This is a genomic window from Sessilibacter sp. MAH3 (assembly GCF_054658275.1).
This window is the reverse complement of sequence record NZ_BAAGIE010000006.1, coordinates 1-57,671: the sequence shown is the minus strand read 5'-3', so window position 1 is coordinate 57,671 and position 57,671 is coordinate 1. Positions and strand designations below refer to the sequence as shown.

47 protein-coding genes and 1 pseudogene (1 of these 48 running past the window's edge) are annotated in these 57,671 nt (G+C 43.5%); 30 read left to right on the top strand and 18 right to left on the bottom strand.

The window, feature by feature from the left end; genetic code table 11:
- The 5 genes from metX to ACYQ2C_RS05305 all read right to left on the bottom strand — a co-directional run.
- Positions 1-887, bottom strand: the 5' portion of a protein-coding gene (metX, locus tag ACYQ2C_RS05325; protein ID WP_460100561.1) for a homoserine O-succinyltransferase MetX. The gene continues 256 nt to the left of window position 1, outside the view; 887 of the gene's 1,143 nt are visible here — the first part of the coding sequence; it begins with the start codon at positions 885-887; its stop codon lies beyond the left edge, outside the window.
- A gap of 135 nt (positions 888-1,022) precedes the next feature.
- The gene (locus ACYQ2C_RS05320) at positions 1,023-2,990 is read right to left on the bottom strand and encodes a dynamin family protein (protein WP_460100563.1); all 1,968 of its coding nucleotides are present in this window, start codon (positions 2,988-2,990) and stop codon (positions 1,023-1,025) included.
- A gap of 543 nt (positions 2,991-3,533) precedes the next feature.
- Positions 3,534-4,124, bottom strand: coding sequence for a YggT family protein (locus ACYQ2C_RS05315; protein WP_460047302.1), 591 nt, complete (start codon positions 4,122-4,124; stop codon positions 3,534-3,536).
- A 56-nt stretch (positions 4,125-4,180) separates the two neighbouring features.
- Positions 4,181-5,047: a pyrroline-5-carboxylate reductase gene (gene proC, locus ACYQ2C_RS05310; RefSeq protein WP_460047304.1), complete on the bottom strand. Its 867-nt coding sequence runs from the start codon at positions 5,045-5,047 to the stop codon at positions 4,181-4,183.
- Positions 5,048-5,123: 76 nt separating this feature from the next.
- Entirely contained in the window at positions 5,124-5,801 is a 678-nt protein-coding gene (locus tag ACYQ2C_RS05305) for a YggS family pyridoxal phosphate-dependent enzyme (RefSeq protein WP_460100567.1), read from the bottom strand.
- 148 nt (positions 5,802-5,949) lie between these two features.
- Here ACYQ2C_RS05305 and ACYQ2C_RS05300 point away from each other — a divergent pair, with 148 nt between their 5' ends.
- Positions 5,950-6,984, top strand: coding sequence for a type IV pilus twitching motility protein PilT (locus ACYQ2C_RS05300; RefSeq protein ID WP_460100570.1), 1,035 nt, complete (start codon positions 5,950-5,952; stop codon positions 6,982-6,984).
- 27 nt (positions 6,985-7,011) lie between these two features.
- Positions 7,012-8,154, top strand: coding sequence for a PilT/PilU family type 4a pilus ATPase (locus tag ACYQ2C_RS05295; RefSeq protein WP_460100573.1), 1,143 nt, complete (start codon positions 7,012-7,014; stop codon positions 8,152-8,154).
- A 210-nt stretch (positions 8,155-8,364) separates the two neighbouring features.
- Here ACYQ2C_RS05295 and ruvX read toward each other — a convergent pair whose 3' ends face one another.
- The 4 genes from ruvX to gshB all read right to left on the bottom strand — a co-directional run bounded on the left by ruvX (position 8,365) and on the right by gshB (position 11,751).
- Entirely contained in the window at positions 8,365-8,811 is a 447-nt protein-coding gene (gene ruvX / locus ACYQ2C_RS05290) for a Holliday junction resolvase RuvX (RefSeq protein WP_460100576.1), read from the bottom strand.
- Between the two features lie 18 nt (positions 8,812-8,829).
- Positions 8,830-9,414, bottom strand: coding sequence for a YqgE/AlgH family protein (locus ACYQ2C_RS05285; protein WP_460047311.1), 585 nt, complete (start codon positions 9,412-9,414; stop codon positions 8,830-8,832).
- A gap of 56 nt (positions 9,415-9,470) precedes the next feature.
- Positions 9,471-10,343, bottom strand: a complete 873-nt coding sequence (locus ACYQ2C_RS05280) for an energy transducer TonB (RefSeq protein WP_460100579.1) — start codon at positions 10,341-10,343, stop codon at positions 9,471-9,473.
- Between the two features lie 454 nt (positions 10,344-10,797).
- Entirely contained in the window at positions 10,798-11,751 is a 954-nt protein-coding gene (gene gshB / locus ACYQ2C_RS05275; RefSeq protein WP_460100582.1) for a glutathione synthase, read from the bottom strand.
- Positions 11,752-12,074: 323 nt separating this feature from the next.
- Here gshB and pilG point away from each other — a divergent pair, with 323 nt between their 5' ends.
- The 9 genes from pilG to ACYQ2C_RS05230 all read left to right on the top strand — a co-directional run bounded on the left by pilG (position 12,075) and on the right by ACYQ2C_RS05230 (position 27,061).
- Positions 12,075-12,467, top strand: a complete 393-nt coding sequence (gene pilG / locus ACYQ2C_RS05270; protein WP_460047315.1) for a twitching motility response regulator PilG — start codon at positions 12,075-12,077, stop codon at positions 12,465-12,467.
- A 755-nt stretch (positions 12,468-13,222) separates the two neighbouring features.
- A complete protein-coding gene (locus ACYQ2C_RS05265; protein ID WP_460047317.1) occupies positions 13,223-13,585 on the top strand; it encodes a response regulator in 363 nt (120 codons plus the stop codon).
- Positions 13,586-13,608: 23 nt separating this feature from the next.
- Complete coding sequence (locus ACYQ2C_RS05260) at positions 13,609-14,154, top strand: chemotaxis protein CheW (RefSeq protein WP_460047318.1); 546 nt, start codon at positions 13,609-13,611, stop codon at positions 14,152-14,154.
- A gap of 423 nt (positions 14,155-14,577) precedes the next feature.
- Positions 14,578-16,821, top strand: coding sequence for a methyl-accepting chemotaxis protein (locus tag ACYQ2C_RS05255; protein ID WP_460047320.1), 2,244 nt, complete (start codon positions 14,578-14,580; stop codon positions 16,819-16,821).
- A 35-nt stretch (positions 16,822-16,856) separates the two neighbouring features.
- A complete protein-coding gene (locus ACYQ2C_RS05250) occupies positions 16,857-17,684 on the top strand; it encodes a CheR family methyltransferase (protein WP_460100587.1) in 828 nt (275 codons plus the stop codon).
- Between the two features lie 116 nt (positions 17,685-17,800).
- Positions 17,801-24,949, top strand: a complete 7,149-nt coding sequence (locus ACYQ2C_RS05245) for an Hpt domain-containing protein (RefSeq protein ID WP_460100590.1) — start codon at positions 17,801-17,803, stop codon at positions 24,947-24,949.
- A 5-nt stretch (positions 24,950-24,954) separates the two neighbouring features.
- A complete protein-coding gene (locus ACYQ2C_RS05240) occupies positions 24,955-25,965 on the top strand; it encodes a chemotaxis protein CheB (RefSeq protein ID WP_460100593.1) in 1,011 nt (336 codons plus the stop codon).
- Between the two features lie 143 nt (positions 25,966-26,108).
- Positions 26,109-26,588: a chemotaxis protein CheW gene (locus tag ACYQ2C_RS05235; protein WP_460047327.1), complete on the top strand. Its 480-nt coding sequence runs from the start codon at positions 26,109-26,111 to the stop codon at positions 26,586-26,588.
- 68 nt (positions 26,589-26,656) lie between these two features.
- Entirely contained in the window at positions 26,657-27,061 is a 405-nt protein-coding gene (locus ACYQ2C_RS05230) for a GFA family protein (RefSeq protein ID WP_460047328.1), read from the top strand.
- 1 nt (position 27,062) lies between these two features.
- On the opposite strand, the gene ACYQ2C_RS05225 is transcribed toward ACYQ2C_RS05230, so the two are convergent.
- The 5 genes from ACYQ2C_RS05225 to ACYQ2C_RS05205 all read right to left on the bottom strand — a co-directional run bounded on the left by ACYQ2C_RS05225 (position 27,063) and on the right by ACYQ2C_RS05205 (position 32,452).
- A complete protein-coding gene (locus tag ACYQ2C_RS05225; protein ID WP_460100597.1) occupies positions 27,063-27,806 on the bottom strand; it encodes a 16S rRNA (uracil(1498)-N(3))-methyltransferase in 744 nt (247 codons plus the stop codon).
- A 13-nt stretch (positions 27,807-27,819) separates the two neighbouring features.
- Entirely contained in the window at positions 27,820-28,662 is an 843-nt protein-coding gene (gene metF, locus ACYQ2C_RS05220; protein WP_460100599.1) for a methylenetetrahydrofolate reductase [NAD(P)H], read from the bottom strand.
- Positions 28,663-28,878: 216 nt separating this feature from the next.
- A complete protein-coding gene (gene ahcY, locus ACYQ2C_RS05215; RefSeq protein ID WP_460100601.1) occupies positions 28,879-30,270 on the bottom strand; it encodes an adenosylhomocysteinase in 1,392 nt (463 codons plus the stop codon).
- Positions 30,271-30,286: 16 nt separating this feature from the next.
- Positions 30,287-31,441 (bottom strand): methionine adenosyltransferase, encoded by a 1,155-nt coding sequence (metK, locus tag ACYQ2C_RS05210; RefSeq protein ID WP_460047333.1) that lies wholly within the window; start codon positions 31,439-31,441, stop codon positions 30,287-30,289.
- 3 nt (positions 31,442-31,444) lie between these two features.
- Positions 31,445-32,452: an ArsR/SmtB family transcription factor gene (locus ACYQ2C_RS05205; RefSeq protein ID WP_460100604.1), complete on the bottom strand. Its 1,008-nt coding sequence runs from the start codon at positions 32,450-32,452 to the stop codon at positions 31,445-31,447.
- A 194-nt stretch (positions 32,453-32,646) separates the two neighbouring features.
- Between ACYQ2C_RS05205 and ACYQ2C_RS05200 the strand changes: the two genes are divergently transcribed.
- The 5 genes from ACYQ2C_RS05200 (at position 32,647) to ACYQ2C_RS05180 (ending at position 38,451) form a co-directional block, all read left to right on the top strand.
- Positions 32,647-33,036, top strand: coding sequence for a BlaI/MecI/CopY family transcriptional regulator (locus tag ACYQ2C_RS05200; RefSeq protein WP_460100606.1), 390 nt, complete (start codon positions 32,647-32,649; stop codon positions 33,034-33,036).
- Between the two features lie 238 nt (positions 33,037-33,274).
- On the top strand, positions 33,275-34,747 hold the full coding sequence (locus tag ACYQ2C_RS05195; protein WP_460100608.1) for a TonB family protein: 1,473 nt from the start codon (positions 33,275-33,277) through the stop codon (positions 34,745-34,747).
- Between the two features lie 289 nt (positions 34,748-35,036).
- A complete protein-coding gene (locus ACYQ2C_RS05190) occupies positions 35,037-35,666 on the top strand; it encodes an energy transducer TonB (RefSeq protein ID WP_460100610.1) in 630 nt (209 codons plus the stop codon).
- 524 nt (positions 35,667-36,190) lie between these two features.
- Complete coding sequence (locus ACYQ2C_RS05185; protein WP_460100612.1) at positions 36,191-37,510, top strand: AAA family ATPase; 1,320 nt, start codon at positions 36,191-36,193, stop codon at positions 37,508-37,510.
- On the top strand, positions 37,510-38,451 hold the full coding sequence (locus ACYQ2C_RS05180) for a DUF4435 domain-containing protein (RefSeq protein WP_460100614.1): 942 nt from the start codon (positions 37,510-37,512) through the stop codon (positions 38,449-38,451). Before ACYQ2C_RS05185 ends, ACYQ2C_RS05180 begins: the two co-directional genes overlap by 1 nt.
- 39 nt (positions 38,452-38,490) lie before the next feature.
- On the opposite strand, the pseudogene ACYQ2C_RS05175 reads toward ACYQ2C_RS05180, so the two are convergent.
- A pseudogene (locus tag ACYQ2C_RS05175) lies at positions 38,491-38,850 on the bottom strand (IS30 family transposase); the annotation flags it as partial.
- Between the two features lie 816 nt (positions 38,851-39,666).
- On the opposite strand from ACYQ2C_RS05175, the gene ACYQ2C_RS05170 reads away from it, so the two are divergent.
- The 6 genes from ACYQ2C_RS05170 to ACYQ2C_RS05145 all read left to right on the top strand — a co-directional run bounded on the left by ACYQ2C_RS05170 (position 39,667) and on the right by ACYQ2C_RS05145 (position 43,266).
- Positions 39,667-39,948, top strand: a complete 282-nt coding sequence (locus tag ACYQ2C_RS05170; protein WP_460100617.1) for a hypothetical protein — start codon at positions 39,667-39,669, stop codon at positions 39,946-39,948.
- A 175-nt stretch (positions 39,949-40,123) separates the two neighbouring features.
- Positions 40,124-40,801 carry a hypothetical protein gene (locus tag ACYQ2C_RS05165; protein ID WP_460100620.1) on the top strand — a complete coding sequence of 226 codons (678 nt, stop codon included), beginning with the start codon at positions 40,124-40,126 and terminating at the stop codon, positions 40,799-40,801.
- A gap of 234 nt (positions 40,802-41,035) precedes the next feature.
- A complete protein-coding gene (locus tag ACYQ2C_RS05160; RefSeq protein WP_460100623.1) occupies positions 41,036-41,341 on the top strand; it encodes a Tse2 family ADP-ribosyltransferase toxin in 306 nt (101 codons plus the stop codon).
- Positions 41,334-41,549 carry a hypothetical protein gene (locus tag ACYQ2C_RS05155; protein ID WP_460100625.1) on the top strand — a complete coding sequence of 72 codons (216 nt, stop codon included), beginning with the start codon at positions 41,334-41,336 and terminating at the stop codon, positions 41,547-41,549. The genes ACYQ2C_RS05160 and ACYQ2C_RS05155 overlap by 8 nt, the downstream gene beginning before the upstream one ends.
- Positions 41,550-42,098: 549 nt before the next feature.
- On the top strand, positions 42,099-42,539 hold the full coding sequence (locus tag ACYQ2C_RS05150; RefSeq protein WP_460100627.1) for a hypothetical protein: 441 nt from the start codon (positions 42,099-42,101) through the stop codon (positions 42,537-42,539).
- 238 nt (positions 42,540-42,777) lie between these two features.
- Positions 42,778-43,266: a hypothetical protein gene (locus ACYQ2C_RS05145; RefSeq protein ID WP_460100630.1), complete on the top strand. Its 489-nt coding sequence runs from the start codon at positions 42,778-42,780 to the stop codon at positions 43,264-43,266.
- Positions 43,267-43,490: 224 nt separating this feature from the next.
- On the opposite strand, the gene ACYQ2C_RS05140 is transcribed toward ACYQ2C_RS05145, so the two are convergent.
- The gene (locus tag ACYQ2C_RS05140) at positions 43,491-43,655 is read right to left on the bottom strand and encodes a hypothetical protein (RefSeq protein ID WP_460047355.1); all 165 of its coding nucleotides are present in this window, start codon (positions 43,653-43,655) and stop codon (positions 43,491-43,493) included.
- A 657-nt stretch (positions 43,656-44,312) separates the two neighbouring features.
- Here ACYQ2C_RS05140 and tkt point away from each other — a divergent pair.
- From tkt to ACYQ2C_RS05110, 6 genes are all read left to right on the top strand, one after another.
- The gene (tkt, locus tag ACYQ2C_RS05135; protein WP_460100662.1) at positions 44,313-46,313 is read left to right on the top strand and encodes a transketolase; all 2,001 of its coding nucleotides are present in this window, start codon (positions 44,313-44,315) and stop codon (positions 46,311-46,313) included.
- The gene (locus ACYQ2C_RS05130) at positions 46,314-47,363 is read left to right on the top strand and encodes a type I glyceraldehyde-3-phosphate dehydrogenase (protein WP_460100632.1); all 1,050 of its coding nucleotides are present in this window, start codon (positions 46,314-46,316) and stop codon (positions 47,361-47,363) included. It begins immediately after the preceding gene.
- A 101-nt stretch (positions 47,364-47,464) separates the two neighbouring features.
- Positions 47,465-48,085, top strand: a complete 621-nt coding sequence (locus ACYQ2C_RS05125) for a LysE family translocator (RefSeq protein ID WP_460100634.1) — start codon at positions 47,465-47,467, stop codon at positions 48,083-48,085.
- A gap of 162 nt (positions 48,086-48,247) precedes the next feature.
- The gene (locus tag ACYQ2C_RS05120; protein ID WP_460100637.1) at positions 48,248-49,408 is read left to right on the top strand and encodes a phosphoglycerate kinase; all 1,161 of its coding nucleotides are present in this window, start codon (positions 48,248-48,250) and stop codon (positions 49,406-49,408) included.
- A 90-nt stretch (positions 49,409-49,498) separates the two neighbouring features.
- Complete coding sequence (locus tag ACYQ2C_RS05115; protein ID WP_460100639.1) at positions 49,499-50,146, top strand: hypothetical protein; 648 nt, start codon at positions 49,499-49,501, stop codon at positions 50,144-50,146.
- Between the two features lie 1,380 nt (positions 50,147-51,526).
- Positions 51,527-52,672 (top strand): acyltransferase family protein, encoded by a 1,146-nt coding sequence (locus ACYQ2C_RS05110; RefSeq protein ID WP_460100642.1) that lies wholly within the window; start codon positions 51,527-51,529, stop codon positions 52,670-52,672.
- Between the two features lie 278 nt (positions 52,673-52,950).
- Here the strand turns inward: ACYQ2C_RS05110 and ACYQ2C_RS05105 are convergent, their stop codons facing one another.
- Positions 52,951-53,421, bottom strand: a complete 471-nt coding sequence (locus ACYQ2C_RS05105; RefSeq protein ID WP_460047630.1) for an Lrp/AsnC family transcriptional regulator — start codon at positions 53,419-53,421, stop codon at positions 52,951-52,953.
- Between the two features lie 393 nt (positions 53,422-53,814).
- Between ACYQ2C_RS05105 and leuA the strand changes: the two genes are divergently transcribed.
- Positions 53,815-55,494, top strand: a complete 1,680-nt coding sequence (gene leuA / locus ACYQ2C_RS05100) for a 2-isopropylmalate synthase (RefSeq protein ID WP_460100646.1) — start codon at positions 53,815-53,817, stop codon at positions 55,492-55,494.
- Positions 55,495-55,867: 373 nt separating this feature from the next.
- On the opposite strand, the gene ACYQ2C_RS05095 is transcribed toward leuA, so the two are convergent.
- A complete protein-coding gene (locus tag ACYQ2C_RS05095) occupies positions 55,868-56,431 on the bottom strand; it encodes an NADPH-dependent FMN reductase (protein ID WP_460100649.1) in 564 nt (187 codons plus the stop codon).
- 178 nt (positions 56,432-56,609) lie between these two features.
- On the opposite strand from ACYQ2C_RS05095, the gene ACYQ2C_RS05090 reads away from it, so the two are divergent.
- Positions 56,610-57,398 carry an SDR family NAD(P)-dependent oxidoreductase gene (locus ACYQ2C_RS05090; protein ID WP_460100652.1) on the top strand — a complete coding sequence of 263 codons (789 nt, stop codon included), beginning with the start codon at positions 56,610-56,612 and terminating at the stop codon, positions 57,396-57,398.
- Positions 57,399-57,671: the final 273 nt, after the last annotated feature.

The window sequence follows — 57,671 nt, the reverse complement described above, 5'->3', positions numbered from 1 at the left end:
TCGAAGTAATCCAAGGCCCGGGTCATAAGAATGTAAGTGTTAGCGTCGAAGGTTCCGGAGAATTGTTCGCCTTGATACTTCAGGTAGCTTTCAATTTGAAACTCAACCAACTCTTCATTGCCCAGCTCGAAGTTGCCGCTTTTTAACTCACGCCCAAATTTCTCGCCCATACCATCGCCAGATAAGTAAGTGATATGGCCGATCATACGAGCTACCGCCAAACCTTGCTTGGGATAGGTGTTGTGCTTTAAGTAGTGGCCGTCTTTGAAGTCTGGATCGGACGTAATTGCCTGTCGTGCGGTCTCGTTAAATGCGATATTTTGCGCGGAAAGCTTCATCGCCGAGGCAATAACAACGCAGTGGCGCAACCGGTTTGGATATTCCAGTGACCAGCGCATGGCCTGCATGCCACCAAGACTGCCGCCAATCACTGCGGCCCAGCATTCAATGCCTAAAACGTCTGCTAATTTTGCCTGACTGTGAACCCAATCGCGTACCCTAAGTCGTGGAAAGTCTGCCCCCCACACTTCGCCCGTTTTGGGATTGATACTGGTTGGCCCGGTTGAACCATGGCAGCCGCCAAGATTATTGAGACTCACCACAAAAAAGCGGCTGGTATCTATGGGTTTTCCGGGGCCAATATAGTTGTCCCACCAACCTGGCTTTTTCTCGTCATTGCTGTGAAAACCAGCAGCGTGATGGTGGCCGGATAGGGCATGACAAATAAGAATCGCATTGCTGGCGGCTGCGTTTAATTCACCGTAGGTTTCATAAACCAGTTCATATTCTTCAAGGGTTTGGCCGCTGGCAAGGGTGAGAGGTTCGGTAAACCTATGGCGTTTAGGTTGCACAATTCCCACAGAGTCTGTGGGTAAAGGTTTGGTCATGAGGTGGGGAGTCTCCTGAAAAGCTCACGAGTGCGTTCGAGTCAAGAATGCACCTAAACCTAGTATTATATGAGCTTTTCGGAAACATGCACCACATCGGTTAGGGCTGTGTGCGGCGCAGGTATAAAAACAGTGCTATTGCCCTGCGCTTTTGCGGGAAAATTGAAACGGAACCACTTTCGCAGAGCTTTGTGCGGCGGGTTCTAGGGCTTCGGTTGCTTCAATCAGCTGATTTAATGTGTAGAGACGATCTTCGCTGAGGGTGAGTTCTGCCCTAAGAGCAATTAATTGTTGATCGCTGGGTTTTTGTTGGTTGCCAAGTCGCGACAAGGCCAGCAATTCAACTTGTAAAAGCTGTTTTTGGCATTCATTAGGATACGATAACGGCGTCAGTGCCTGAGCCTGCCATATCGAAATTTGGTGAATGGTTTCGGTGATAAACGCGCGCAATTCGTGACAGAGATTTAGCAGAAAATAACGCACCACCGCCTTGTCTTGTGGGCCTTGCTCCACACTTTGCAAGTGCTTTTCATAACGTTGTTTCAAGCGCGCCAGAGCGACTCTACGATTACTCAAATCCAGCTTACGAGATGTTAACGGCATAGATTCCGTTTCTGCGGGCGTGCTGTATATCTCACTGATGAGTGTGTTGGCGTGATCGGCTTCGGCGATAAGTTTTTGCAAGCCAAACTGAACTTGTTTAAAGGCAGCCTTCATGGCTGGGCTTAATAACGCATCGGGATCGGCTGCGGCATCGTGCAGGTAATTAAAGATTTTTTCGATCTGCTTCTGATCAAATACCGCTAACAACGATTCGTATTGATGTTTGACCAAACGCTCGTGGGAGCGATGAATCAAAGACGCTTGGTGCACGCTGCGGTGCATATCTTTAATGGATTCTTTTACCTGCGTTAGCGTTTCGGTGCTGTTGTCGTTGGCGCTTCGTTGTACCGATTGCAGCATCTCAGCTTGATCTAAGAGGCGAGTATGTAGCTGATCGCGCGTTTGACGCATTAACACCAATGCATCTTCAATAGCGGGCAATTTAAGTAAGAGTTTTTGTTTATCAATTAACTCAGTCGTCAGTTGTGCTTCTAGCTGATCAAAGCGGCTTTTTTCAAGAAGACCCTTGTCGTCGCGAGCCTTGGCAAGCAATGCCTTTTTGGCAGAGATTGGGATCACTTGTTGAAGTGCTAAACCCAAAGCCAATGCTGTATCGGTACGCACACCGTTAATACACGCTTCTTCCGACGGCGCAGAGATAAGGTCGTCCCACAAACTATCGATCTTATTCAGCAGAACCATGGTTTTGCTGTTGTCTTCTTGGCTAACGTAATCGCGCCAAATAGCTCGATCGGTTGCACTCACTGGCGCGTCTGCTGATAACGTAAATAAGAGCAGGTCAGCTTCACTGAGCAATGAAATCGTCAGTTCTGGCTCAACGCCCTGAGCATTAAGTCCCGGTGTATCGATAATTTTTAAGCCCATCGCCAACAGTGGGTGATCAAGATTGACCAATGCATAGCGCCAAGCCGGAATCTCTACCTGCTGAATATTTTGGGGGTGGCGATTTAGGGTAGAGCAGTTAAAACCAAGCTCGCGAGCTCGATCTTCGGTGACGTATTGTTTTTCGGCGATGCGACCCAGAGCATCTTGCAAAGACGCAGGATTGCTCACGTCAAAGGCGATGTTGATCCAATTGTTGGGGATTTTTTTATAAGCACCTACGCTCGACCCGGTTTTGCGCGTCGACATGGGCAACAATTGAATGCTGTTATTCGGCAGGTCTGCGCTGTAGCCAATCTCTGTAGGGCATAGCGTCGTTCGTCCCGGACGAGTAGGCATGACTCGACATTGGTAACGTGAATAAAGCAAAGCGTTAATGAGCTCGGTTTTACCGCGGGAAAACTCGCCAACCAAAACACAGCTGCAGCTGTGATGCTGGCGCAACTGCTCCAGTGCTGATTCGATAATCTGATCGGCTTGAGCACTGTGAAGTCCGCTCTTGTCGTACCAGTGTTTGAACGCAAGCAGCTTATTAATCAAAGCAACTCGATGTTGTTCAAGATCATTTAGTCGGCGTTGTAAGGTAAAAAGACTCATATTTTGAACAAAGGATCGTTTCTAAAGTGTCAATGAAATCAAGAGTTTTATCCGAGATAAGCGGTACAAGTTTTACTCAATAAATGTTTCAAGCGACATGCATGCCGAATAATAGCGACAAAAATTGGATAAAAGTTGAGTGAATCTCACCAAAACTGTGATATCTAACAGGCTATCTTGGGAATAACCGCACACTATTTGATGTGAATCGTTTAGTTTTACTGTTTACAGCAAAGTTCCTAATTAGTCAGAAACTTAACAAACATTTAAATTTGATTGACGTCTCAAAACATTCTATTACTGATTATTGGCGGATATTTTTGTTAACCGCGTCTCGCGAAATCAGATTTTAGGTTATGGACAAGATAGACAAAGTATATTAAAGCCTAAATCTAGCCAGTGTGCTAGGGCTTAATATTTTTGAGGTTATTTTTAAGGCCTGAATAAACTTTAAGCAGATAGAATGATGAATGATGCGTCAGTCATTATCGCACTGAGACCAAAAAAACATCGGTCTCAGCGTAAATTGGTAAGGTTGATTGGTTACCAATAACCGGGCACCAATTGTGGTAGTAAACCTACCTGACCCGCCAAACTCTGCAACAAAATATCGATGATTTTAACAAACAATAGAATGAAGATTGGACTGAGATCGAAGCCACCCATGGGCGGAATGAGTTTATATATTGGGGCGCGAATAGGTTCTAGTAACTGATTAATGAGCTGCAATGCTGGGTGATAGCTACCGGGTGCGATGAAGCTTGCGATCACCATAACAATCACGCTCCAAAAAATAATGGTTACGGTAAACGACAGTAAGCCAATTGCTGCCCAAGCCAGTGCTATAAGAGGGTTAAATAGATGCTGATATACCGCCAGCACATTTAATTCAATGGCAATAAAACCCACCAAAATACCGAGCACGATGCAGGCGATGTCGAGCCCAAAGAATCCGGGAATAATTTTTCTTAAAGGCATTAAAACCGGGTTAGTGATCTTAACAACCGACTGTGAGATGGGGTTGTAAAAATCGGCTCGGGCGAGCTGTAGTAGAAACCGCAAAACTACGAAAGAAAGATAAACCGTGGCCAAGGTTTGAATGACCAGAGTCGCGATGCTTGTTAGGGCCTGCATTGAATTATCCTGTCAGAACGAAACGTGTTTTATGAATTAATTGGTGCGTCTAATTTTTACTGTTCTTTTAGCTCTTCACCCATGGCTTTGGAGCGGTTCGAGCAAGCAGTCATCGCTCGGGAAAAGATAGCACGGAGATTTTCGCTTTCAAACTGCTTAATAGCTTGTTCGGTTGTGCCGTTGGGTGATGTGACTTTGCGGCGCAGTTCGGCGGGTTGATCTGGGCTTTGTGCGGCCAGAGTAGCTGCACCAAGGGCGGTCTGAATGGCCAGTTGTTTGGCGACCTCAACGTTTAAACCTTGGCGAACACCTTCTTCAATCATAGCTTCTAATATTAAGAAGAAGTATGCAGGGCCACTGCCCGATACCGCCGTAACGGCGTGAATCTGCTCTTCGGTGTCTACCCAAACGCACAAGCCAATGGCAGACAATACACTTTGTGCCGAAGATTTTTGCGTTTCGCTACAGAGTTCGTTGGCGTATAAACCAATGGCACCTAACTGCACTAATGATGGTGTATTGGGCATGCAGCGGATGATGGCGTGTTCACCCAGCCAACCAATGTAGGTGCTGATCGGAATTCCCACCGCAACAGTGATGATTACTGCATCAGCCTTTAAATGTGGTGCAATTTCGAGACAAACCTCTTTCATAGCGTTGGGTTTGACCGCAAGAAGTACGATGTCTGATTGTTCAACGGCAGCTTTATTGTCAGACGTCGCCTCGATACCAAATTCTTTCGATAAGGCTTCGCAACGCTCAGGCGTTCTTGCCGTGGCGATTAATTGCTCTTTGGGTAATCCTCTGGCCAGTAATCCACCGATCATTGCTCCGGCCATATTGCCTGCACCTATGAACGCAACTGTAGAGGGGAAATGGCTAAGTTGATTGGATTGCGATGTCGAGTTGGTTTGGGTATTCACGTGCAACTACTTCTCTTTCTCTAACAATTGAGTTCTGCCCGAAAGCATACTGGGATTATTTAGGTGTCTAGCCTATCTATCTTGGGCCAAAGATGTCAGTTCCAACCCGCACAATAGTCGAACCAGCCGCGATTGCGGCTTCCAAATCAGATGACATGCCCATCGATAAGGTGTCTAGATTGGCTTGTGGAAATTTCAGTTGCAGTTGGCGAAGAGCTTCAGCCATTTTTAAAAAAGATGCCTTTTGCGCGTTAAAGTTGTCGGCAGGTGCTGGAATGGCCATAAGCCCGCGTAGTCTCAGATTTTTCAAACCTAAGACCTGCTCTGTAAATTCTGGCAGTTCCTCGAAACTCAAACCGGATTTGGTCGCTTCTTGATCGACATTGATTTGCGCGCAAATCTGAATCACCTTACCCTCTGGACATTGCTCTGCGAGGCGTTGCGCGATTTTAAGTCGGTCAACACTGTGCACCCAATCAAAGTGTTCGGCGATGGCGCGTGTTTTGTTCGACTGAATAGGGCCGATGAAATGCCACTCGATATTGAGATCGGTAAGCTCGGATTGTTTTTCAAGAGCTTCTTGAAGGTAGTTTTCACCGAAAGATCTTAGACCGAGCGAAAAAGCTTCTCTTAGCTCGCTGGCCGATCGTTTTTTGCTCACCGCAAGCAGTTGTGGGGCTGGCTTTTGAAACTGATCGCAAGCGCTGTGAATTCGGTCTAGTACTTTATCTAGGTTGTGTTGAAGGTTGTGCATATACTTATTGAATCGCTTTTTTTAGGTCACACACTCAATACATTATGTCAGTTTTAAAGGGTGACTGCCGCTTTTGCGTGTATAACTTACTTATCTTCTCGTTTACAGCGGACGCTCGTTAAATTATTTAAACGTCACAAGGTTTCTTATGGATATCACAGAGTTGCTTGCTTTCAGTGCTAAACAAGGCGCTTCCGACTTACACCTTTCTGCGGGTCTACCGCCAATGATTCGTGTTGATGGCGATGTGCGACGCATTAACTTGCCGCCGCTTGAGCACAAGCAGGTTCACTCCTTGATATACGACATTATGAACGACAAGCAGCGCAAGGATTACGAGGAGTTTCTCGAAAATGACTTCTCCTTTGAGGTGCCAGGTGTTGCTCGTTTTCGTGTGAACGCTTTCAACCAAAATCGCGGCGCCGGAGCGGTATTTCGAACCATTCCCTCGAAGGTGTTAACGATGGAAGAGTTGGGCATGGGTCAGGTGTTTCGCGATATTTGTGCGGTGCCTCGCGGTTTGGTTCTGGTTACTGGGCCGACCGGCTCAGGCAAGTCAACAACGCTTGCCGCAATGATTGATTACATCAATAACAACAAGTATGAACACATTCTGACCATCGAAGACCCCATCGAATTCGTGCACGAATCTAAGAAATGTTTGGTGAATCAACGCGAAGTACACCGAGATACGCATGGCTTCTCTGAAGCGCTGCGCTCGGCACTTCGGGAAGATCCGGACATTATTCTTGTCGGTGAGATGCGTGACTTAGAGACCATTCGCTTGGCGCTTACCGCCGCGGAAACCGGGCACTTGGTGTTCGGAACACTGCATACGACTTCCGCCGCGAAGACCATTGACCGAGTGGTTGATGTATTCCCCGCCAACGAAAAAGCCATGGTGCGCTCGATGTTGTCGGAATCCTTACAGGCGGTTATCTCGCAAACCTTGCTTAAGAAGGCTGGCGGTGGTCGTGTCGCAGCTCATGAAATTATGCGTGGTACTCCGGCAATCCGTAACCTAATCCGTGAAGACAAGGTTGCTCAGATGTACTCAGCTATTCAAACCGGTGGTTCCATTGGCATGCAGACCATGGATCAGTGTTTACAAGATTTGGTGGCGCGACGTGTAATTTCGCGTGAAGTGGCTCGCGAAAAAGCAAAATCCCCCGAAGCCTTCTAATAACGAATTAATTTTTGGAGTATCACTATGGAATTTGACCGGCTCTTATCGCTTATGGTTGAAAAAGGAGCTTCTGACCTTTTTATCACGGCTGGTGTTCCACCTTCTGTTAAGCTCCATGGCAAGGTTACTCCGGTAACAACACAGCCACTTTCGCCGGAAAAAACCCGCGAGCTCGTGTTGAGCGTGATGAACGAAAAACAACGCACCGAATTTTTGGAGAAAAAAGAGCTTAACTTTGCGGTGAGTGCCCGAGGTATAGGGCGATTTCGTTGCTCGGCGTTTTACCAGCGAAACCTCGCCGGTATGGTGTTGCGGCGTATCGAAACCAATATTCCGCGCATTGATGATCTTGGCCTGCCAGACATTGTTAAAGAGTTGGCTATGACCAAGCGTGGCTTGATCATTTTTGTGGGCGCGACCGGAACCGGTAAATCCACATCTTTAGCGTCGATGATTGGTCACCGAAATCGCAACTCAAAAGGTCATATCATTTCTATTGAAGACCCGATTGAGTTCATTCATCAGCATCAAGGTTGCATTGTGACCCAGCGTGAGGTGGGTTTAGATACAGAATCCTTTGAGATTGCGCTGAAAAATACCTTGCGACAGGCGCCCGATGTTATTTTGATTGGTGAGGTGCGTACCCGTGAAACCATGGAGCACGCTATTGCTTTCGCAGAAACCGGTCACCTTTGTTTGTGTACTCTACACGCCAACAACGCGAACCAGGCGCTGGATCGAATCATTCACTTTTTCCCGGCCGATCGTCATTCGCAATTGTGGATGGATTTGTCGCTAAACCTTCGCGCGATTATTGCTCAGCAGTTGATCCCAACGCCGGACGGAAAGGGTCGACGAGCGTGTTTGGAGGTTCTGCTGAACTCGCCTTTGGCGTCGGATCTGATTCGCAAGGGTGAAGTGGCCGAATTGAAAGAGTTGATGAAAAAATCCAACGAGTTGGGTATGCAAACCTTCGATCAGGCATTGTTCGAACTTTATGATCGCGGTGAAATTACCTATGAAGACGCTCTTTCGCACGCCGATTCGCCAAACGATCTGCGCTTGATGATCAAGTTGGCGTCTGAAACCGATGCCGACTACCTAGGTAACGCTGCGAAAGAATTGAGCTTGCAATCGGACGATAGTGATCGCTCGAAATTGTTCTGAGTTTAGTATTTGGTCTTAGATAGCAAAAAGAGCGCTTAATAGCGCTCTTCAGATTTTTTGATAAATCCCATAGTTAAAGAATCTATCGAAATTTTCGCGGCGGAAACTTCGGTCATTGGGATGAAATTCCATCCCAGCGCCTGACTGCATTTCAATGGGATGAGATTTTGTCAGCAGCCTGAGTAGCGTTCTTTTAATGTGTTTGTTTGACTAGTGCGTCTGCTTAGCTTGGGCTTGGTTCAACCAAGTCTCAAGAATTATTCGCGCGGCAATAGAGTCGATGGGGTTATCTCCATAACTGCCTTTATGGCCTCGCTCTTGAGCTTCTTGTTTTGCTTCTCTCGATGATAGCCGTTCATCAACTAATTCTGTCGGCAGACCAAATCGCCCGTTGATTCGATTGGCAAACTTTTTGGCTCGTTGCGATAGCTCACTAGCGGTACCGTCCATGTTTACTGGATGGCCAACCACCACCAAATCGGGCCGCCATTCTTTGAGCAGTTGCTCGACCAGATGCCAGTTAGGTACGCCATCTTGCGCTTTTAGCGCAGACAGTTCTCGGCCGGTAAACGACACGGTTTGGCCAACGGCCACGCCAATGTTTTTAAGTCCGTAATCAAAGGCGAGCACGGTTTTGGGTAACGGTTTAGTTGTCACGACGATTGGTTAATGAATCTAGGCGTGACCGGCTGTTTGCGAAATGAGATTGATATCAATGCCCATGCATTCCGCTGCCGCTTTCCAGCGCATAGAGGTTTCTGTTTCAAAAATCACTCGGCTGTCGGCGGGTATGGTTAACCAAGCGTTGTCGGCAATTTCTTGTTCGAGTTGGCCTGCTTCCCATCCGGCATAACCTAAAAATACCAAATATTTTTCTGGGCCCTCACCGTCGGCGATGGCTTCAATAATATCTTTAGAGCCGGTGAGTAATATTTCTTCCGAAATTTGCGCAGTGTTGTCCCACTCTTTATCAGTTGAATGCAGTACAAAACCTCGTTCGAGCTGAACAGGGCCACCGGCTAATAATTCGCAATCGCCAGAAATACCCTTGTCTTCACAGCCCATTTGCTCAAACACTTCAGACAACTTCATGGGTAAAGGATGGTTTAAAACCAGACCCATGGCACCGTCTTTGTTGTGTTCGCAAATATAGGTGATGGAATGACTGAAATTCGGATCATTAAGCCCTGGCATGGCAATCAAAAAATGATTCGCCAGACTCAATGTACTTAAATCGGAGGTGTCGGAAAATTTATTCATGATTTGATTATTGGGCGTGACGAACTTATTTACAAGTTCACAAGAGAATATCTTTGTTAAGAACCGGTAGACAATCCATCAATTTCAAAATACCAGGTGCGGATAATTTCCAGTTGGTCTACATCTTCTCTAATAGCGCTCGGAAATTTAGGAAACGGCGCAGACAGGTGAACAATTTGAATAGCTGCGTCATCTAAAACCTTATAACCCGAGCTTTGCAATACTTCGGCTGAAATTAGGTTGCCGGTATGGTCAATAACTGCCAGTAAGCGAAGCTTACCGTGAATACCGGCATTGAGTGCTTCTTTCGGGAAGTTTCGATTGCCAACAAACTCAACCTTTTGACTCCACTGCTGTAAATATTCCGCATCTGCTGACGCTATGGCCGCCACAGAGGTTAGGCGACGAATGCGAGGTTTGCGAGCGTAGGCTTCGCGTTGTCGGTCAAGCTCAGCCTTTAGGCTAGCGATTTCTTCGCTGGCTTGGCGAATTTCAGAGTCATCACCTGAGGTTTGTTCTAATGCAGTTTCTTGATCTTCACTTTTGGTGGTTGCTCGATCTTTGGCTTCAGATTGAGAAACGATCACAGTTTTTTGGTTGATCGCAATCTCTGAGTTTTTCGTCCGCGCTTGTTCAACGCTTCTAATTTGTGTGTCGTTGAACTCCGACAGTTGTTCAGTGGTAATGGGTTTGGCAACGTCTTCTGTGCCGCTACCCTCTTGGTTACTTTGAGCGATAAAGTCGGCTTTTTCTGGCGCCTTGTCTGATTTCGATGTCACCAATGTAATGTCGAGGGTGTTACTCGTTTTGGGGTTAATTTCAATATCGAAGGTAAGCCCAAAAATAATCAACGCATGAATCGCCGCGGCAACAAATAAGGTGAAGGTGAGTCTTTCGACCGGTTGTACTTGTGTTTGAGCTGCAATCATGGATGGATAAAATTCGATTCAGTTGTAATGAAGATAAGGATAAGAGTCTGGCTAACCAATTGAGTATAAAAGGATTCGCTCAACTGAGGAAGTTGCCGGATTCGTATCTGAGTACTGCGCCAATAAACCCATAAAAACAGAATGAGCCGATTGGTTGAAACTCTTTATGTTCTGGGGGAGCTTGTGCTTTAGAGAAATTGTTGTCTTGGTTAATGAGAGTACATTGGTTGTTGAGCGATAAACAAAAGCACCGTCATAATGTTGAGCGGCACTTTTGTTTATAGGAACCTCTGATTAACTCATCCATGATTTAATCAGAGGACAGAAATTGAAAATGCGATTTCCAATTTCTTCACAATTTCAACCACTTATCGTTCTTGAAATTGGCGACACATCCTTGTGTCGCGAGAAACTCTGGTTAATCAGAGTTTCCTATACTGTTTTCAGGCAGAAATTATTTGGATGACAGTTTTTCTTTGATTGCAGTTATAAGCTTACCGCCAATGTCTGTTTCATAGGCCGCATCAATTTCGCGAACACAAGTCGGACTGGTGACGTTTATTTCTGTTAAATAGTCGCCAATAACGTCTAAGCCGACAAATAACAAACCTTTTTCCACCAGTGTTGGTGCAACTTGGCTAACAATCCATTCATCGCGTTCGGTTAATGGTTGTGGTCGGCCGGTCCCACCTGCTGCAAGGTTGCCTCGGGTTTCTCCTTGCGCTGGAATTCGCGCCAAACAGTAAGGAATCGCTTGCCCGTTTACCACTAAGATGCGCTTATCACCGTTGGAGATTTCTGGAATAAATTTTTGCGCCATTATTAGATTCTGACCGTGTTGGGTCAGAGTTTCTAAGATCACTCCTACGTTTGGATCATCGGGCTTTAATCGGAAAATACCGCTGCCGCCCATGCCATCTAAAGGCTTAAAGATTACATCGCCGTGCTCGCTATGAAATTTACGCAATAAACCGTAATCCTTGCTGACGAGAACCGGTGGACAACATTGCGGGAATTGAGTCGCAAATATTTTCTCATTACAGTCGCGAAGCGATTGAGGTTTGTTCACAACTAAGGTGCCTAATTTCTCGGCGGCTTCTAAAATATAAGTGCTGTATATGTATTCGTTATCAAAGGGTGGGTCTTTACGCATTAAGATTGCGTCTAGGCTCTCAAGTTGAATGGTTTCTGGTTCTGATTTCTCGAACCATTTTTGCATGTCCATGAACACTTGTATTTTGTGGGCGATTGCTTTGGGGAGACCTTGATCCAAAAACAAACTTTTCTGTTCCATATAATAAAGTTGCCAGCCTTCTTTTTGGGCAGCTAACATTAAAGCAAGAGTAGTGTCTTTCTTTACAGCTATGGACTCAATAGGGTCCATTATGATGCCAATTTTTTTTGTCATAAATTAAGATTCTCGTTTTTCAATAATACGTATTGATATCAGTTTTATGTGATCTGGGCCAAGGTTTTACAGAGGTATTACTTTACTCATCCCGGTATTATTTAAATATGCCGTATAATGGCGGTTTATAGATAATCCAATAGAACTGTGGTAAAAACTGGCGGTCGATTTAAGGCGAGCCCTTCTTAGATTGAGATCGCCATATTATTTGAAGAGCTTTTTAGTTTACCGTGTGCTTAATTACTATTGGTTTTGCAAACTCTTCAAATTGAATGATTTTATAAGAACTAACTTGTAATTGAACTCACTGTCAAGGTTACGCTATGGATGTGAATTTAGAACGATTAAAAGTCATGGTAATTGATGACAGTAAAACCATTCGGCGCACTGCTGAGACCCTCTTGCAAAAAGTTGGTTGCAATGTAGTCACCGCAACTGATGGTTTTGATGCCCTGGCGAAAATTGCTGATACCCGCCCTGATATAATTTTTGTTGATATTATGATGCCTAGGCTAGATGGTTATCAAACCTGTGCATTAATTAAAAATAACAGCGAGTTTAAATCTACGCCCGTTATTATGCTTTCCAGTAAGGACGGATTATTCGACAAAGCGAAAGGTCGAATTGTTGGTTCTGATCAATATCTGACAAAACCTTTTAGTAAAGCAGAATTATTGGGCGCCATCGAAGCCCATGTTCCTGCAAAAGCCTCTTAATTTCTCCTCTAATAAGCGTGCATATACAACCAAACTCTAGGTTTGGTTGTGAATGCTTCGCTTTCTCGCGTATAACAGATGTTTCTGTCTGTACATCTAAACGGTTGCATAAACAAACATTGAGTGAATTTGTACTATCGGTCTATAGCTTGCTTTTGGTCGTTACTTGTTTTTTATAGGTGCTAAAATAAGCAGACAAGATTGAGAAATCAATGAGCCTTGCGACGGGTTCATTAATAACAATATTCATAACCAAATGTTTTGATTTAAATTCTTTTAAAGTTTTTGTGAATAACGAACCGGTTCTACGAGGTAATTCCTAATTAGCGCGTTAATATAGCGCACGTTAAATAGGAAAAGATTCGAAAAGAAGCTTATTTTCGAAGGCTAAGCGGTGCTTGATGCTGTGAAGAATTGGTCTCGCTGTGATATCTTAAGAGCTATTATTAGCTTTTATTTGTAAGTAACAGTATTTTAAGAACATTGTCGTAATATTGGTCGGCAATGTTTGCCTATCAAAACGCTGTTACTCAGTGTTTTGATACTTTGCGTAGAGTTTGATAAAAAGCGCTTGTGTGAATCGGTGGCAAAAAGCACCTCTACTTTGGTCGACGATCAGCTCTGACCAGTTGGAAGTGTGCTACAAAGCTAACCGTTGAATTTGATTTTAGTTCTAGCTGAAGTGTCAATTTTTAAAGTAAGCATTTATATTGACTGCTTTTCTAGACCCTTCTGATATTTTTAGGATGCGAAACATGACTACTGTTTTAATCGTTGATGATTCACCAACAGAAACACATAAACTTACAACAATGTTGGAAAAAAACGGTTATTCGGTTTTAACAGCGCCCAATGGCGAAGCTGGTGTAATTGAAGCTAAATCACATATGCCGGACGTTATCTTAATGGACATCGTGATGCCTGGATTAAACGGTTTTCAGGCAACGCGACAATTGTCTAAAAACGACCAAACATCTTCTATTCCAGTGGTTATTGTTACCACAAAAGATCAAGAGACTGATCGAGTATGGGGGTTACGTCAGGGCGCAAAAGCTTACCTAACCAAACCTATCGATGAAAAACAACTTATCGAAACTATTTCGAGCATCACTGGCTAATTACGGTTAAAGAGGTTGAGTCGGTGACAGATCAAAATACGGCGTTTCGAGCTTTAGCCAGTTTAGCCTCGCGCTGCCGGTCATTTGCTCGCGACTTGCCTGCCCAAGAAGAAACCCAGCAGCAATGGAGCGGTTTGGGTTTCGGTTTGTTAGGCAAAAATTTTATTGTGCCTATGGGGCAGGTTTCAGAAGTTTTGGAAGTGCCTTCATACACTAAATTGCCGGGCGTAAAGCCGTGGGTAAAAGGTGTTTCTAACGTACGTGGTCGCCTGCTTCCTCTTATGGATTTAGCATCCTACCTCGGTTATCGACTAACCAGTCCAGTAAAGCGTCAGCGAATTCTTATTCTGGAAAACCAAGAACTTTATTGTGGTTTAATCGTAGATCACTCCTACGGTATCCAACATTTCTTGGCTGAAAACTACCAACCAGAAGCCGTTATTGACGAAGAAACCTTAAATCCGTTGTTATTAGGTAACTACCTAGATACTAACAAGGGCAAGTGGTTTGTTTTTAGTATGGTTAATTTGATACAAACCCCAGATTTCTTATCGGCGGCAAAGCTGTAGTGGCCTATTTTTATTTGGGGTCACATTAAAACTGCTGGTAAGTCGATAGAATTCGCATTGCAGTGATGTAGTAAACACAATAACCACTGATTAGCTTATTCTTGATCTAATCGGCTGGCAGAAATTAAAAATGCGACTCATCAATTTCAATGACGTATTGTTGTTGAAATTGATGCATGTTCTTATGTCGCTGGAAACACGAAATTAAGCAGAGTTTCCTATACTTAAAAATTAGCGTACGGATATTTGAACCACTCAAATACCCCTTGTATTGATGTAATTATTTTGTAATCTGCTTGCTGTACCTAAGCAGACACTCGTTAAAGTTGAACGATTGGCGTTGTGTGAGTACTTGCAAAGCAATCAGGATTATTTAAACGGAAGCAATAACCCAGAAAACGAATCGTTCGGGAGAGCGTTAGCATGAAAAGTGATTCCAGCAACCTACTGGTTTCTGTCCGCAAGAGCCCCGTTATGGCTGGGCTGATTTTGGCCTTGGTTCTTTTGTTAGGATTTATCATCTACGGCTTGGTGGAAATTTATCGGGCTTCCGAAAAAGATCAGGGGTATTTGCAGAACGTTTCTGACTTGCGAGCGCTGTCTTACCGTCTTACTGGTTTATCTCGGGCCTCTACAGAAGGTGACGAAGAGTCGTTTGCTGAACTGCAACAAGTAATCACCTCAATGAATAACGACTGGACCGAACTAAAGACCAGTGGCATTCAGTTGCGTTCTTCTGTACAAGAAGACTTCCGAAACTTCGAAAGTATCTTCCAACGTATTCAAGACAACATCAGCGTTATTCTTCAAAACGAAGACACCATTCTCTTCCTTCACGACGTTGCTACCACTCTTAACGAATCTCTTCCTGAGTTGCAGGCTGAACATAACAGCATCGTTGAAATCTTGCTTGAAAATAACTCTCCCGGTGAGCAGGTTTCAGTGGCACAAACTCAGTCTTGGCGTGCGGAACGTATTGGTCGTAACGTGGATAAAATGCTTCGTGGTGGCGGAGATGCTTCCGAAGCCGCTGACCAGTTCAACCTAGATGCGAACTTGTTCGGTAAGGTTCTTAACGGTATGCGTGAAGGTGACGCGCCGATGGGAATTTCCAGAATTACCGACAGCGACGCCGTAACAAGCTTGAGTGAAATTTCGGAGTTATTCGAATTCGTAAACTCTTCCGTTCGTGAGATTTTCGAAGCCTCTCCTTCTCTATTTGCTGCGCGCCAATCATCAGAAGCCATCTTAAACGACTCTCCTGAACTTCTAGAATCGTTAAACGGTTTGAGTGCTGACTTACAAAACCTATCCAGCACACGTACCTTCAACACTATTACCATTGCAATCTTAGCTGGCTTGGCTGGTATCTGTTTGATCGCCATTGCATTGCAGTTATTGGGCGCAACACGTAAACGTCTACGCGCAACTGCTGAAACCAACGAACGTAACCAAAACGCGATTTTGCGTCTTCTTGACGAACTGGCCGACCTTGCAGACGGTGACTTAACCACAACCGCAACCGTAACCGAAGACTTTACCGGTGCGATTGCCGACTCTATTAACTACACCATCGACCAGTTGCGTGTACTGGTATCACGAATTAACGAAACATCGGCAGGTGTTGCATCGGCATCTCAGGATACTCAGCAAACAGCACTACACCTCGCCGAGGCAGCAGAGCATCAGGCGCAAGAAATTGCCGGAGCATCTGCCGCGGTAAATGAGATGGCTGTGACCATTGACCAGGTATCTGCAAACGCCGCCGAATCAGCATCGGTTGCGGAGCGAGCGGTATCGATTGCAAACAACGGTGCTAAGGTCGTACAAAACACCATCCACGGGATGGATACCATTCGTGAGCAGATCCAAGATACTTCTAAACGTATTAAGCGTCTGGGTGAATCGTCACAAGAGATTGGTGATATCGTATCGTTGATTAACGACATTGCCGACCAAACCAACATTCTTGCACTTAACGCTGCTATTCAGGCATCGATGGCGGGTGACGCCGGTCGAGGCTTCGCCGTGGTAGCGGATGAGGTACAGCGTCTTGCGGAACGTTCTGCGGCGGCAACCAAGCAGATTGAGGCGCTGGTTAAAACCATTCAGAACGATACCAACGAAGCCGTAATCTCGATGGAACAAACTACCGCCGAGGTGGTACGAGGTGCCAGACTTGCACAAGATGCGGGTGTTGCACTGGAAGAGATTGAAAACGTATCGACTACCCTTGCTGATCTGATCCAGAACATTTCTAACGCCGCTCGTCAGCAAGCCTCTTCTGCTGGCCATATCTCTAATACGATGAACGTTATTCAGGAAATTACCTCGCAAACTGCATCAGGTACTAGCGCTACTGCGGGCAGTATCGGAACACTGGCGTCGATGGCGATGGAACTTCGTGAATCGGTTGCTGGTTTCACCTTACCCGAAGGCGGTCTAAATGAAACCGGTGCTCATCATGTTATTGACGAAGATGATCTTCCCGTTATGACCGAGACCGTATCTGGTTTTGGTAATTCAGGACAACACGGCTATGTAGCCACATTGGATGACGCTGTCGATTTGGACAACGAATTTGATGGCGACATTCATCTCAGTGTTGAAGATGATACCGACAGTCTTCGCTCGAATGGAAAGAAAAAACCGGGCGTTATTGTTTAATTGCTTGAGAAATAGCCTTGTCGACATGGAAATCCATGCCTCCGGTTCTGTTTACGGAAGAGCATGTTCGCCTTTGGTCTGAGCTCTTAGAGCAAAAAACAGGCGTCCAACTCGGCGAAATTCAAGATGGGCACTTAAAGACGCAAATTACAATGCGTATGCGAGAGCTGAATACCGTCGATGTCGGCGAGTATTACCAGCGCGTGTCAAAAGATTTAATGGAATGGGCAGCCATAATGGAAAGGCTGCTCGTAAAAGAAACCCACTTTTTTCGCAGTCGCGAATCCATAAGCTTGGTTAAAAATAAAGCCTTTAAGCATCTTAATTCGGCTCCTGCACAGGAAAGTTTTGATGTTTGGAGTTTAGGTTGCTCCACCGGTGAAGAGGCCTATGGCCTTGCTGCCGTTATTTTTGATTGTTTCCGATTGGCGGTTGAAAAGCGTTATTTTTCGGTACTGGGTACCGATATCAGCGCCTCTGCGTTGGCCCATGCTCGCAATGCTGTGTACGGAAAAAGCCGATTGTTAAACCTCAGTGATGAGGAAAAAAAACGCTACTTTGATGTGATCGCTGGTGAAGAAAAATACAAAGTTCGACCGGAAATTGCCGCTCGGGTGAATTTTGTACGCGGCAACATCTGTGAACTCGATAAAATGCCGAGATTACCGATGGACGTGATTTATTGCCAAAACCTGTTGGTGTATTTTCGTCGCTGGCGTCGCAAAGAGATTTTAACCAAGCTCATAGAGCGCTTAAAACCAAAAGGTTTGTTGATTGTCGGCGCCGGGGAAATCGTGGGATGGCGAGATGAAAATCTCACCCCGATTCCAGCACAAGGTGTTCAAGCGTATCAGCGAATTTAGAAATAGATTGTAAATCACAGGCTCGGTTTATCCGAAATGCCTTAAACAAGAACAGAATTTACAGGTGCTGATCAAGAGAACTGTCGGCACTCCAAGTAAAGAGGAAGACTTCCGAAATGGGAGAGAATCGAAATTTTGCTGCTCTTGACTGGGTTACCCAGGAGATTGACGAGACCCTCTCTCATGCGCGTGATGCCCTCGAAGATTGGGCTAACGATCCCAACGATAAATCTAAGATTCGTTTCTGTCTCGGCCACATTCACCAAGTGCATGGCTCCTTGCAAATGGTGGAGTTTTACGGTGCGGCATTACTTGCCGAAGAGTTAGAGCATCTCGCACAAGCCCTGTGTGATGAAAAAGCTCAGTATGTGGTAGACGCTCAAGAAGCATTGATGCGCGGCATCGTTCAGCTGCCCAAATACCTCGACTACATCAAAACTCACCGCGACGATCAGCCGGCAATGATTTTGCCATTGCTGAACGATTTGCGCGCTGTCCGTGGCGAAAGCTTGTTATCTGAATCGAGATTGTTTAATCCCGATTTAAAACCGGCAACGCAATTTAACAATAAGCGTATCGAAGCCAGTATTCATCCGTCGCAATTTTTGTCGGTCTTAAAAAAGCTGCAACAAATGTATCAATTTGCTGCGGCGGCAATTATTCGCGGCGTAAAAGTTAATGAAAATATTGTTTACCTGAATAAAGTTTTAGCTCGGCAATATAAATTAACATCCGGTACGGCCAATCAACCCCTCTGGGAAATCAGCTTAGCGCTGGTTGAAGCTCTCGAAGAAGGTGGACTGGAGCTTACCGCCTCGGTAAAACTTCTTTTACGTCAATTAAATCGCCAATTTAAAATTCTTCTTCATTACGGCGTTGCTGGATTGGATCGCAAATGCGATGAAGAGCTGCTTAAAAACTTATTGTTTTATGTGGCTATTTCCACTCAGCACGGCCGTTTTGTCAGCAAAATCCGCGAAAAGTATAAGCTCGGTGGTTTCTTAAATTCCGACAGCGACACGCCGGTTAACCTACAGTCAGCACCCGATACCGCAGCAATTCGCTCGGTGGTTGCAGCGTTAAAAGAAGAACTGCGTACCATCAAGTTTAATCTCGACGACTGTTTAACATCAGACACGGTGTTGGACGTTGTTAAAGAATCTTTCCCAATCGCGCAGCGAGTTGCCGACACCTTGGCCATATTGGGTGTTGGCGATATTCGTAAACAAATGCTTGCCCAAGTTTCGGTCATGGAATCCATTCTGGGGACCGGAGAATATAGCGAGCAGCAGTTGTTTAATCTCGCATCTGAAATGATCGATATCGAAAGTCGATTGGATGCGTTAACTCGCGGTGTAAAACTTGCCCGTAACGACATTGATCAACAAAAAGCCCAGCAATTAACTCTTGCGCAAGATGTTGTCTTGGCCGAGTCGCGCAATGGTCTGGAGCAAACAAAAGACTGCATTATTGAGTACATTGCCAGTCAGTGGGATCAAAAACACCTTGAAGGCGTACCGAAACTACTGCGCGAAATTCGTGGCGGTTTGGAAATGGTACCTCTGTCGCGTGCAGCGCAGGTTTTGGGTGGATGTGCAGAATTCATTGAGAAAGAACTGCTTGTTGGTAACCAATCGCCCGAATGGCGAGTTTTAGACACCTTGGCAGATGCTATCGCCAGTATTGAATATTACCTTGAGCACCTAAGCTCCAAAGATGGCCAAAACGACGATGAAATGCTGTTGGCCGTTGCTGAAGACAGCGTTCGTAATTTAGGTATCGATCTGTCTTTAACGACAAACTCCGGTAGCCAGAAAAATAAAATGGCTGATAAGGCGGCGGATACTCACGCGGAGCCTTCAGCAATCGACATTGATGAGGCCGCAAAAGAAGAGGCGCCTGCGGTTGCTGCGTTTGAAGATCCTTGGCGAAAAATGCTTTCCGGTGAATACACATCGCCTCAAGAAAGCGAAGAAACTATCGAGACCAAAGCTGATTCAGAACATGAAGCAGAACAAGACCTCGTAGACGAAGACCAGCTTGTCTCAAATGAGCCTGCAACTCCCGCAACGGTTGAGGCCGACTCAGAACCTGTCGCCCGCGACGAAGAAGATTTAATCGATGATGAAATTATCGAAATCTTTATCGAAGAAGCCGAAGAAGTTAAAGAAACCATCGCAGAATACTTCCCTCGTTGGTCTCAGGATTTTAACGACAGCGAAGCCTTAATCGAATTCCGCCGTGGTTTCCACACCTTAAAAGGCAGTGGTCGTATGGTTGGCGCCAGCGATATTGGCGAATTAGCTTGGGCCATTGAAAACATGCTTAACCGCGTGTTGGATAAAACCATCAAGCCCGACGTTATGCAGGTTGAACTGATCAACCGTGTTTTAGCACTATTGCCGAGCTTAATCGAAAGCTTCAGTAAAAATCGCCCCAACCCTCAACCTGAGTTATGCCGTCAGTACATGAGTTGGGCGGATGAAATTGCTTCAGGCTCTGAGCCTGAAGCTCTGTTGAATCCTGCAGAAGAAAAATCACAAAAAAAAACCGTCAGTCCGGGTTTGGCGTTAGATCCTTCGTCACACCAAGAGAACGTTGATTTAGGTGCTGAATTTGATCAGTCTCATCCAGAATCTGAATCCGTTTTAGCCATCAATGATGAGAACCTGATAGAAACATCAGAACCTGAAGTTGATGACGACGATGAGACTCTTCTCTGGGAAATCTTCAGTGCCGAAGCTCAAGGCCACTTAGAAGTTATTCAAGAATACATTGATGAGATGGATGACGCGGCGCCTGTCTTTGAGGCGCCCAGCGATCCTATGCAAAGAGCTCTGCATACCTTAAAAGGCAGTGCTCACATGGCTGAGGTTGGGCCGATTGCTCAACTTGTTGGTCCTTTTGAAAGTTTCGTCAAAGAACTGCGCAGTTATCAACTCGCCATTGATGAAGATATCCTAACGCTAGTTAAAGATGGCGTTGCTTATATCCATTTAGTACTCGATCAAATCAGTCACAATGAAGCGCTGGATATCCCCAAGCTTGACCAATTTTTAGCGCGTGTTAGCGAGCTGCGCGACAAAACCATTGGTCCAATCGTACGCCAACAAGACGCATCTCAGCAGGCAAAACCCGTCGATCCGGAGTTGTTGTCAATCTTTATGGCCGAGGAGATGAATCTGCTACTCGATGCAGATGTATACCTCGAAAAATGGCGTCAAGATCAAATCTCTCAAGCCGAAGTTCATGCCATCTTAAATGAGCTGCATCTGTTGGTTCAGGGCGCAAAACGCGCCAACTACCCAGACATGGCTCAGCTCAGCAGCTTGCTTGAGCGTCTTTACCATGTTGCCTTAGACGGCTCCTTAAATCGCACTTCACGCTTCTACGAAGTTCTTAATCGCGGCCACGATTTCTTGCTAGACATGATCGATTCGGTTGCCGCTGGTCAAAATCTTCCGCCGTTATCGATGCAGCTTCGCGCCGAAATGGAGCTTCTGTTAGACGAAGCCAAGGCTAACGCTCTGCGTGCAGATCAAAGCTTGATTCAATCTAGCGATGCTGATGACGAAGTACTTGAAGATGAAATCCTTGAAGAAGACGAGGTTCTTGCAGAATTAGAAACCTTCGATAGTTCCGATTTAACCTTGGTTGATGAGTCGGAATTAGATGACTCAGAAGAGCAACCCGCATCGGCGGTTGGTTATGAATCTAGCGAAGAACCCATAGCCAGTTTTGACGTGGAATTGGTTGATGAGACCGACGAAGACGTTGAAGCAGATCTTAACCAAGTCAATTCCGAATCTCCATCGGCACCAGAGTCTAGAGTGGGGTCGCTGGACGACGCAAGCTGGTTTACCGTTGGTTTTACACCGAAAACTACCAGTGAGCCTGATCAGGCTGAGAATGCCAGTGCCCAAGATTCTGAATTGGTCGAGTCCGCAGATGATTTAGAGAGCGAAGACGATCTCTATCTTACCGCAGACGTATCCGGCGAACAGGTTCAGGATATACATGACTTTACCGAGGCTGAGTCGGAGTCCGAATTTGTTGTAATTCTTGAAGAAAACCAAGACATCGTCGATCAAGCGCACAACGAAGAAATTCCAACATTATTGAGTCCAGATGACGATGTTGAACTGATTGACGCAGAGCAGAACTTCGTTGACGACACCACCGAAGTTCACGAAGAGTTTGCGCTTGAAGACGACGAAACACTGATCGATGATATTCCGATTCTAGAAATTGAAGACGAATCTACCGGCGAAATTTTAGACTCGCCGCTTAAAGACGAATCTCTGGTTTCCGAGCAGTACGCCGAGAGTAATGATCTTGAATTTATCGACGAAGATCTTGAAGACGAAATTCTCTCTGAAGTAGAAGCAGAGGCGTTCACTGACGCCGAAGCTGCGGAGCCTGAATACGAAAACATCGATCTCGATGCAGGGGAGACTCTTGAAGTCATTGATGACAATGCTCTTATCGACGATGACATGGATTCCATTGGGCTCGATGAAGATTCGTCTATAGAGGTTGACGAAACCTCAGAATTGGCCGATTTGACCGTTGATGATTTGAATAACACGGAGCAAGTAAATCAGGTAATTAATGACGAGCCTGAAGTTGCCTCCATTCGGTCTTCTGAGCCATTATCCAGCGGTGCCTCCGCACAGCCTCTCGAAACCGCCGAGCACCTATCTGATTTAGAACTGGATAACGACATTGTTGAAATCTTTGCGGAAGAGTCCTCTGAGTTACTTGAAGAGATTGACGTTAGCGTTCACGACTGGATGGAAGACTGGACGCGTGAAGACTGTTCCGAAAAGCTCAAACGTTTACTGCATACCTTTAAGGGAAGTGCTCGTTTGGCGGGTCTCATGGGTCTTGGTGAAGCGGCTCACGAATTTGAGTCCTACCTGATCAAAGAAGGTCGCGGTGAATTAGACGATGGTTTCTTCAACAAGGTAAACGCTTATTACGAGTTGCTGTACACGTCATCTGACAAGGTGCAAAACTATTTACAGCAACAACCTGTCGCTGGATTAAGAAAACTCTTTATCGCTGGCGAACTGGATTTATCCGACCTCAATACCAACGCTGGGTTGGCGTCGTCACCCGCGGCAGCCGTTGAGTCTGCCGATGTAGAGCCCGAGCTTCCCAAGGCAGATGAAAGCTATGACACATCGGTTGATGACGAACCGCTTGAGGGCGAGCTTACTCTATCGGCCGAGCCGATTCACGTATCACAAGCTCAAACAATTACTTCAGATTCCATCTCTAATGTCGTTCCTTTTGCCCCGCGAAAAACGCTACAAGAGACACCGCAACAGCCATTAACACCTATTCGCAGCAACGAGCGCCTTACGGCTCCGCCAGTACAAACTCTAATGGGCGCGCAAATCGCACAACGCGGTGCTGCACAAGAATCTGTAAAAGTGGCCGCCGAGCTTTTAGAGGAGCTAGTAAACCTCGCCGGTGAGACTTCAATTTCTCGTGCGCGTATGGAAGAACAGGTCAACGAGATCGGCTACACGCTCGACGAAATGGATTTCACCATCGATCGTTTACAAGAGCAGTTACGCAGACTTGATATCGAAACCGAAGCGCAGATTCTGTTCCGCCAAGAGCAAATGGAAGCGCACGAGGATTTCGACCCGTTGGAAATGGATCGCTATTCTCAGTTGCAACAGTTGTCGCGCTCCTTGATGGAATCAGCGTCGGATTTAATCGACTTAAAAGACACGCTTTCTAACAAAACACGCGATACCGAAACCCTGCTGTTGCAGCAGTCGCGTATTAACACCGAGTTGCAAGAAGGTTTGATGCGTTCGCGAATGGTACCTTTCTCGCGCTTGGTACCAAGACTTCGTCGAATTGTTCGCCAAATCTCAACAGAACTTGGTAAGCGCGTTAACTTCGAACTCGATAATATCGAAGGTGAATTGGACAGAACCATGCTTGAACGCATGGTGGCACCCCTTGAGCACATGCTTCGAAACGCCGTTGACCATGGTATCGAAATGCCAGAGGTGCGCGTCAGTAACGGCAAAAATGAAGTCGGTACGATTCGTCTCGGTCTTGGCCGAGAGGGCGGCGATGTTATCTTACGTTTGTCGGACGATGGTCGAGGCATCAACATCGCACGCGTGCGTGATAAAGCCATTGAACGCGGCTTAATGACCAAAGATGCCGAGCTTTCCGACAAAGACATCATGCAGTTCATCTTGCATGCAGGCTTTTCCACCGCAGAAAAAGTCACGCAAATTTCCGGTCGTGGCGTCGGTATGGACGTTGTGAACGCTGAAATCAAACAGTTGGGTGGTTCGGTCAGCATTAACTCGCAAGAAGGTCGCGGCAGTGAATTCATTATGCGTTTACCGTTCACCTTGTCGGTAAACCGCGCCTTAATGGTTGTGATTGGCGAAGATTATTACGCGGTACCTTTGAATACCATCGAGGGTATCGTACGCGTCAGTCCCTACGAGTTAGAGCATTATTACAACACCCCTGATGCCCGTTTCGAATACGCCGGACAGCAGTATCAAGTTAAGCACCTTGGTAATCTTTTGGATGAAAATCATCGCTACCAAGTCGAAGGTCATGCCTTGCCGCTGCCGGTATTGTTGGTTCGTTCTCAAGAATACTCGGTAGCTCTGCAAGTAGATGGCTTAATGGGTAGCCGCGAGATTGTGGTGAAAAGCCTTGGACCGCAATTTAACGGTGTGGACGGCCTTTCTGGCGCCACCGTAATGGGTGACGGTTCGGTGGTTGTGATTTTAGATTTGTTGGCGTTCGTTCGACGTCTCGTTGCTCAGTCTTACATGATTGAAGCCAACGCAGAGCACAAATCTGGAACAAATCTACCTGAAAAAGAAGACATTGTTCGCACCGTCATAATCGTGGATGATTCTGTGACCGTGCGCAAAGTAACAAGCCGCTTCTTAGAGCGTGAAGGCTTTGACGTGATGACCGCAAAAGATGGCGTCGATGCAATACGTCAGCTTCAAGATCGCGTTCCCGATGTCATGCTGCTTGATATTGAAATGCCACGGATGGATGGCTTTGAGGTTGCTAAAAATGTGCGATCCACGAGCCATTTGAAAGACCTGCCCATCATCATGATTACCTCTCGTACAGGCTCTAAGCACCGAGAGCGCGCATATGAACTGGGCGTAAATCATTACCTTGGCAAGCCATATCAAGAAGATGATTTGCTGTATCACATCAACTTGTTAACAGGGCAGGCCCAAATACAGGATTAACTGTTTTGGTTGATTCGAAGGCCAAAGTCGCCGTCTTAAGTGATTTGAACAACCACCGTAATCTACTGACCAGTATTTTACAAAGACGCGGCTTTAAGGCGTTCCCGCTCGGGCAGGAACGCGTAGTGACACCCATCTTCCCTAAGCGGGCTGCAAATGTTGCCCTAGCTTCACAGGGCGACGCGCTGACTAACGGGGACGTCACGGTTATCCAAGGGCTCGATCAATGCGACTTGTGTTTGATCGATATCTCCGGCGGAATTAGCGAGCGTTTAGAGGTCGCTATCGCGCAGAGTCACGAGCTTGATATTCCCACGCTGTTTCTTGATGAGCACCTGCCGAGTGGAGCGCAGTTTTTACTGGCAGAAATCGAATTAAAAATTGTCGAAAAACTGCTAGAAATTCGCGCCCACGCACAACACTTCCGCATGAATCCTGAGAAAACTTGGTTTCTGGCGGCATCTACCGGCGGCCCAGAAGCCGTGAAGGCGTTTGTACAAAATCTATTGCCCAACAGTGATTTTGCCTTTTTGTATGCCCAGCACATAGACGTTGGATTTGAATCTAACCTAGTCACCATGCTCGATGGTGTGCACGGGTACAGTGCCAAAATAGCCGCTAGTGGTGAAGTTCTGCGACCTAAATCAATCACCATTATTCCAACCCATTGCCAGGTCAGAATTCTGCCAGGTGGCGTCGTATTTTTAGACGATGATCCGTGGCAAGGTGAATTCCAGCCGTCGATAAATGCATCGCTACTATCGTTTGGCAAAGGCTGTGGTTATCAAGGCGGGTGTATCGTCTTTTCTGGTATGGGCGACGACGGAGCCAGTGGTGCACGTCTCTACAAAAGCTTAGGTGGAAAAGTTTGGGCACAATCGCCGGAGTCTTGTATTGTTTCTTCGATGCCCAGTAGTGTTATTGATGCACAAATCACCGGTACGGTGGACACACCTGAAAATCTAGCCAAACACTTGAGTGCATCGAGTTTTCACAATTGTGCGGTCGCTGAGTAATCCTTAACACTCTCGCTCTACAAATTATTGATGCGATCCTTTATTCTTGAGCTACGGTTAATTTGCGTTTGCTAATTACAGCGTAAATAGCGCCAACTCATCCAGTGTGATGCTGGTACATTTGAAAACCTTGAGAAGCCCAAATGAACGACGTTGAGTTAATCAGCTACGACAATGTCGATGTTCTGCCATGCTTATTAGTACCGTTGGCGGAATATAACCTGCTGTTACCGACAGTATCTGTCGCAGAAATGGTTCCCTATGAAATGCCCTTCCATGGTGACGTTGGTCCCAACTGGTATTTGGGAGAGTTTTACTGGCGCAACATCCCGGTGCCGTTAGTTTCTTATGAAGTGATGAACGGGCAACCTAATCCCGGTGTAACTACTCGTGCGCGTGTTGCCATTCTCAACACCACAGGTCAAAGCGAGCACCTAAATTTTATCGCGTTGGTTTCACAGGGTATTCCGCGTTTGGCACAGGTTGAAAATGAGCTGATTGTGGACGATGGCAAAGATCCGGCGCATCCCTATGAACTTATGAGAGTTAAAATCGCTGCCGAAGAAGCCGTTATTCCCGATCTAGAGCGTATTGAAAAAGCGTATTTAAGCTTAGATATTTAACAATCCGTAGGCGCGATTTCGGCCATTCTAAGAATCGCAAAAAGTTAACGAGCGCAGGAGTTTTAGCTTTGAAAACGCTAAAAGGTAGTTGTCTTTGTTCAGCCGTTACCTTCGAACTTGAAGACGATTTTTACGATTTTCATCTTTGTCACTGTACTCAGTGCCAAAAAATCAGTGGCTCATCGAATGCCGCCAACGCATTTACGCGCCCCGATAACCTTCGTTGGTTGAGCGGTGAAGATAAAATAAAACGATTCGATTATCCCGGCAGGCAATTCACAACGGTGTTTTGCACCGAGTGCGGTAGCGGTTTACCGTTTACAACCGTTGACGGAAAACACCTGATCGTTCCAGTAGGTTGTCTCGATGAGCAGCCAACTCTGAAGCCGCAAGATAATATTTTTTGGCAAGAAAGAATGGCGTGGCACGACGAATCTTTTCAAGCCAAAAAATTCGATGGTTTTCCTTCTTAATTTAACCAAAATCGCCCCAGCAATATTGCAGCACGCTCAATGCTGCAATAGGCGCGGTTTCGGTTCTCAATACTCGCGGGCCTAATTGCATTGATTGGAAATTATGCTCAATAGCCAGTGCAATTTCCGATTCACTCAATCCGCCTTCTGGGCCAACCAATAACGAAAGACTTTCCGGTTTTTGTGCACTTAAATCCGCAGCGGCGCCGCGATGATCGAGGACAAATTTTCGAGCGCTGTTATTGGATTCAAGCCATTTTTCGATAGGCAGGGGATCGTGAAGAATGGGCAGTGTATTTCGTTGGCACTGTTCACAGGCGCTAATAATAATTTGCTGCCAGTGCGAGTATTTTTTATCGGCTCTGTCGGGCTTTATTTTTACTTCAACACGTTCGGTTAATAGCGGTGTTATTTCATTAATACCAAGCTCGGTAGCTTTTTGTAAAACCCAGTCAAACCGTTCACCGCGAGACACGCCTATACCCAAATGAGTGTATAGCGATGATTCTTTAGAAATACGTTCTACTTGTTCAACAGTAACTGTGAGCGTGTTTTTTTGTGCAGAACTGATTATCGCTTGCGCTTCAGTCCCTTGGCCATCGAATAAGACAATTTCACGGCCCACCGAAAGCCGTAAAACTTTCAATAAATAATGGGCTGTCTGCCCTTCTAAATTCAAGGAAGAATTTGAAGCCGCAGACAGGTTGGCTTGATTGGGCTCGATGTAAACTCTAGGTACACGCATTTGGCAGAATCAATCAGTCGCAGTCGAGACCTAGGTTGTTAAGAATAGCCGTGGTTGGTTCGGTTGAGTTCATGGTGTAAAAATGCAGGCCCGGAGCTTCGTTATCGAGCAGGGTTTCACACAAATCAGAAATTAAATCGATACCAAACGATTTAATACTAAAAATATCGTCACCGTAGGACTGCAATTTTTTACGAATCCAACGTGGAATTTCAGCACCACAACTATCGCTAAAACGAGCCAGCTTAACAAAGTTGGTGATTGGCATAATGCCCGGATAAATCGGCTTATCAATTCCGGCGCGCTGACATTGGTCGATAAAATAAAAATACGCGTCTGGATTAAAGAAATACTGGGTAATGGCGCTGTTTGCGCCGGCGTCGAATTTACCCTTTAGATAACGAATGTCGGCATCGTAGCTGGTGGCTTCGGGATGAATCTCTGGATAGGCAGCAACTTCTAAATGAAAATGATCGCCGAATTTTTCACGAATAAACGTCACAAGTTCATTGGCGTAAACCATTTGATGCGCACCACCCATACCCGAAGGCATGTCACCGCGCAAAGCGACAATACGCTTCACACCGGCATCTTTGTATTCTTGTAACAACGCAGCAATGGTATCTTCGGTGTCACCACCAAACGATAAATGTGGTGCGGTAGCGTGACCATGGCTAACAAATTCACAGACGATGTCTTTAGTGTTGTCGCGAGTAGAACCGCCAGCTCCGTAAGTAACTGAAAAAAACTCTGGGTTGTAACGGGCTAACTGGTTTTTTACTTCAACTAATTTATCTTTGCCATTTCCAGATTTTGGAGGAAAAAACTCAAAGCTTAAACGGAATTTATTGTCCATGATCTCTCGCCTGCTGGCAGACAGAATTAAAAAATTCTGCGTTGTTGTGCGTAGTTATTGTGCTTAGTTATTCATTGCAAAAAAACAAAAAACTGCTTTCTGCTAACTTTAAAATCATTATGTTCATAAATTAACAAGAATGATGCATTAGGGCCTCTGATTAAGTCATGGATGAGTTAATCAGAGGTTTATACAGTTATTGAAAGCCAAGTTTTTTTAGTATTTGTACGATTCTGGTTTGTATGGGCCGTCAATATTTACATGAATGTAGTCGGCCTGGGTTTGGGTCATGCGAGTAATCACACCACCAAAACCCTTAACCATATCGGCGGCAACTTCTTCGTCGAGTTTTTTCGGTAAAACTTTAACGTAAATGTTTTCTGCTTTTTCAGCCGCAGGAAGATCTGCAAATTTTGCTTCATACAAATACATTTGCGCCAATACTTGGTTAGCAAAAGAACCGTCCATAATGCGTGAAGGGTGACCGGTAGCATTACCCAAGTTCACCAAACGACCTTCAGATAATAAAATCAAATGATCGTTGGTTTCGCTGTTGCGAATAATTTTATGAACCTGTGGTTTAACTTCATCCCACTCCCAGTTTTTACGCATAAACGCCGTATCGATTTCGTTATCGAAGTGACCAATATTACAAACAACAGCACCGCTTTTAAGCGCTTGTAACATGTTTTTGTCGCACACATTAACGTTGCCGGTAGTAGTAACTACTAGATCTGTATTGGCTAATAATGTGGTATTGATGCAGTCGATGTTACCTGTGTTCACACCGTCGATGTACGGTGAAACAACCTCATAACCATCCATACACGCTTGCATAGCGCAAATGGGATCAACCTCGGTCACCTTCACAATCATGCCTTCCTGACGTAAAGATGCAGCAGAACCCTTACCAACGTCACCGTAACCAATAACCAACGCTTTTTTACCCGATAGCAAGTGATCGGTACCGCGCTTGATGGCATCGTTTAATGAATGACGACAGCCGTATTTGTTGTCGTTTTTTGATTTAGTTACCGAGTCGTTCACGTTGATGGCTGGCACTTTTAATTCGCCTTTTTCCATCATTTCTAAAAGACGGTGAACACCGGTGGTGGTTTCTTCAGAAATACCGTGAATGCTATCAAGCATTTGTGGGTATTTTTCGTGAACCATAGCGGTTAAATCGCCGCCGTCATCCAAAATAATGTTGGCGTCCCAGGTTTCAGACGAACCCGTGGTTTTTAAAATGGTTTGCTCAATACACCAGTTAAATTCTTCTTCGGTTTCGCCTTTCCATGCGAACACCGGAATACCGCGAGCAGCAATTGCCGCAGCGGCATGATCTTGAGTCGAAAATATATTACACGACGACCAACGCACTTCTGCGCCAAGATCAACCAAGGTTTCAATTAAAACCGCGGTTTGAATGGTCATGTGAATACAACCCATAATCTTAGCGCCAGCTAAAGGTTGTTGCTCACGATATTTTGTACGCAAAGCCATTAATGCTGGCATTTCGCCTTCAGCAATTTCAATTTCTTTACGGCCCCATGCGGCCAGATTAATGTCGGCAACTTTATAATCGGTAAAATCTGCAATAGCGTTCATGACAATGGATTCCTTTTTACAGTGCGGCTTTTAGAGCTTCAGCTTTATCGGTTTTTTCCCAGGTAAATTCTGGAAGTTCACGACCGAAATGGCCGTAAGCAGCTGTCGCGCGATAAATTGGGCGTTTTAAATCCAGCATTTCAATTAAACCGCGTGGTCGTAAATCGAAATGTTCGCGCACACATTCAACGATTTTTTCATCGCTGATTTTGCCGGTACCAAAAGTATTGATCGAAATTGACGTTGGCTCAGCAACACCAATAGCGTAAGAAACTTGAATTTCACATTTGTCGGCAAGACCACTGGCAACTACGTTTTTGGCAACATATCGGCCAGCATAGGCAGCAGAACGGTCTACCTTGGAAGGATCTTTACCAGAGAAGGCGCCACCGCCGTGACGTGCCATACCGCCGTAGGTATCAACAATAATTTTACGGCCAGTTAAACCACAATCACCAACAGGGCCACCGATTACGAAATTACCCGTCGGGTTAATGTGATACAGCGTTTTTGCGTGTAACCATTCTGCGGGTAACACCGGTTTGATAATTTCTTCAAGAACGGCTTCGCGTAAATCTTTTAACGAAATGTCAGGCGAGTGTTGGGTTGATAATACGATGGCATCGATCGCAACGGGCTTGCCATTTTCATAACGTAAAGTGACTTGGCTTTTTGCGTCTGGACGCAACCACGGCAAGGTTTTGTCTTTACGCAATTGCGCCTGACGCTCAACCAAACGGTGGCTGTAATAAATTGGCGCTGGCATTAACACGTCGGTTTCGTTGGTGGCGAAGCCAAACATTAAACCCTGGTCACCGGCACCAAGATCTTTATTTTCAGCTTCATCAACACCCATGGCGATGTCTGATGATTGTTTACCAATCGCATTTATAACAGCACAGCTTGCGCCATCAAAACCCACATCACTGGAGTCGTAACCAATGCCTAAAATAACCTCACGGATTAAATCTTCAAGATCAACGTAGGTGTTGGTTCGAACTTCACCCGCAACAATTGCCATACCGGTTTTTACCAGTGTTTCTACGGCAACACGTGCATTGGGATCGTCTTTTAATATTGCGTCTAGAACCGCATCAGAAATCTGATCGGCCATTTTATCGGGATGACCTTCCGAGACACTCTCGGAAGTAAATACGGAATATTCAGACATAAATTATTTCCTCGAAAACGCGATAGGTGCGTTTGAATTTTTCTCAAATTGTCGAATTTGAATTTGAAAACCGTTGCGCAAAGCAAAATAAATACTTTGGCCATTTATTAAATTGGCGTTATTGGCCCACTGAGATAAATCGTTTGGGTCGAATCCAAGCCAAATATCGCCGCAGGCTTCCCTTGCCCAATTCTGATCGTGCAAACATAAGTCGGTAATAACCAATGCACCATTAGGCCTTAATATTCGCGCTAAATTGCTGAATAGATTTGCCGGAGATGGCACATGATGAAAAACCATGTTGGCAACAATTAAATCCACCGAATTTACATCAACGAAGTTCTCTATATTGCTGGTGTCGTCGAGAATAAATTCAATATTCGATAAATTCTGCTGTTCTGAATTTACTTTCGCTTTATTGAGCATGGCTTGGTTATTGTCTACCGCGACCACGGCGTCAAAACTCTGCGAAAGTATCGCTAAAAATTCACCTTCACCTGGGCCAATTTCTATCGCTAAATGTTGGCTAGGTAATTTAGTTTTGTGAATTAATTCACTAACCTGCTCACAATAAACGGGATAGCTTGCGATTAAATCTTGTTGTGAGCGAAATTTTTCGCTGTTTTGATTAAAAAACTCTTTAGAACTGCTAACACGTTCTGCGCGAATGACCTTTAATTGGTCTTCAACTTCATCACTAACCGATAAATGATCGATCTCGACAAACAATTCATTGCGTAAATGCGCACAATTAAAACCGCTCGCAAGAGCGCGGCGATAAAAAATCGAATTACCTTCACGGCGAGTGGTTACCAAATTGGCTTGCGACAGAATTTTTAAATGGTGGCTCATGCCAGACTGGCGCACGCCAAAAATTCGACACAGTTCAGAAACGCCGTAAGAGTCTTGAGCCAACAACCGTAAAACTTGCAAACGCAAAGGATCGGACGCTGCTTTTAACAGTAGCGACAAATCATCAAGGGCGTTGGGAATATCGGTGGTGGCATTCATTTTTGAAGTGTAGCACCCAACCTAATCTATATCAAAATATTTTGATATAGATTAGTCGTTTCTAAGATATTGATCGTTTTGCAATCAATGGTTGCAGAAAACAAACTGTTGTGCTAATTTTTTAGCACATGCTAAAAAATTAGCACTTTGGTGACGTAGACGATTTCTACCTCTAAAACTGAATGGCGTAAATTGTGAGTGAACATAACACTTCAACCGAAAAACATCTTTCCAAACGCGAGCGGCAAATACTGGATGCGCTTTATCAGCTCGACGGCGGTTCTGTGCAAGACGTGTTAGAGGCAATTGATAATCCACCCAGCTATTCGTCGGTGCGCGCGTTGCTCAATCGCATGGTTGAAAAACAACAAATCCGCGCCGAACGCGACGGCAATCGTTATCGGTATTTTCCGCTCGATAATAAAAAGGCTGCGGGCGCTTCGGCAATGAAGCGCTTGGTAGAAACCTTTTTTGGTGGCTCGGCAGTTGATGCAGTGAAAGCACTATTGGGCAATAACAAAAATACGCTAACGCAAGAAGAGCTTGCCGCGCTTGAAAAAGAGATCGACAAGCTTAAAGACTAATGACTCTTAACTAATAACTCATAGGAAACACTGATTAACCTAGAGTTTCCGGCGACACAAGGATGTGTCGCCAATTTCAAGAACGGTAAGTGATTGAAATTGTGAAGAAATTGGAAATCGCATTTTCAATTTCTGTCCTCTGCTTAAATCATGGATGAGTTAATCAGAGGCCCCATAATAGTATCCCTGAAGAATAATAACCCTATTCAACAACAATAGAGCTACACAGGAAGTTGCTATGCCGATCGGCGAGTTGTTTATCGTTTTTGTGTTAAAGCCCTTGCTTATTTGCGTGGTAATTGGCGCGATCTTGTCGGATTTAAAAAAAGAGTCGGCCAGTTTTCGTCATAGCATTATTTGTTTATCGTTATTTTTTATTCCAGTTTCGCTATTATTTTCGGCATTAAATTTAGTCTCTATAAATTTGCAATTACCTATTGTTAATAAAGCTTTTTTTAATCCCTTGAGCAAATTTACCGAACACGAAATTTTTGCGGTTGCAGTACTCAGTTTTATTACGTTTTTTCTGTTGTTTTATCGTTGGCTTGGTTTATATGACCTGTTTCACAACGAAATACCTTTTAATTCTGCGCCTCGTACACTTACTAAAAATATAAACAAATTGGTAAAACACTATGGTTTGCGTAATGTAAATCTTAAAAAAACCACTGTAAAAAATCACATTGCTTACGTGTGGGGTGATGCTTTACTGGGCGAAAATCGTTTGGTAATCAGCGATGCATTCTTGCAGCTTAGCGAACAAGAGCAATTATGTGTACTTAATCATGAGATCGCTCATATCAAACGGCGCGATTGGCTTAAGTCGGAATGCTTGTTTTTATTGTGCGCGCTATTTTGGTGGCTACCGCCGGTTTGGAAGATTCGTAAAAAAGCCGAAGTTTTGGCAGAACTTGCCTGCGACGATTATTTGGTTGAAAGCATGGCTGCTAATCAGCAGTCGCCCAAAAAAATCTATTCGCAATTGTTATTGTCGCTAAACTCTAAAGCTCAGGCGCAAACCGCTGGTAAGGCTATCACGTCGGGTGAGACCGGTTCTGACTTTTTTCAGCGCGTGCTGCGAGTGCTATCGTCTTACGTTGATCGTGGGCCGGTTTCTGCAAGATCGCTTTGCGTGTTAAGCATAATAATGGCCTTGGTGTTATCTCCATTGGTCATTATTAACGTGAAATTTATTGCGCAAAATAATGGGCAGTTGGTAGCGACAGAGCGTTTACCGGTGCAAACGCTTTATATCGATTTGGATGCAAAATCTGAATTCGAAAAAAAGGATATTCTGGAAATTACCGTTCCCAAAAAATTATTATCAAATTCTTATGTTGATAACCGTGAAGACCTGCCGGTGATAAATTCAAAAGTACCAATTGAAGAATTACTAACGCGGGTAGAGTTTATACCCGCGGCGTTTGATAACTCATTGCTTTTCCCAACAGGAAATGTTCGTGTGGCAGGATTTTTACCTACGCGCTTATTACTGCCTGAGTACCCAGAGCAAGCCAGATTCGATTCACTGTCGGGCGAGGTAAACGTTGAGTTTTTTATCGATGAACACGGACATGTGTTTAATGCCCGCATTACCGATGCAAATCCTATGGGCGTGTTTGAAAATTCTGTACTCGCTGTACTAGACGATTTTTGGTTTGACAAAACCGATTCCGATCTTAAAAAAATACGTTTTTATTTTGATATTTAATGTATTTAGGAAACTCTGATTAACCTGGAGTTTCTCGCGACACAAGGAAGTGTCGCCAATTTCAAGAACTGTAAGTGATTGAAATTGTAAAGAAATTGGAAATCGCATTTTCAATTTTTGTCCTCTGATTAAATCATGGATGAGTTAATCAAAGGTTCATTAATTGGCTCGTTGTATTTCTATTACTTGAGCTTTCGCCCACTTAATTAAAAGCTTTTTAATTCTATTGTTTTTTATTCGGTGTTTTTAATGCCGGCGGCTCCCTATGTCTTTTTTTTGAGGTGAATTTATGCAAATAGTATCTGTAGCTCCATGGATGTTTGAACGGTTTTTAAAGTGGTTGGCATTTGTGTTTGCCGGTGTGATATTAACCTGCGCGCTGCTATTGTTAATGGTGAGGTTGGTTGCCTATAATGATAAACCGATTGAAGACGAAGGCGGCCCTGCTCCTGTGGTTGCGGTTTTTGATACTCCACCCCCGGTTGAAGAAAAATACTCGCGACCAAAACCACCCGAAGAAATAATACCGCCACCTGTTATTGAGCGAGCAATAAATCCTACAACTACACTCACCTCAGTCATTGATATTCTCGTGACTTTGCCGCCACCACCAATTATTGATGGTGAGTTTGGTATCGACTTTAACACCGGTGCGCCGGTAAAACGTCTCTCGGCCTCGCCGGTATATCCGCGTAATGCATTGAGTCGCGGCATAGAAGGATTTGTAGACGTACAATATTTTGTTTCGCCGGTTGGTTACACCGAATCCGTTACCGTAATTCGCGCAGAGCCCAAAGGCTATTTTGAAGGATCGGCACTAAGCGCCGTAGAAAAATGGAAATTTCAACCAAAAGAAACCGAAGGCGTTAATACCTTCGGGCCTATTGTTGAAAGAATACGATTTACCATTGAAAAATAGCTTTAAAACCCTCTGATTAATTTCTTGTAAATTAATCAGAGGGCAAAAGCTAGAAAATAAATCAACAATCTTCTAAGTTGCAATTACCTACCACTCTTTAAACTAGCGACACTGATTTGTGTCGCTAAAGCTTCTCAATTAATCGGTATTCAGTTTAATTTTATAAACAGAATATTTAGTTGCCGCACTCTAAAAGTCTTTTCTAATTTTATTGAAATTCCTAAAACACATAAAGCCCGCCATTTTCTAAATAGCTTTCCTAAAACATCTTAAAAATAAATGACGATCAATTAATTAACTGGCGATATTTTTAATATTCAGTGGTGTGGAAATTAAAAAAAGATGAATTAAATGCCAAATAGATACAAGCATTGACCAAGTAAAGATTTCGAGATAGCGTTTGGAGAAATTTACTTGAGATAGATATGGCTGTGACGGTAAATGCGGGAAAAAGCGCCGTAAAAACATCTATTAAACTGTTAGCACCCTAAGTCACCATCGGAATTGACACTATGGAGGTACAAATGATTAAAGAGTTTTATATAAACAACCTTTTTGAAGAAAGGAATGTAAGAATTCCGTTTGATTCCGAATTTAAAATACTTGTCGCTGAAAATGGATATGGAAAAACAACTATCCTAAATTCATTCTATGCACTGACTTCGGGTGATGTTTCAAAACTAAGAAAGGTGGTTTTTGAAACTATTGGTTTGATTTTCACAGATGGAACAGAGGTATCCTTCAAAAAATCAGATTTCGATGCAGACTTAGAGTATATAAAGAGCCATAGTTTTTTCGAACACCTTGAATCTCGCCTTGGTGAAGATTTTATCCTTGAATTAGTTGATGATGTTAGAAAATACCCGATGGGCCAAATAGAACGATCAAATTTGTTTCGCCATGCTATGCGGGAGCTTGATATACCACCCTCTATTCTTCGAGACTATTTGAGAGAAGTTAGGGGGAGCAGACCAAACAGGAAAATCAACTCAGACACTCAAAAAAAGCTGGATCGTATTAAAGAAAAATTCCCTCTAAAAACGCTATATCTACCAACATATAGACGTGTTGAAGAAGATATTCGTGCTTTTAGTGGTGTAAAAGATAGATCTAGGTTTAGTCATACATCTATTAACTTTGGAATGAGCGATGTTAGTAGAAGTATAGAAACAATAACATCTGAAATTTTGAGTTCTTCAGTTGAATGGTTCTCGAAAATAAATGGACAAATGCTCTCTCAGCTTGTTGGTGGGTTTTCTGTCACAAAAGAAATGAAAGATTCTGTATCTAGCCCTAGGGCAGTTGAGATTGTTCTTGAAAGAATTGGAAAAAATATATCTCCAAGCCACAAAGAGCAAATATTGGAGTTGGTCAAAAATGGAACAATTCAAACTGGGCATGACCCACTAATATATTTCGTTAGTAATCTTTTAAAGGTCTATGAGCAGCAACAGGAAAATGATGAAGCAATTCAGCAGTTTACCAAAGTCAGCAATAGATACCTTAATGACAAGGAAGTCATTTATGACGAAAGCAATGTAACTATTGAAATTATTAGAAAGAAAAACGGAAATAGAGTAGATATTGAAAGTCTTTCTTCTGGTGAAAAGCAAATAATTTCTCTTTTCGCATTACTTTACCTACAAAAGAAAGATGATTTAGCAATATTTTTTGACGAACCAGAGCTTTCACTATCTATTGAATGGCAAAAAACTTTGCTACCAGATATCGTTTCATCAGGGAAATGCAAATTTTTATTCTCTACCACTCACTCACCCTTCATATTTGAGAATGATTTAGAGAAAAATACAGTTGATCTTAGTGAGTACATTAAGGAGCTGTAATGTCTAGAGTGGAGAAATTAAAACAATCAAGAGATTCACTTTCTGTAAAGTTTTTGGAGTTTACTAGAGTTGTTTCTAAAGGTAAGGTTCCAGCTTTTTTTGAAGGAGAAGATGAGAAATACTATTCAATTAGAATTAACACCATCCGTCCAGACATAACCTGGGCAGGTGTGAATTGTAACGGAAAGTCAAATGTAATCGGCATCATGGAACGAATAAAAGACCATAAAACTTATGAAAAATATTCATGCCTGTTTTTTGTCGATTCGGATTTTGATGATAATCGGAGTTTGTCAGGATTATCGAATCTATATATCACTCCCTGCTATTCTGTAGAAAATCTATATGTTTCACGGGCTGCATTCGCTCGTGTTCTTTCGGCTGAGTTCGGAGTGAATGATACTTGCGGTGAACATGAGTGCTTTGAAATATGCATGAAGAAATATCGTGAAATCAAGTCTCAATACTTAACCTGCATTAAAGGATTCAATTATCTCATTAAAGAGATAAGGCTAATGGAGAGTTCTGGCGATGCAGTTGGAAGGCTAAACATTAATAATGTGAATATTGATGCCTTGGTCAACATAGACCTTTTTGGTGTAACAAAAGAATATTCGGAGTCATCACCGAGTTCTATTTTTCCTGAGTTGGCAGAAGATTTGCTGATTTCCCATGAGAAATCACAGGAGTATTTTAGAAATAGAGATGCTGAACTCTGGTATAGGGGCAAGCAAAATCTTGATTTTTATCGGGTTTTTTTAAGTAAGTTGAAACTCGATCGATGCAGAAAAAATGGTAGAGTAGTTTTTGGCAATAAAGGGAATGTCAAACTTCAATTAACTAAAGCAAATGCTATTTCTGAGTTGAGTCAGTATGCAGATACACCTGACTGTCTAAGAACCTTTTTAGAATGTTTTGAGCTCGATAATCAAGCAGCTTAAAAAAGTCCTGACTTCAAGTTTGAAGCGCGACAAAAATAGTTAATGTTCATTAAAGACTTCCTCTGGTGTTTTATATTGTGAACATTTTCGTGGTCGTTGGTTGGGTTGCTTGGCAATGTAATTACATTGGTGTTGCGTTACAGATTCCATGCTTTGGTTTTTGGGTAAATATTGCCGGATTAATCCATTGGTGTTTTCTCTTAAACCGCGCTCCCAAGAATGGTAGGGAGTAGCAAAGTAAAAGGTCACACCACTGAGTTCTTCAATTGCTTGGTACTGATGAAATTCGGTACCATTATCAGAAGCAATTGTTTTGAATTGAGAAGCGTTTTGTAGAATCAGTTTTAGAACTCTTTGATTCAATTCTTTGGTCGATTTGTTGGGCAATTTGCCAATCAAGCGTTGCAATCTTGCGAATCGATAAGCCTTGCAACTTTAACGTTGAAAACGTTACTCTTTCTTCATAGGTAAGCTGGTTATACATACTGGACCATCTTCTTGGCGGGAGAGGAAAAGTGTGTATTCCAGCTTACCTTCTTTATGATAAAAAGTGTCGCGGTTAGTTTATGAATTCGCGATCTTTAACAAGACGTTGTTGCCGGACAATTTTTCCGCTGCGCTCCAAAAAAGCCTTTACGCGGCATTAAGTAGGAAGGTATGAATGGAAGTCATATTGGTGATGCTAGCGATATTAGCTATTCTATTGATTGGTGTACCAATAGTTTTGGTTAAATACACAGATGCCGAAAATAAATATAAATACCTTCATTCAAATTCATACTATTTCATAGTTAATATAGTTTTGGGTGTCGTTTTCGGCTTACTAACATATTTTGTATCAATTATCTTCTTTGTTCCTACATTATATTTTTTCATACGTATATCTTGGCATAAACAAACTAATTTCTGGAGAAGATATAATGGCAAATAATATTTCTTGGCTTCAAGTAATAACTGCTATCAATTATGCAGTTCATCTTAAAAAGAACTTAAGTCGATATAACAAATTGCTGTTATTCGTTCCGACCACAAAAAACGTGGCCTCCGCCGGACGCGCTAACGCGCGTCGCAAAGCAAAGCGTCAGCTTTACTATGAAACGAGCATATAAATTATCCATGCTAGCGCCAATAACTTTATTGAGTGCGTGTACCATATTTCCATCTGCTAGGAATCTACAAATTACTGGAGAGGTTTTGAACCAATCCGGAATGCCAATGGAAGGTGTAGAAATCTATTATGTGAATATGAAATATCAAATTACATTAAGCGGTATGCCAAGCGTCGCTTCATCAGGTAGGGTTGTAACAAATGCAGAAGGTAAATACACCATCAATATTCCTAAAGCATATGATGGTATTGATGTAAGCATAGGTGATATAAATTTAAGTTGCGCAAAAGACGAAGGGCCACCTGGGTATTATCGTTTTGAAACTGAAATACCGGGGTCAGTTACTTTAATGCACAACTTTATCGTATGCGAGCAAAACAAAAGCTAACAAACACAACAACTAACAAACACTAACAAACACAACAACTAACAAACACAACAACTAACAAACACAACAACTAACAAACACAACAAACACAACAAACACAACAAACACAACAACCACTCAAAAGGCGTTAAAAAGCGCGCCTTTTGCCGGACTCGCTCCACGATGTTCTGACGGTTTGTTGTGGGGCGTTAGTTACCAAAATGTCACGGAGACAATTTTTATCAAATATCTAAAGCTAGTAGTTGTTCTGGTGATGGTAGTCGTCTCGTCTTTTTTAGGATGGATAAGTGGCTACCTAGTCGATCCTGCATTTTTAGGGTTCTTTACTCCATTTATTTTTATTCCGATATTTATTTTGCCAATAGTTGTCTTAGTCTGGATGTTGATGGATTTACGGAGATCAGACAAAAGAAACAGTAAGAATTATTTGGCTTGCTTTACAGCTGGGGTCGCGGTGATTTTTTTGCTTTCTCCTCTTCGTCCGAACTCCGTTGATGGATTTTACTATCGAATGGAAAAATTAGATCGCGACGTCTATTTAAGTGCTGCGGAGTTAGTCAAAATTGAAGCCGAAATATCCGGGGTAAGTAGTTTAGACTTGGGATACCCAACAACAGAAACGCATGATAAATTTGTAGAATCTCTCAGAGGAAAAAATATACTGTTTTCTATGAGCAGTTGGCCTATTCATGTGAGCAATAATAAAGATTATGTCTTATTGAGTTGGGGAAGCGGACTCACCGGAGCATATGAAGTATTGATCACCTCTGGAGAAGAAGATCCGCGCTGGCTAATAGACAGGCCTTTTCCACGTAAAAAACTCTATAAAAATGTGATTCTTTTGATAGATTAAGTTAAATGACAACCATCGCAACTAACAAAACAATCTTGCGGAGCAGTTTACACTTCGCTTCAACGGCCCATAAATTGTGTCGTTAACCAAGTTAAATTCACAACAAAAGGAAAATACCGAATGATAAACTTGGAAGATCTGTATATTTACGATGTGAATGAATTCACTGAACACCTATATCGAATGGGTAATGCAAACTAGCCGGACTTCTCCGAAGATAGAGCATGGAAGGACGTGCTTATAAGCAAAATCAACGGAGTTGATATTGTTATAGCTAACGGAAACGGCTTTTCGGCCTTTAATTACATTACGCCGAGTATGAAAAGACCTAAGAAGAAAATCTGGAAAATAAGGAAGGGCGCATCTATACCGCAAGGTCTCAAGCTAGTACGAGATTTACGCCCCGGGCATGATGGCCATTACATGATTGCACCTGAAAGAAATATGCCTCTAAAAAAGTATCTTGGGCTTCTCGAAGAGCTTGGTATGGATAGAAGCAGAGTACGATTAATTACAGCTATGGAGTTACAGCGTGTCTGATCCCACAATTCTGGTAAAAGAATATCACCTTATCTGGGAGTCATTACTCCATTATGAAAAATATTTAGAACAAATGTCTCTTAGCGCTCCAAGCGAAGATGAAGAGCTTAAGTGGGATGATAAACTTCAAGATTTGGAGGGGGCAAAACGTACCATTCAGTATGGCGCGTTAAATTCCTATGGACTCAAGTTGGAAGAAAAAGGCTAACAATACCAAGCACTGTAAAAGCTTTTCCGTTACAGATTCGCCTTCACGGAACAGCTGCACGTGTTGAAGGTATGAATGGAATTCATCTGATTTTTTTCTTTCAGTATTTCTTACCGTATGTATGTGTGATCAATTTATGAACTTTTTGGGGTTGTGTCTGACCTCAACAAAAGTAAGGAAATATGGTTCTGAGAGATAAAATGAAAAACTACTAGTTAATTCATTATTAGTTCTCTTTACGCTATCGTTAAACTTTGGAATTTATCTGTACGCCTATGATAATTTATCGTTTCCATATTTGCATGAATCGCAGCGAATGGAGAATGCACCCTACATTTTTACTTATGTTCTTCTGGGATTTTTCATAAGCTCATTACTTTCGTTGTTTCTTACAGTTTTGGCAAATAGAAAAAAATCATAACCAAAGTAGCACCTGCCCTCACAGAGGAACTTGGCTTTGTGCTTATGGGAGATGTATGTGAGTAAAATAATATTGGATTTCATAAGATTAGATGGGAAACAGAATGCTGTTAATGAGGAGCGGCTCGTTTGAAATACGGAAATAAGAAGGTTTTAGTAGCTTTATATACTTTGGTAATTATGTTGATCGGCGGGTGTATAAAGGAGGAAAATTCCAATAAAAAGAGCAATGGAAATGATCCGATACGCTATGGTTTTGCCATTGACACCAGTGGCTGGTGCAAGAAGCTTGTGAATGGGTTTACCTCTCCTGGATCACTTTCATATTTAAAGCAAAAGGTTGATGGTTACGCGATATTCGACGGTGAAGTGATGCTGGCTATACCAGTGGATCAAATAAATGTGCCTATCAGCGAAGGTATGTCTTTAGAAAGTACAGCTCAGTATATTGGATTTTCTGGTAAAAAAGAGTTTGTAAAAAGAAATGGTTTTGAGGTTTCTTTAGAGACTTATAATGTCATAAGTAAATCTGAATATATTGCATCCGAAAGAAAGCCTAAAGGGTGTTAAAAAAACCTGACTTGAAGTTTGAGACACGGATTTGAGTTCAAATTTTTCAGGATGAGTGGAGTTACGTGTACTTTTAGTTGCTTTGGAGTTTGAGTTTCGTATGGTTCAGGCCTTGTCGCTAATGTTATGAAAACTCTATGATTTACTAAAAAAATCGTAAGTTATGACCTACAAGTTACTACACGACTACCAAAATACATACTCTCTTCTGCTACAATATGATGAACTATGGGGCAAGATGCCTGATTATTCACCCAGATATCTAGCAAAACCGAAGGCAGCTGATTGGGTCACTCCGAATGCCACTTTTTTTGCTAGTAAGAATTATGAAGGTGATCCTGCTGGGACTGTGCCAGATGTTTGTACTTGGTCTACTGGTAACTTAGTTTTAAATGAAGTTGCGTACAATGTTTTTAGAGATTTGCTGGAGAAATATGGAGAATTTCTACCTATTTGTGTGAGCAACGTAAAATATTATGTGTTTAATACTTTGCTGGTTATTCCAGAAGAAGGTATTAATAAAGATAAGGCCGTCGATGTTATTGACTCAGGTGTTCACCTTGGGTTGGACAATGTAACTTTTAAGGAAGAGGCTCTTGGCGGTGCCGCCGTCTTTAAAAGTGATACCGATCTTCTTGTATACAGTTATTGCACCGATGAATTTAAAAGAATTTACGAAATTAACAATTTTAAAGGGCTGATATTTGAAGAAGTTAAAGTTTATTAGTTATTTCAGCTCATGATTTTTGTTCGGAGAGCATCAGAAAGATTTATAAGTAATTTAGCTTGCAAGCTTATTAATAAATGGATTTATTGTTAGGTTTAGTCGAAGAGTTTCTGGCCGCTGAGGCTCTTTTGTTGTTTTGTCTGATCTTCTCTAGATCAACGTTTTCCAATTTCTTTTTTGCAGATTCTAGTTCGCTGGCTAATTTGCTGTTTAATATTACTTTTTTATTCATCGTTATTTTTCTCTCTTCTTCGTAATTCTAACTCATCTAAATTCCCGCTGACTAAGTTGTCGGGTTCTTCTTGTTGGCTTACTGTTGAATTTTTTTTGAATTTCTTAAGCCGACTTTTGGCTTCTTCTAGTTTTTCCTTTAAATCTTTATTATCCATTAAATTTTAAGCCTCGATTTTTAAAGCATGGGATGTGGAATTGTTTACTTTTTTAGCTTATATCTAATGTGCCTCATTTTTAGGATGCTTTTTCCAATTTAAGCTATTGAGCTTGTTTTCTCTGACGTCGAATTTTATCGGCGTTTTTTCACTGCGCTTGTCCGTCAATTGTTTAACCCTTTCAATTTAATCTGGTTTGCCTAATATTTGAAGACTTGCATAATTTGGCGATTGTGGGTTCTCAATCGAGCGTTGAGTTTGTGGGCTCAAGTTTAAAAGCCATGGCTAAGTGTGTGTAAGCTGTTTCTATTCTTAAGTGTTTGAGTGGCTTCACGCTATTTAGAAGGTAGGAGCTGATCCGTCACTTCCCGACTCTCTAGCAATGATCATTAAACGGTTGTGTTGCCATCAAGGTTTATCGTGTGCGCTTCACACACAGGAATCTTGGGCGTTGGGCTGGGTCAGCGAAAAGAAGTTGGTCTTGTAGTACTAACCAAGTTGCGTTTTTTGGTTGTTTCTTTAAGTTTTGAAGCATATATCGTGCACTTTTCCAAATTTGCGGTTTACCTGCAAGCTCAGCTAAGCGAAAATGGCGCCCGCTCGAAATCAGGTCGATTTTGTATCGACGATCAGTTATTCAACAGGAGCCAAGAGCCCATGTCTTCCCGCACAGAACTAGCCAATGCGATTCGCGTTTTAAGTATGGACGCCGTCCAAAAAGCCAACTCTGGTCACCCAGGTGCCCCAATGGGTATGGCCGATATTGCCGAAGTCTTGTGGAATGACTATTTGGTGCATAACCCTGCTGACCCTAACTGGGCCAACCGTGACCGTTTTGTGCTTTCTAACGGCCACGGTTCTATGTTGATCTATTCTCTTCTGCATTTGACCGGTTACGATCTTTCGATTGATGATCTAAAGAACTTCCGTCAATTGCACTCAAAAACTCCGGGCCATCCTGAATACGGTTATGCGCCGGGCGTTGAAACCACCACCGGTCCACTAGGCCAAGGTATTGCCAACGCTGTTGGTATGGCAGTCGCCGAGAAGGTGTTGGCAGGCCAGTTTAACCGCGACGGTCACGAGATTGTAGATCACTACACCTACGTTTTCTTAGGCGATGGCTGTTTGATGGAAGGTATCTCTCACGAGGTGTGTTCGTTAGCGGGTACTTTGGGCCTTGGAAAACTGATTGTTTTCTATGACGACAACGGCATCTCTATTGATGGCGAAGTGGAAGGCTGGTTTACCGACGATACCCCAAAACGCTTTGAGGCATACGGCTGGCATGTTGTGCCGGGCGTTGATGGTCACGATGCTAATGCTATTAAAGCAGCGGTTGAAAGCGCCCGCGCCGAAACCGATAAACCATCCATTATTTGTTGTAAAACTGTAATCGGTTTTGGTTCACCCAACAAACAAGGTAAGGAAGATTGTCACGGTGCGCCTTTAGGTGCCGACGAAGTGGCGCTTGTTCGTAAAACCTTAAACTGGGAACACGAAGCCTTTGATATTCCGGCGTCTGTTTACGACGGTTGGAACGCGCACAAAGCCGGTGCTAAAGCGCAATCGGCGTGGCAAGAAAAGTTCGAAGCCTACCAAGCGGCTTACCCAGAATTGGCTGCGGAGTTTGAGCGTCGAGTAATCAAGCAAGAATTGCCAGAAGACTTCTCCGAAAAAGCTCAGCAGTACATTGTTGAATGCCAAGAGAAATCCGAAAAAATTGCCTCGCGTAAAGCGTCTCAAAATGCCATCGAAGCCTACGGTGCTTTGTTGCCAGAATTACTGGGCGGCTCAGCGGACTTGGCGGGTTCTAACTTGACTCTCTGGTCTGGCGCCAAGGGTGTAGACGCTAAAGACAGCGACGGTAACTACATTTATTACGGTGTGCGTGAATTTGGTATGAGCGCCATGATGAACGGTATCGCCCTGCACGGCGGTTTTGTTAACTACGGCGCAACCTTCCTAATGTTTATGGAATACGCCCGTAACGCCGTGCGTATGGCTGCGCTTATGAAGCAGCAAAGTATTTTTGTTTACACCCACGATTCGATTGGTTTGGGTGAAGATGGCCCAACCCATCAGCCGGTTGAGCAATTGACCTCCATGCGCAGCACGCCAAATCTGCACACTTGGCGCCCTTGTGACGCGGTTGAATCTGCGATTGCGTGGAAATCGGCTATTGAGCGTCGTGATGGCCCAACGGCAATGGTGTTTTCTCGTCAGGGCTTGCAGCCAATGCCGCGTACTGACGAGCAACTTTCCAACGCTGCACGCGGTGGTTACGTCATCAAAGCGGTGGAAAATCCACAAGCCATTTTGATTGCTACCGGTTCAGAAGTGGGCCTTGCAGTCTCTGCTGCTGATGCCCTAGCAGCAAAAGGCGTGGCAGTTAATGTGGTTTCTATGCCGTGTCCGGAAGTGTTTGAAGCACAAGACAAAGCCTATAAAGAATCCGTTTTACCTGCGGCTTTGCGCGCTCGCGTGGCCGTTGAAGCTCTGCACAAAGATTTCTGGTTCAAATACGTGGGTCTTGATGGCGCGGTTGTTGGTATGGAAACCTTCGGTGAATCAGCGCCGGGCGACGCCTTGATGGCATACTTTGGCTTTACTAGCGAAAAAGTTGTCGCCGCTGTTGAAGGCGTCTTGGCGAACTAAGTGACCATACGCGTTGCTATTAATGGTTATGGACGAATTGGGCGTTGCGTATTGCGCGCCCTGTTCGAGCGCCAGCATCCAGCTCGCACGTCTGACTCGTCCGTACCGTTGTCTTCTCAGTTTCAAATCGTCGCGATCAATGAATTAGCCGACGCTCAGACCATTGCGCATCTCACCAAATACGATTCCACACACGGGCTGTTTCCGGCGGAGGTTTCTGTTGATGGTCAAAATTTACTCGTTGATGGTCAATCTATTCTGTTGTTACACGAATCCGATCCTGCCAAGCTGCCATGGCAATCCTTAAATATTGATCTGCTTTTAGAGTGCAGCGGTAGCTATTCCGATCGCCATACCGCTGAGCGTCATATTAACGCTGGCGCGAAGCATTTGCTGTTTTCTCACCCGGCTACCGCCGAGATTGATGCCACGGTGGTGTTTGGTTTTAATCATCAGGCACTTACAGGCGCAGAAACGATTATTTCTAGTGGTTCTTGTTCGACCAACTGTGTCATTCCGGTGATCGAGACGATTCACAAAGCCTTTGGTATAGAAACAGGCATTACGTGGACTGTGCACTCGGCCATGCACGATCAGCCGGTCATTGATGCTTACCACGATACTGATTTGCGCAAAACGCGTTCCGCGTTTAATTCTATTATTCCGGTCGATACCGGTCTGCATTTGGGTATCGAGCGTTTAATGCCCGAGTTCGAAGGGCGTTTTCAAAGTTTGGCGATGCGCGTGCCTACGGTAAACGTCTCGGCGATTGATTTTGCCTTGAATCTAAGCTCAGCGGTAACCGTTGAGCAGGTGAACGACTCCTTAAAGTCGGCATCGGTTAATCATTACGGGTCGATCATGGGCTATACCGAAGAGCCGGTGGCATCCTGCGACTTTAACCACGACTGTCGCTCGGTGATTGTTGATGCCAGCCAAACTCGTGTGGTTGGCAATCGGCACTTGGCCTTGCACACCTGGTTTGATAACGAGTGGGGCTATGCGAATCGTATGATTGATGTCGCCGCCTATTGGTCGAGTTTATGGTAACTGCTTGAGTTTGTGGTGAATGCATCGATCGAATCGATAAGGCCAACGTGAGTTCTGTGTATTAATAGCAAGTTTACGATTGCGTAAACAAAGAGGTTTCTATGATCGAATTTTCACAGTTAATTGCTTACACCGTTGCGCTGGGTATCGCCGCAGCCATTCCCGGTCCGGGCATGACGGCCTTGGTTGCACGCAGTGTTGCTAACGGCGCTAAATCGGGTTTTGCCATGTTAAGCGGTTTGATCTTGGGTGATCTTTTTTATCTATCTTTGGCCGTATTTGGTCTTGCGGTTATTGCGCAGAATTTCGGTGAAGTTTTTATTGTTATTAAAATTCTTGCCGCGCTCTATTTGGCCTTTTTGGCGTGGAAATTTTGGACTGCCGAACATGGCGTTTTGCAAGCAAAGGTTGTCGATAACAAAGAGTTGTTCTCTGCGGCGGCTTCGGGGTTTGCCATTACGTTGAGCAACCCAAAAACCATCGCATTCTATTTGGCATTGTTACCGGTGGTTATTGATGTCCAAGCGGTGAGTTTCAGCGCTTGGGCCTACGGTTTGGTACCGGCAACCATTATGATCTTGATTGTTGTGGGTGGTAGTTTCGTGCTGGGTGCACTGGCGGTGCGCAAATTCTTGGTAAATCCAAAAGCACAAAAATACCTGTATCGTTCGGCAGCAGGCGCCATGTTGGTCGCCGCTGGCTCTATGCTCGCTAGAACCTAAATAAGAAAACGCTAAATAGAAAAGCGCTATTGTGCCAGACGATTTTGAGTGATTGGTTTTGGCAGTGGTTATCGCGATAATTTGCTCAATAAAAGTTCTGTAGTACCTGTATCGATAATATTAAAAATTTCCAACGGCATTTAATTAAGTAGGAGAAAACCCATGACTGTACTATCCATGACGGATTTAGATTTAAAAGGAAAACGCGTATTAATTCGCGAAGACTTGAACGTACCAGTCAAAGGTGGCGTGGTAACTTCTGATGCTCGAATTCGCGCATCGCTACCGACTATTGAGCACGCCATGAAAGCCGGAGCAAAAGTTATCGTTATGTCTCACCTGGGTCGTCCAACCGAAGGTGAATACGACGAAGAATTCTCCATGGCGCCGGTTGCGCGTTATATCTCCGATTTGCTTGGCCTTGAAATTCCGGTAATTAAAGATTTTCGCGAAGAATTTGATGTTGCTGAAGGCGGAGTCGTTTTATTAGAAAATGTTCGCTTCAACAAAGGCGAGAAAAAAGACGAAGAAGCGTTATCGAAAGATTATGCCGCTTTGTGTGATGTATTTGTTATGGACGCTTTTGGTACCGCTCACCGCGCCCAAGCATCAACGCACGGTGTTGCCAAGTTTGCGCCAATTGCCTGCGCAGGCCCATTGTTAAAGGCCGAGCTCGATGCGTTAGAAAAAGCCTTGGCGAATCCAGAACGCCCGTTATTGGCAATTGTGGGCGGTTCAAAAGTGTCAACTAAGTTAGAAGTGCTTGAAACTCTGTCTGACAAGGTGGATCAGCTAATTGTGGGCGGCGGCATCGCCAATACATTCTTAGCAGCGGCTGGTTTCCCAGTGGGTAAATCACTGTGCGAAGATGATTTGATTCCAAAGGCGAAAGCCTTAATGGAAAAATGCAGCATTCCACTACCGACCGATGTTGTGGTGGGTAAAGAGTTTTCTGAATCTGCCCAAGCCGAATTAAAAGCCGCTGCCGATGTTAGCGACGACGATATGATTTTTGATATTGGCCCAGAGACTGCTAAAACTTTGGCTGACATGCTAAAAAATGCCAAGACCATTATTTGGAATGGCCCTGTCGGCGTTTTTGAATTTGATCAGTTCGGCGCAGGTACAAAAGCAATTTCTTTGGCCATTGCAGACAGCGCAGGATTCTCAATTGCTGGCGGTGGTGACACCTTGGCGGCGGTTGATAAATACGACATCACCGAAAAAGTATCCTACATCTCAACCGGTGGCGGTGCGTTTTTAGAGTATGTTGAAGGCAAAACCTTACCAGCGGTAGCGGTTTTAGAAGAGCGCGCCCAGTAACGGTTGATGCGAGGATGGCGTGTATTTGTTTATGATGGCAAATACACGTCTGAAAGGATTTTAACTTTGTTACAGAGATATACTAAGTAAATGGCCGATTTTGAAAACAACCCAGAAACCGAGAACACTTCAGTTGCAGGCAATGATTTAGACGCACAAGAATCCGTCGAAGTTGCTGAGAACACAATTGAACAAGACCTTAAGCCAGAACACCCAGAAAGTGAATTTCCCGGTATTCGTCAATCGTCGGTAATTACTCCTAACTCTGGTCAAGAAACCCAGTTTAAAGTCGAGCTGCCAAAGGTATTGGATTTAGGCTGCGGTATTTTACTGCGCGCCATTTCTAAAGCACCAAAGTTGCGCGCTAAAGAATTATTTAAGCGCTTAAAACAAGGCGAAAAAGTCTTTTTGGGCGATATCACGGTTGGTGGTCGGCTTAAGCTAAAATTAAACCTTACCCTTAGCGCCAAAGAGTACGTTGGTCCAGGTTTTAACTTAGAAGTATTTCGAGCGTCGGTGGATCAGCTACTCAAAAAAGTGGCGCCAAGACTGCGATCTAAACAAAATCTAAATATCCGTTCTAACGAAGATGGTGTCGTGCTATTCGATATTCCTGCGGGTATTCGAGTGAAAGGCCAATTGAATGTGATGATGCTTTTTATGGAGCTGAACAAGGTCGGTGAAATCACCATGCGACTCAGCTACATGGACCCTGAACATTTCCAAGTAAAAGAATAACGGGGTTTGCCAACTCTGGTTGCCGTATTGTCTTATGAAGAAATCGGTGGCCAGAGTTATCTTGCTTATTTTGATTTTTTATTCAAGATTATTTTCTTCATCTATCTCCATTAAATTGCACACAATTCCCCTGCGACTGGATAATTTTCTCTAGCATTTCAAATCATTTGATTATTCTATTGGAACCTCTGATTAACTCATCCATGATTTAATCAGAGGGCAGAAATTGAAAATGCTATTTTCAATTTCTTCACAATTTCAATCACTTACATTTCTTGAAATTGGCGACACATCCTTGTGTCGCGAGAAACTCTAGGTTAATCAGAGTTTCCTATTATTTGAATACGCATAAATAATCTAAGCCCATTTTTAATAAGTCATTCAAAAGGGTGCTTTTGATTCTTTCATTTGTGGTTTTTCTATTAATGGCTCCTTTATTTTGTGCTTTTCTAATTGTTGGTTCCAAAAAAAGATTTCATCGCAATACTCAGCGTACACTAGAGGCACTTCTGATTAACACATACTTGATTTAATCAGAGGCCGGAAATTGACCATGAGATTTCCAATTTCTTCACAATTTCAATCACTTACCGTTCTTGATATTGGCGACACTTCCTTGTGTCGAAAGAAACTCTCAGTTAATCAGAGTTTCCTATATTTTTAATTGAATTCTTCGCTTAAAAAGACATTTATCCGGCTGGATAAATTAGCTATATCTTGTTTTATAGATCGTAAAGGTTATAAATAATCTGATTTTTTATAACCGTATAAAAATGCGATTGGTTTCTTGTGAAGCTTTTCAATTTTTTGAACGATCTATTTTTAGGGTGCTTACGCCAGTTATCTCTTGAATATATTTTTCGATTAACTAGCTGAACATTCGATAAAATCAATGAGCTTGGCAAACTTGTTCGGCGTTGTTTATGAAATTCAAACAGAGAACATTAAAGAAAAAGTTCAAATGCATATTTTTGAATGTAGGTTAACTTAACGCAGGGGCTGAATTTTTCAGCTTTTTGTTTTAGACTGCGTCGCGTGATTCTTATCAATTTGAATGCTTATAGGTTAATGGCGTAATTAATGCTAATTAACCGCCATCTAATAATTCCAACATGTAACCATTCTTAAACCAGAGCCACCTTTTTGTGGTTTTAATCGATCTATTTAACACATCGATTGTTACTAAATTCACATTTGCAAAGTTTATTTTTCTTTTTACATTGGTGTTTTGTACGCCTGTAAAAGTGTTGTATTAGAATTCTGTGCACAATTATGGCGTTTTTTAAACCACGTATTTTCGTGCGTATACAGATACAGGGATTGTTGTATTTGTTACCAAGAGTATGACAAATTTACATTTAAAGGAAAATTGGGTTAAGCATGAGTAAAAATACGTATTTTCCTTATTTCGATTATTTAAGAATTGTTCTGGCGAGCGTCGTGATGCTTTTTCATTACGACATCATTACTTGGGGTATTGGGGCTAAATTTGCCGTCGATGTTTTTTTTGCGCTAAGTGGTTGGTTGATTGGCGGCATTTTGTTAAATACCCAAAGCAAAGACTTGCCGAAATTTTATTTCGCGCGCGTAACCCGCATTTGGGTGCCCTATTACATTGCGTTGTGTCTATTAATTATTGCCAGTTTATTTAAAGACACGGTCGATCAAAAATGGCTAGAGTTTATCTTCTTTAAAATTACTTGGGTTTATAACTTATTTGGTCCACCGCAAATCAGCGAATGCATTAATTGCATGCCGTTGGGTGGAGCCGGTAATCACTTTTGGAGCGTAAACGCCGAAGAGCAATTCTATTTAATTGCGCCGCTGATTTTTATTCTGGTCTTTCAGTTTCGTTATCGTGTATTGGTATGGGCGTTATTGGCAGGGTTGTTAATTGCTGCTGGAGCCTACGGTGCAATTACTTTGGGTGTGCTCGCGGCAATCTTTTTTTCTCGCCGAATGGAGTGGGTTATACGTTGGGAATTTAGACTCGTCAGCTTGTTGTTCTGCATGGCTGCTGTGACAGGTTTATTTTTCTTTGATAATTACGCGGTGTTTGCACCTTTTGCCGCAATTTCTCTGGTGTTGTTTTTGGCAATTCCCGGTAAAAAGCATAGTTTGGGTACATTACTTGGTGGAATGTCGTATCCGTTGTATTTGAATCATTGGTTGGGTGCAGTTTTTTTTGGTGCTGTTTTCAAAAAACTCAATCTTGAAAATCAAACGCTTGAAAATTTAGCTGCGGTGGCGATGAGTTACACGATGGCCGCCTTTTTGTTTTGGTTTATTGAGCGTCCTATTCTTACTCATCGCAACGAGTTTTATAGTCATTCTCGCGGCCTATGGTGCGCGGCAACTTCTTATCTGTTGGTATTGATGGGTTTGGCGGTTGGTCTTTACATGCATCTATCTTGGTCGATGCTGGTCATTGCCGGAATATTTTTAGTCTCAGCGGTTGTGTTATCGGTGAAGCTGACCACGGATCAGTTGCAGCTTCGCATGGCGATGCACAATCCTATGCGGTAATTTCTGTTCTCTGATTAAATCACGAATGAATTAATCAGAGGTTCCTTTAGGTGTGCCGTTGGGAGTGCCGTGCTTAGGCGTGTTTACTTTTTTGATTAAAATTTGCTACCTAGACACAAGCCATAGTACAGAGGTGCTCAAGGATTTATAGCGTTCGAGTACCTTTTTGCCTTAAGCCATGCTGCACGCAGATTGTTGTAGATAATTTAAACATCAAGAGCTTCTAGGGTTTAAACATCAAGAGCTTCTAGGGTTTAAACATCAAGAGTTTCTAGCGTTTAAACATCAATAGGCAATTCCGTAGAGTCTTTGGCTTTTTTCATCACAAAGCTCGACTGAACACCGGTAACACCGGTCAGTCGAGTGATCTTTTCCAACAAAAACTGCTGGTAAGCTTCCATATCTTTCACAATCACCTTCAGCACGTAATCGGCGGCTTGGCCGGTGATTAAGTAGCACTCTTGTACTTCTGGAAAGTTAGCAACCTCAGACTCAAAGTATTCGAATCGCTCGGGTGTATGCCTGTCCATGCTAATGTGAATCAGGGCCGTAAGTGTTAGCCCTAGTGGTTTGGGTCTGAGAAGAGTAACGGTCTGGCCGATGATTCCCGCGTCTTTTAGCGCCTTCACGCGTCTGGAGCACGGCGACGGCGACAGGCCTATCTTTTCAGCCAGTTCTAGATTACTAAGGCTACCGTTTTTCTGGATTTCACTGAGAATACGTCGGTCGGTACGGTCGAGCTTGATCATAGGGATCTCCAAAACATGACTGACTGAGGTGGATCTTGTTCGATCGTAATAGTGTCGAATTTGTATAGCTATAAATAGCTAATATTTTTAATATATGTAGCGATTTGTTGCTTAAAAGTAAGATTATTTCTGTAAATTTAGCACAAAAAGCTCTTTTTAGTTAGCTACAATAGCTGTATCGAAAGGAAGCTGTGTTAACCAAAGCCAGTAACCCGAGCCCACAAGGCTCTTATAAAATCCATTTGATGGTAAAAAGCGACCCAAAAGGTTGCTAAGCTAGTCAAAAGATCATTGGACGGCCTTCTATGACCTAAAAACCTATAGAAGGTTGTCCGTTTGTTATTGTCGTTCGTATTTAATGCGTTGTTAAAGTCTACTGTTGAGAACACCACTATGTTCAATCACCAAAAATATCGTCGTTTTCCTGTGTTAAACAAACCCGATCGTGTTTGGCCATCCAAGCAAATCGAGTCGGCACCTATTTGGTGTGCGGTTGACCTGCGTGACGGTAATCAGGCGCTGATTGAACCTATGACCGTGGCGCAAAAACAGCGCCTCTGGAAATTGTTGGTCAAAGTTGGCTTTAAGCAAATTGAAATCGGCTTCCCATCGGCATCGCAGCACGACTACGATTTTTGTCGTTGGTTAATTGAAGAAAACCAAATTCCCGACGACGTTACCATTCAAGTATTGGTGCAGGCGCGCGATGAATTGATCGACCGCACCTTCCAAGCTTTAGAAGGTGCCAAGCGCGCGGTAGTGCACGTCTATAACTCCACATCGCCCGTACAGCGTGAAAAAGTATTCTCTTTGAGCAAAGAAGGCATCATTGAAATTGCTCAAAAAGGCGCGCGTAAAATTAAAGATAAGGCCGCATTGCACACAGAGTGCGAGTGGACCTTTGAATACTCACCAGAGAGCTTCTCTAGCACTGAAGTGGACTTTGCCGTAGAAATTTGTAACGCCGTTATTGATGTTTGGGAACCAACACCTAGCAACAAAGCCATTTTCAATTTACCTGCAACCGTAGAATGCGCGACACCTAACGTATTCGCCGACCAGATCGAAACCTTCTGCGACAAAATTAACCGTCGTGATTCGATTATTGTCAGCGTTCATACTCACAACGATCGTGGCTGTGGTGTTGCCGCTGCCGAACTTGCCTTACTTGCGGGCGCCGATCGAGTTGAAGGTACCTTGATGGGTAATGGTGAGCGCACCGGTAATATGGACATTATTACCATGGCGATGAATTTATACAGCCAAGGTATTGATCCTGAGTTAGATCTTTCTAACGCCGATGAAATTGTGCGTGTAGTTGCCGAATGCACGCAAATTGAAGTGCATCCACGTCATCCTTGGGTGGGTGAATTGGTCTACACCGCGTTTTCGGGCAGCCATCAAGACGCCATTCGCAAGTGCTTAGCGCAGCAAGATCCTAACGAACCATGGGATGTCGCTTACTTGCCAATTGATCCACGTGATATTGGCCGCGATTATCAATCCATTATTCGTGTTAACAGCCAGTCTGGTAAAGGTGGTGTTGCCTACGTACTTGAGCAAGATTACGGTTTGTCTTTGCCTCGTTGGATGCAGATTGAAGCCAGTCGGGCGGTACAGCGTTTTGCCGAAACTTCAGCGAAAGAAGTTAGCCCTGCGCAAATTTGGGAAATTACCAAAGAGTCGTTTATGGCGTCGGCAAATGTCTATCGCTTGCAGAGTTATTCGTTAGATCGTGCTAACGACCTTGAAGCGATTCAGGCAACCATCAAAACCGAGAACGGTGAAGAGCTAAGTATCAAGGGTAAAGGTGAGGGTGCCTTGTCGGCGTTTTGTAATGCCTTAGAAAAAGCCCTTGATCTTAATATTGAGATTGTTCATTACGACCAGCATGCGGTTGGTTCGGGTACCGATGCAACCGCCGCCGCGTATTTACAGGTGAAAATCGACGGCGAGCGTTACAACGGCATTAGCCAAGATCAAGACACCATTAGTGCAACATTAAATGCCATTTTGGTGTGTGTTAACCAAGCCTCCAGTCATCAAACCTGCTCTGTTGAAGTTGTTGCTTAAACAAAAAAAGCCGCTTAATGCGGCTTTTTTTATATCATTAATTTAAGACTGCTTTACAGTAAAAAATAAGAGCCATCTTAAGGAACCTCTGGTTAACTCATCCATGAATTAATCAGAGGGGAGAAATTGAAAATGCGATTTCCAATTTCTTCACAATTTCAATCACTCACCGTTCTTGAAATTGGCGACACATCCTTGTGTCACCGGAAACTCGGGATTAACTAGAGTTTCCTTAATTCAATTATGTTAGCGATTTTTATTTACTGTTCTACAGTCAATAAAAATCGCAAAGACAAAGCAATTATTTGCTGCTTTGTCGATTTGCAAAAACCGAGTTGCACGTCGAGGCCACTCGGTCTTTAATGCCTGTCACTTAAGCAATGCGAGCAAGTGTATCAATAATGCTGCTCATAATGGCGTTGTGCATTTCAGATTTTAAATCACCATTTGCATCGAAGGCTTCATGAGCACTTGGGATCGCCAGCTGTTGACCAACAACGTTCACATTAATGTGCGAAAGCAACAAACGGAGTGGATCTAAAGCGCGAAGACCGCCTAAACCACCCGGTGAAGTTGCACAAATAGCCGCAGCTTTATTATCAAAACATACCAAGCGCGGTTCGTCTTTTTCGTAGGGGCGAGATAGCCAATCAATGGTGTTCTTTAAAATGGGTGTAATGGTTGAGTTGTATTCGGGCGAGGCAATAAAAAAACCGTCTGCATTTCTGAAATGTTCTTTCAATAATTTTGCAGTTTCTGGTGCGCCCGATTCTGCTTCAATGTCTTGGTTAAAAAGAGGCATTGGGTATTCAGCAAGATCGATAAATTCGGCATCGATACCTTTTTGCGAAGCAATTTTACAAGCGGCTTTGGCAAGTAAAGTATTGTAAGAATCTTTTCGGGTTGAACCGGATAAAAACAAAATGCGTTTGCTCATTTTAATTTAGCTCTGAATTTTTGAAATGAATTTTGGCTTTAAATATGTGAGTTATTATAGAGATTTAATATTCGATTTCTAACCGAAATAACTGCTGTTGTTCATCGTCTTAGTTGAAGGAACCAGACTCTAAAGCCCTATCAAATATTTTGAATTTTTATTTTATTTGGAGTTATTTATGGATCTTAAATTATCGGGAAAGCTAGCACTCATTACTGGTTCAACCAAAGGTATTGGATTTGCCACGGCTAAGTCCCTAGCTAAAGAAGGGGCAAAGGTTATTATCAATGGCCGAAGTGAACAATCTGTTACCGCTGCCATTGAAAAAATTACACAAGAAAACCCCACTGCCGAATTAAAAGGCTTTGCCGGAGACATGGCGAACGCGACCTATGCAGAAAGACTTAAAAAAGAATTTCCCAAATTGGATATTTTGGTAAATAACATGGCGATATTTGAGCCGAAAACATTTACCGAAATAGACGACGAACAATGGCGTCATTTTTTTGAGGTGAATGTATTAAGCGGTGTGCGTTTAAGTCGTTTATACATAGACCAGATGATGGCGGAAAATTGGGGGCGAATTATTTTTATCAGTAGTGAAAGTGCCGTGCAAATACCGGTTGAAATGATCCACTACGGTATGACCAAAACAGCACAACTGGCAATTTCACGCGGTCTTGCCGAGTACGCCGCCGGAACCGGTGTAACCGTAAATTCCATTTTACCTGGGCCAACCCACTCCGACGGTGTTGATGACTTTGTGAAAAAAATCAGCGGCGGTGCTTCATTCGAAGCCTTTGAAGAAGAATTTTTTAAATCGGTTCGTCCAAGCTCGTTAATAAAACGTTTTGCCTCCACAGAAGAAGTTGCCAACATGGTGACTTATGTTTGCAGTCCGTTGGCATCGGCAACAACAGGTGCTGCACTTAGGGTAGATGGTGGTGTGGTTCGAGCGTGTGTTTAATGGTTCTTTTAACGATGTATAGAAATGTCTGATTAATTCATTTATGAATTAATCAGATTAATGAAATTTAACATGCGATTCACTATTTCAATTACTTAAAGCTCTTGAGGTGGGCGATACATTCTGATGCTACTGTAAACTCCGAGTTTTTATATATTTTGCACTTATTATTCGAAGCTACTATGTATTAATATATGGGAACCTCTGATTAACTCATCCATGATTTAATCAGAGGACAGAAATTGAAAATGCGATTTCCAATTTCTTCACAAT

Bases quoted from the DNA above. Each gene is read 5' to 3' on its own strand.
- ACYQ2C_RS05285 (WP_460047311.1), bottom strand. From the start codon at position 9,414: ATGAATAAATTTTCCGACACCTCCGATTTAAGTACATTGAGTCTGGCG.
- leuA (WP_460100646.1), top strand. From the start codon at position 53,815: ATGTTCAATCACCAAAAATATCGTCGTTTTCCTGTGTTAAACAAACCC.
- ACYQ2C_RS05120 (WP_460100637.1), top strand. From the start codon at position 48,248: ATGACTGTACTATCCATGACGGATTTAGATTTAAAAGGAAAACGCGTA.
- ACYQ2C_RS05305 (WP_460100567.1), bottom strand. From the start codon at position 5,801: ATGCACAACCTTCAACACAACCTAGATAAAGTACTAGACCGAATTCAC.
- ACYQ2C_RS05235 (WP_460047327.1), top strand. From the start codon at position 26,109: ATGAACGACGTTGAGTTAATCAGCTACGACAATGTCGATGTTCTGCCA.
- metK (WP_460047333.1), bottom strand. From the start codon at position 31,441: ATGTCTGAATATTCCGTATTTACTTCCGAGAGTGTCTCGGAAGGTCAT.
- ACYQ2C_RS05185 (WP_460100612.1), top strand. From the start codon at position 36,191: ATGATTAAAGAGTTTTATATAAACAACCTTTTTGAAGAAAGGAATGTA.
- tkt (WP_460100662.1), top strand. From the start codon at position 44,313: ATGTCTTCCCGCACAGAACTAGCCAATGCGATTCGCGTTTTAAGTATG.
- ACYQ2C_RS05265 (WP_460047317.1), top strand. From the start codon at position 13,223: ATGACTACTGTTTTAATCGTTGATGATTCACCAACAGAAACACATAAA.
- ACYQ2C_RS05250 (WP_460100587.1), top strand. From the start codon at position 16,857: ATGCCTCCGGTTCTGTTTACGGAAGAGCATGTTCGCCTTTGGTCTGAG.
- ACYQ2C_RS05205 (WP_460100604.1), bottom strand. From the start codon at position 32,452: ATGAATGCCACCACCGATATTCCCAACGCCCTTGATGATTTGTCGCTA.
- ACYQ2C_RS05300 (WP_460100570.1), top strand. From the start codon at position 5,950: ATGGATATCACAGAGTTGCTTGCTTTCAGTGCTAAACAAGGCGCTTCC.
- metF (WP_460100599.1), bottom strand. From the start codon at position 28,662: ATGGACAATAAATTCCGTTTAAGCTTTGAGTTTTTTCCTCCAAAATCT.
- ACYQ2C_RS05190 (WP_460100610.1), top strand. From the start codon at position 35,037: ATGCAAATAGTATCTGTAGCTCCATGGATGTTTGAACGGTTTTTAAAG.
- ACYQ2C_RS05115 (WP_460100639.1), top strand. From the start codon at position 49,499: ATGGCCGATTTTGAAAACAACCCAGAAACCGAGAACACTTCAGTTGCA.
- ACYQ2C_RS05090 (WP_460100652.1), top strand. From the start codon at position 56,610: ATGGATCTTAAATTATCGGGAAAGCTAGCACTCATTACTGGTTCAACC.
- ACYQ2C_RS05280 (WP_460100579.1), bottom strand. From the start codon at position 10,343: ATGATTGCAGCTCAAACACAAGTACAACCGGTCGAAAGACTCACCTTC.
- ACYQ2C_RS05125 (WP_460100634.1), top strand. From the start codon at position 47,465: ATGATCGAATTTTCACAGTTAATTGCTTACACCGTTGCGCTGGGTATC.
- ACYQ2C_RS05170 (WP_460100617.1), top strand. From the start codon at position 39,667: ATGGAAGGTGTAGAAATCTATTATGTGAATATGAAATATCAAATTACA.
- ACYQ2C_RS05110 (WP_460100642.1), top strand. From the start codon at position 51,527: ATGAGTAAAAATACGTATTTTCCTTATTTCGATTATTTAAGAATTGTT.
- ACYQ2C_RS05225 (WP_460100597.1), bottom strand. From the start codon at position 27,806: ATGCGTGTACCTAGAGTTTACATCGAGCCCAATCAAGCCAACCTGTCT.
- ACYQ2C_RS05180 (WP_460100614.1), top strand. From the start codon at position 37,510: ATGTCTAGAGTGGAGAAATTAAAACAATCAAGAGATTCACTTTCTGTA.
- ACYQ2C_RS05195 (WP_460100608.1), top strand. From the start codon at position 33,275: ATGCCGATCGGCGAGTTGTTTATCGTTTTTGTGTTAAAGCCCTTGCTT.
- ACYQ2C_RS05315 (WP_460047302.1), bottom strand. From the start codon at position 4,124: ATGCAGGCCCTAACAAGCATCGCGACTCTGGTCATTCAAACCTTGGCC.
- ACYQ2C_RS05295 (WP_460100573.1), top strand. From the start codon at position 7,012: ATGGAATTTGACCGGCTCTTATCGCTTATGGTTGAAAAAGGAGCTTCT.
- ACYQ2C_RS05095 (WP_460100649.1), bottom strand. From the start codon at position 56,431: ATGAGCAAACGCATTTTGTTTTTATCCGGTTCAACCCGAAAAGATTCT.
- ahcY (WP_460100601.1), bottom strand. From the start codon at position 30,270: ATGAACGCTATTGCAGATTTTACCGATTATAAAGTTGCCGACATTAAT.
- ACYQ2C_RS05255 (WP_460047320.1), top strand. From the start codon at position 14,578: ATGAAAAGTGATTCCAGCAACCTACTGGTTTCTGTCCGCAAGAGCCCC.
- gshB (WP_460100582.1), bottom strand. From the start codon at position 11,751: ATGACAAAAAAAATTGGCATCATAATGGACCCTATTGAGTCCATAGCT.
- pilG (WP_460047315.1), top strand. From the start codon at position 12,075: ATGGATGTGAATTTAGAACGATTAAAAGTCATGGTAATTGATGACAGT.
- ACYQ2C_RS05245 (WP_460100590.1), top strand. From the start codon at position 17,801: ATGGGAGAGAATCGAAATTTTGCTGCTCTTGACTGGGTTACCCAGGAG.
- ACYQ2C_RS05145 (WP_460100630.1), top strand. From the start codon at position 42,778: ATGCCTGATTATTCACCCAGATATCTAGCAAAACCGAAGGCAGCTGAT.
- ACYQ2C_RS05105 (WP_460047630.1), bottom strand. From the start codon at position 53,421: ATGATCAAGCTCGACCGTACCGACCGACGTATTCTCAGTGAAATCCAG.
- ACYQ2C_RS05140 (WP_460047355.1), bottom strand. From the start codon at position 43,655: ATGGATAATAAAGATTTAAAGGAAAAACTAGAAGAAGCCAAAAGTCGG.
- ACYQ2C_RS05320 (WP_460100563.1), bottom strand. From the start codon at position 2,990: ATGAGTCTTTTTACCTTACAACGCCGACTAAATGATCTTGAACAACAT.